Origin of the sequence: Desulfovibrio sp. 6_1_46AFAA, assembly GCF_000224635.1 — a bacterium.
Taxonomy (GTDB): domain Bacteria; phylum Desulfobacterota; class Desulfovibrionia; order Desulfovibrionales; family Desulfovibrionaceae; genus Desulfovibrio; species Desulfovibrio fairfieldensis.
In genome coordinates this window covers 487,601-544,916 of sequence record NZ_JH114303.1, presented here as the reverse complement: position 1 = coordinate 544,916, position 57,316 = coordinate 487,601, and the positions used below count along the sequence as shown (strand labels likewise).

Below are 57,316 nucleotides of genomic sequence, written 5' to 3'. Positions count from 1 at the left end.
GCCCAAACTAACGTCAACGTGGCCAGTATGAACGCCAAGCCTTATTGCGTCGACTGCCACCGCAATGTGGCCCATATGCGCCACAAGCCCATCAGCACAAGGACGGTAGCATATGAATAAGCATATCCGCACTATGGCTCTGGCCGTTTCGGCGCTGTTGGGAGCGGCGCTGCTCAGCGGCTGCAATGATGTTTCGACGGAATTGAAAGCCCCCGCCTACAAGACCAACATCAAGGACGACGAAACCCGCATGTCGGCATTCAAGGCGGATTTTCCGGATCAGTACGCCTCGTACCAGAAAAACAACGAGTCCGAGGTGATGACCGAGTACAAGGGTTCCGTGCCGTATCACAAGAACGACAACGTCGATCCCCTGCCCAAGGGCTTCAAGCATGCCCAGCCCTACCTGAAAAATCTCTGGCTGGGCTACGGCTTCATGTATGAATACAACGAAGCCCGTGGCCACACCCATGCGGTGGATGATTTTGTCCATATCGACCGCCTGAACCGCTGGGGCGCGGACGGCAAGGGTAAGATGCCCGCCACCTGCTGGAACTGCAAGACGCCCAAGATGATGAACTGGATCAAGCAGTACGGCGATTCCTTCTGGTCCAAGGACGTCAACGAATTTCGCGGCAAGGACATGATCGATGCCAAGGAAGAGAGCATTTCCTGTTCCACCTGCCACGATCCCAAGACCATGGAACTGCGGCTCTATTCCGAACCGCTCAAGGATTGGCTGAAGAAGACCGGCAAGGACTGGAACAATATCTCGCGCAACGAAAAGCGCACCCTTGTCTGCGCCCAGTGCCATGTGGAATACTACTTCACCCATCCGGACAACGGCCCGGCCATGCGCCCGGTCTTCCCCTGGGACAACGGCTTTAATCCCGAAGACATGTACCAGTATTACAAGGGCCACGGCAAAAAGGACACCGACGGCAAGCCCGGCCCCTTCTCCGACTGGGTGCACGCCGCCTCCAAGGTGCCTCTGATCAAGATGCAGCACCCCGACTTCGAGACCTTCCAGGACGGCCCGCACGGCGCGGCCGGTGTGGCCTGCGCGGACTGCCACATGCCTTACCAGCGCATGGACGGCAAGAAGATGTCCAGCCACTGGATGACTTCGCCCCTGAAGGACAAGGAAATGCGGGCCTGCCGCCAGTGCCATGCCGACAAGACGCCTGAATATCTGCGCGAGCGGGTCATCTACACCCAGAAGAAGACCTTCGACCAGTTGCTCAAGGCCCAGGACATGTCGGTCAAGGCCCACGAAGCCGTGCGCTTGGCCAACAACTACAGCAGCGAACGCGCCCCCGACTATGACGCGCTGATGACCGAAGCCCGTGAGATGGTCCGCAAGGGCCAACTGTTCTGGGATTACGTTTCCGCTGAAAACAGTGTGGGCTTCCACAACCCGGCCAAGGCCCTGGATACCCTGATGACGTCCATGGAATGCAGCCAGAAGGCCGTGGATCTGGCCAGCCAGGCCACCAATTACGGCATCGCTCCGGCTCTGGCCGGCGACATCAAGAAGATCGTGCCGCCCATTCTGGAAATGAGCCGCAAGCTGCAACAGGACCCCGAATACCTCAAGACCAATCCCTGGCTCCAGTTGCTGCCCGTGCTGCCCAAGACGGACGCTGCCTGGGACGGCCAGGAACGCCTGAACTCCGGCAAGTAGACCCTTTGGCGCAATAAAGCGCGCATGAGATGAAACGCCCCCGCATCGCGGGGGCGTTTTTCGTCCAATGATAGATATATCTTCGTATTTCCCTTTTTGACTTTATCTGCGCTTACATGTATCGCGTATAACACTTAAGTTTTCGCGCGACGTGCCGAAAAGAGCAGTAGGAAACCGCGTGAGAACTCTCTAACACAATGTAAAAAAATCTCTATATATTGTTGAGACAGTTTATGGACAGAGAACACAATAAACAGAAACGTTTCTGGCGCGCTTGCGTTCTCGGACCGCTTTTGGCACTGCTTTTATCCGGCTGCGGCATGTTTCGCCCTGCGGACAACGGACCGGCACCGGTCAAAGCGCAAAAAGTGGTTCACACCGCCTACAGCCAGATGGGCAAACAATATCGCCTGGGCGGCGCTTCGCCGCAAAAAGGCTTTGACTGTTCCGGCCTGATCTGGTGGGCTTATCGACAGAACGGCATGAGCGTGCCCCGAGTTACGGTTGACCAGGCCCGGGCGGGCCAGTCCGTGCCAAAAAGCTTGGCCCGGCCCGGCGATATTGTGGTTTTCCGCACCGGGCAGAGCCCGCGCGGCCTGCATACCGGCATCTACGCCGGGGACGACTCCTTTATCCACAGCCCGCGCCGTGGCGAGCGGGTACGCATGGAGAGCATGAACATCCCCTACTGGCGCAGCAAATTGATTTCCGTACGCCGGGTCGTTCGCTGAACCGTAACGTAATGATCATGACATGTGACACTTGAAATGCTCTTTTGCGGAGAGCAAAGCCCGCCTGCTCGCAATTCGCGGCAAGGGTTTGTCTGCAAACCCTTGCGGTGCAGTCGTCGCATTTCATGCCTGAACCGCTCTGACAGAAGACCCCGCGCCATGGTGGCGCGGGGTCTTCTTGCGCAAGAGCGCAGCTTGCTATTATAGATTGTTTGAAGTAACCCTGAAAAGAGGTCGGCAAATCTTTATTTGCGGTCTGCCCTCCCCAATCGCCATCCGCCAGATCCGCAAGCACAAAGACTTTCTTCAGACCTGCCCTTGATCCGCGGATGGCCCGGCCCGGCGATATGGCGGGAACGGCTTTTTTTGTGACGGCAGCGACAGCAATGCTGCGGAAAGCCAGCAGGAGGCGTCATGACGCGCACGGCATCCCCGACAGAAGGCCTTTTGAGCATTGCGGACATCTCCCGCCATTTTTCTTTGCCGGAATCCACCACCCGCTATTACTGCAAACGCTTTGCGGCTTTTATCCCCAGCGTCGGCGAGGGCCGCAGGCGGCGCTACCGCCCGGAAACCCTGGAGGTCATTGCCGCCATCCTGGAGCAGATGCGGAAGTCGCGCACGGCGGCCTCAGTGGAAAATGCCCTGCTGGCCCGCTTCCCTCGCAATGCGCTTGCCGTTTCCAAGCCAGAGCCCTGCCTGACGCAAGCGGAGCATCCGGTTGCGGAACTTCTGCCCGCAGCGGCCCTGCAGTTGCTGGAACGCCAAACACTGGCCTTGGAGGGTATTGCCCAGCTTATCCATCTGGTTATTGAACGCCTGCCACAGCCCGGCATAATGTTGCCTGAAACGGCGCAAGAAAATCAGCAACTGCGCAAGGATGTGGAAAATCTGCGCGTACTGCTGCATGCCTCGGAAAAAAACCAGCAGGCGGACCTGGACCAGCTGCGCGAATGGATGACCAAGGTTATCCGCAGTCGCGGCAAGGATGCGGCTCCGGCGTGAGGCCCGAAATGTTTTTCCTGAAAGCATTCGTAAACCGGGATATGCGCCGGTAATGGGCGGCCGGGCAACCGTAAGGGAAAGGCGCATCGTTGGATGCGCCTTTCCGGTAGATTCAACCGCAATGCGGGCATGATGTTATTTGCCCGGCTCTATTTTTCCAGAAAAACCAACCGCAGGCCGGGTTCCGGCTCTTCCTCCCGAAACGGGCGGTAGCCCGCCCGCTCATACAGGCGTAAATTGCGCAGGCTTTGCGTACTGGTGAACAGTTCGTAGCGCGCTTGTGGAACTATGGAGCCCATGGCGGACTCCGGGGCAGCCAGAAGGCGCGTTCCCAGGCCTTTGCCCTGATGTTGCGGATGCACCATCAGTTTGCCCACATACACCGTGCCCTGCGCCGCGCGGGCGCGGACCGAGCCCACCAAGTCGCCGTTCGTATCCACAGTCTTAAGAAACGCCATGCCCGCCTCAAACTGGCGGACCAGATCCTCAAGCTTCTCGCGCAACGGCGGAATGCTGAAGTTGTTCAGCAGACGCGCTTCGCTCTGATAGGCCAGATACTGCAAACGCAGAATTTCTTCCAGATCCGGGCGCTCTGCCCTGACAATGCGCATTTTACTTGTTGTTCTGCTTAAGGGCCATGTCCACGGCGCCCTTGAACAGATCCAGGGGCAGGGCCCCGCGCACCACCATATTATTGACCAGGAAGTACGGGGTCCCCTCCACGCCCAGCTTCTGCGCGTCCTGCTGGTCTTCAGCGAGAATATCGCTGACCTTCTTGCCGCGCACGTCACGGCCAAGTTTTTTCATGTCCACATCCAGCCCCTGGGCGGTCTTTTTCAGAAAATCCTCACCCTCGGTCACCAGACGGTCCCGGTCGGCGAACAGGGCTTTGTAGAACTTCCAGGCCTTCTCCTCGCTCTGCTGCGAAACGGCGACAAAATAGGCCGCCGCCTGCCCGCCGGGGCCCTTTTCATCCAGCGGCAAATTCTTGAAGACCAGGCTGACGTCCTTGCCGTACTCCTGCAAGAGCGCGTCCACGGTTTTGGAAGCCTGCTGGCAGAAATGGCAGGTGAAGTCGGAAAAGGCCACGATACGCACCTTGGCCTTGGGCGAACCCAGCACCGGACGCCCCTCCAGACGCACGCTCTTGGGGGTTTTCATATCCTCGCGCCACTGAACTTCCAGATTGTGTTTGCGCCGCATGTTGGAACCCTGCTGGGCGATATCCAGTACGGCCTCACTGTTGCGACGCAACACATCCAGCACGATATCCGGATGTTCACGCAAGGCTTTTTCCAGCAATTGCGGCAGATTATCTTCCGTCACCTGGCTGGCGGCCGCACGGGCTTCCCCGCCTGCCAGAAACATGCCCGCCAATCCCAACAGCAGGGCGGGAACAAAAAGAATTTTGTGGGTAATGCGCATGAAAACCTCATCTTTTAGAGCAGTTCAACTTTGAGAATGCACATTCTCAAAGTTTTTAAGACGCTCACTCCGGCGCTTAGCTCTGCTGTCCTCGCCCGCAAAGCTCGAAGACTCACTAACGGGCGAGGCCACCGTGCAAATAAACTGCGCTTACGCCTTCGTGGCAGGCGTCTGCTTACGCAGCCACCAGAGCAATTCCACCTTGAAATTGCTCTAGAGTCGTTGACACGTGAAATGCTCGTTTACGGCGAGCAAAGGCTGCCGACTTGCATTTCGTGGCAATGATTTGTCTGCAAATCCTTGCGGTGCAGGTTGCAATGGATATCCGTTTATCCCTTACGGGCGCATGCCGCAATCCAAAACGGCACTTTCCGGGAGGCAGAATTTTTTTAGAGCATTTTACGCTTGAAATGTTACACATTTCAAGCGTCACGCCGCCTGCGTGCAGCGGAAAAAACGCGGTTTTCCCTTGCACTTGGGCGCGGGTTCCGCTCACGCGGCCACCAGAGTAATTCACTCATTCCAATCGTGAATTGCTCCAGCAACGAAATTTTCCCAATGCAAGAATGCCGCCATACCTTACCGCAATTCATGTCGACAAACGACGTGGCTGTGGCTGCCCTTCTATCCACTTACGGCCGCCCGCGCTGCCGCAACCTCTTTCAGGGCCGCCCAGCCTCATTGTCCGATTCCAGCCGGGTCTGGGTGGCGGCATCTTCAATTTTGAAGAGCAGTTCATCAAAGTCCACCGGCTTCATCAGATAGCCGAAAGCCCCCTGGCTCATGGCCTGCACTGCCAATTGCATGTCGGCGTGACCCGAAAGCAGGATGATCTGCGTCTTGGGCCAACGCGTGGTCATCTGCTGCAATGCGCCCATGCCGTCCAGCACCGGCATTTTTACATCCATGATCACAATGGGGAAAAATTCCCCTTCCATAGCGTCCAGCGCCTCGCGCCCATTAGCGGCTCTGGCACAGGCATATCCGCGTTTTTCCAAGCGCTTTGCCAGAATGCGGGTAACATCCTCTTCATCGTCCACCAGCAAAATATGAGTCAGGCACATATACTCTCCCGGTCAAATACGCCACCGCGTGCGGCATCCTGGTATCCTTACCCAGAATGCACTCACCCGGCAAGATGCGGCTGCGGCAAAAAATTTTCCAGCAACGACAGGCCCTGACGCGGCATTGGACCGCGCAGATCTTGTTTACGCCTTGACGCCCATACGCGCCTCTTTTACAAACAGACAGACGGCGCCTTACGGCGCGTTTTCCATCAAATGTTTCATGTGAAACGTTCAGGCCACTTATAAGGTCACCGACTTTTCTACACCGCGACAAGCAAAACATCAGCCAGGCCAAGGACAGGAAGCGGAGGTCAGCGTATGGCGCGCATTATTTCCATTGCCAATCAAAAAGGCGGCGTGGGCAAAACCACTACTGCCATCAATCTTTCCGCGGCCTTGGCCGTCATGGAAAAAAAAGTGTTGCTGGTGGATTGCGACCCACAGGCGAACAGCACCAGCGGCCTCGGCTTGAGCCAGGAAGAACTCACCGGTGATTTATACAGTACATTTTACTCGCCGGACAATGTACATCAAAGCATTGCCAAAAGTCGCACTCCCTTTCTGGATATTTTACCGGCCAGCACCAATCTTGTGGCGGTGGAATTGGAACTGGTGGACAAAATGGCCCGCGAATTCTACCTGGATGAATGCCTTAAGCGGGTCAATGACGATTACGAATATATCGTCCTGGACTGCCCCCCGTCTTTGGGCCTGCTGACGCTTAACGCCCTATGCGCGGCAAGGGAATTGCTGATTCCCCTGCAATGCGAATTTTTCGCTCTGGAAGGCATCGTCAAATTGCTCCAGACCTACGAGCAGGTCAAAAAACGGCTCAACCCCGAACTGGCCCTGCTCGGCGTGGTGCTGACCATGTACGACATTCGGAACCGGCTCACCCGCGAAGTCAAAAACGAAGTACGCCGCTGCTTCCCGGATCATTTGTTTGAAACCGTGATTCCGCGCAACGTACGCCTTTCGGAAGCGCCCAGCCACGGCAAGTCCATCATTCACTACGACATCAAATCCAAGGGAGCCGAGGCATATCTCGGCCTTGCCAAAGAAGTGGTACTGCGTCGGCCTTCCAAAAAAAGCACGGTGCTGCAATAAGCCGTAGACGCCGCATTACGCTTTGGGTGAGGTATGCTCCAACGCCACGTGGTCACGAAAATGTTTTTGCCGGATGGTCGTGCCGCACGCCCGACAATGGAAAACCAACAGGCCGCCCACATTCGCATTGGTCAGCCAGAACGGGTGTTCCGGATCTTCGCGCCAATCTTGCGTGGACGCGCCGCAATGCGGGCAACTCACCGCCGGATTGTAAGGATAGCGGAAGTCCCAGAACTGCAAAAATTCCTCAAAGGCCGAAATCGCCTCTTTCACAGGTTCAGCGGCGGCCGGGGCAGAAACGGCCCGCAGCACGGGGCGGGCCAAGGGTTCGATTTTCTGCCAGAGATCCCAGGGAATCTGCACAGCCTGGACGCGATCTTCGGCATCGGTAAGATATAACAACGGCAATGAATCAGACATACGAGTTCCTTCAGCTGACTGAAATTCGCGCAATGCGGCGAAAAGCCGTGCGCGGAATCAGGGTGCCGCGCGCCGGGGGCGCTTGTCAAGGCGCGGGCAGAGCCTGAACAAGGAGAAAACATGAGTAACGCAAGCAAAGGACTGGGCCGGGGCCTGGATGCGCTTTTCGGCGGCTCCGAGCCACTGCGCGAACAGAGCGGCGACGTCAGTATGCTGCCGATAACTGTCCTGCGGCCGAATCCGGACCAGCCGCGCCGGCATTTTGATCCTGAAAGCCTGCGTGAGCTGGCCGATTCCATCAAAACTCAAGGCATCATCCAGCCGCTGCTGGTGCGACCGATGGCCGACAATGCCACCTATCAAATCGTGGCCGGCGAACGCCGCTGGCGCGCCGCGCGCCTGGCCGGGCTGTCGCAGGTGCCTGTCTTTGTGCGCGCCTTGAGCGACAAAGAAGTTATGGCCGCCGCCCTGATTGAAAACCTGCAACGCGAAGACCTCAACCCCATTGAAGAGGCTCTGGCCCTGCAAGGTTTACGCGAAGCGCTGGAACTGACCCAGGAGGAACTGGCCGCCCGGTTGGGCAAAAGCCGCCCGGCCATTGCCAACGCTCTGCGCCTCCTGCAATTGAGCCCCGCCGCACAGGAAGATCTGCGCGCCGGACGACTCAGCGCCGGGCACGCCCGCTGCCTTCTGGGCGTGAATGCTGTCGAGGCGACCGAGGCCCTGCGCCTGCGCATCATCAGCCACACACTGACCGTGCGCGACGCTGAGGAAGCCGCCGCCTTCTGGCGGGAAAACAAAATTTTTCCCTGGGAGCCTGAGAGCGGACAGGCCGACGCCGAAGCCCAAAAAGAACCGCCCGCTCGCGCAACCCGTAAAAAAAGTCCGCAAATCCGCAATTTGCAGCAAAATCTCAGCAAGGCCCTGGAGTGTAAAGCTCTGGTCAGCGGCAACGAGCAGACCGGCAAGATCACCCTGGCTTACGGGAGCGCCGAGGAGCTGCAAAGCCTCCTGGCACGTCTGGGCGTGGCCCTGCCGGAAGCGTGATACCGACAGTACAAGACAAGGACAGCGCCGGCAGCGATAAACCTCGTTTCAGCATTGCTCGTCAGTATCCGCACAGCTACCGCTTTCGCAGCAGCCGGGCGGTGTAGGGTTTGAGAGGTTAAAAAGCCGTCGCACTTGGCGACGGCTTTTTTCTGCCGGTCTCACCGCTGCCGATTGCCGCAAAGTAGCCCAACAACGCTTAACGTCGGCGTAGAACAGCTCCGTACATTCCTTCCACCCAAGGATGCCCATGCGGGGTCTGCCACTGACGCAACAGCATAAGCTCAGACCGCGCCGCCAGCAGGCGGGCCACGGCCAGTTCATTTTCCGTGGGATTCAAGGTACAGGTGATGTAGGCCAACTCGCGGCCTTGTTGCAGCAAGGCGCTGAGCCTGAGCAGCATACGATCCTGCAAGGCCGCAAGTTGTTTGAGGTCCGCCGGAGTCCGCCGGGAGTCCTTGCGAATATCCGGCCGCCGTGCCAGCACGCCCAGGCCGCTGCACGGGGCGTCCAGAAGGATATGCCCGTTCCAGCCCCTCAGCGGCGGCGCACAGGCATCCGCCAGACAGACAGCCGGGCGCGGCAGATGCAACTCCCGGCACACGCCGGGCAAATGACGCAGGCGGGACCAGGAGCGGTCCGTACACAAGGTTACGTCAATGCCCTGCTCCAACAGGGCAAAACTCTTGCCGCCGAAGCCGGCGCAGGCGTCCCAGACCGGAGCATCCCAACAGTCAAGTTCCAGAGCCTGTACCGCCAGTTGCGAACCCGCTGACTGTAAGGAAAGCGCCCCGCTCGCACGCCACAGGCTCAGGCTCTGCCCCAGAACGTGAGCGGGCAGTTCGCCCGGCGCAAAAGCCACGCCCCAGCGCCCCACAGCCTCACCGCAGCCTTCCTTTGCGCAATGCCGCAAGCCCGCGAGCAATTCTTCAGCGGCCTCGTGCCGGGCATTGACCCGCACACCGCTCCAGGGCCGGGCGAAAGAACGCCGCATCAGGCACAACGCGGCCTCGCGGCCGTAGGCGTCATGCCAGAGATCCCCAAGCCATCGCGGCAAGCTGTAATAACGGCACAAGCCGCCCCACTCGTCCGCAAGCGCGCCTTCTTTGCCCACAACATAAAATTCCCGCGTATCCACCGCCGTGCCGAAACGCTGAATGGAGCGCAACGCGCCGTTGGTCACCCGCGCGAGAGAGCGGCCGAACAAGCGTTCCGCCTGCGCCACCGCGCTGTGTACAGCCGCATGATCCGGCACCCGCTCCTGAAACAGCAGGGCATAGACCGCCAGCTCAAGGATGTGCCGCAAGGGAAGCGGCAAGCGCTCCGGTTTGGGCAACACCCGGCCCAAAAGATACGCAATACGGATTTCCGCGCGCAAACAGCCATAGACCAGTTCAGAACACAAATGCCGTTCCTGTTGGGGCAGGACTGCAACAGTCTTGCCGCCCTCCCCCAACGGCCCTGACAGGGCGTCGGCAAGCGCCTCCTGGGCGCTGAGTCCGGAATCCGCCAACAAAAGCGCGTGCAAGGCGGCCGTGCGGCCGTTACGCGGCAATTTCTTCAAGGACCGCAAGAAAGATGAACGCCCGCTCACGCCCGCCTCCCGGCATGCAAAGGTTCAGAGGATGCGGAACAGCCCAGAAAAAGACGGATGGCCTCTTCCAACGCGCCCAGAGGCACGAGCGTATCCAGGCAGGGGCCGCAGGGGCGCTGGTTGAGCACGCCGAACACCGGCAAAGGATAACTGTCCTGAATGCCGGAGGTCAGATCCCGTTCACAAGCCACGGCCACAATGCAGCGCGGCCGGGTCTGGACCACAATGCGGCGGGCGATGGTGCCGCCGGTGGCAATAGCCAGTTGGATGCCGTAGCGGTCGCGCAGGGCCAGCAGACTGCCCACCGGGCATTGGCCGCAACGCACGCAATTATCCAGCTTGTGGGTCAGGCGGCGCGGACAGGCGCTGCTCTGCACGCAATGCGGCAAAAGCAGCAATAACTCGCTCGGGACCACGGGCTTGCGGTCCGCCAGCACCAGTTCGTTGTTTACCTTGACGAAAGAACGCCGCACCTTGTTGCGGTCCATGCCCACGGCCTTGGCCAGCAATTCCATGAGCGGAAAAAATAAGCGGATGATCACATGCCGCACGCCGCGCACGCCCGGCAGCGGCAGGCCGGTATAAATATGAAAAATCAGGGTCAGACACATCCAGGCCAGCACCGCGATGCCCAGCACGCCCACCGTCATGCTGAGCAAGGGCAGCCAGTGCAGACCGGCGCCCAGACCGGACCAGGGCAGAATCAGAAAAAAGCAGAGCACCAGGCAGAGCAGAACGCAGGAGGCCAGCATCAGGCCGATGAAGATCCGTTTGCGACCGCCGCCGTATTGCTCGGGCGGCAAAGAATGGGGGGATTTGCGCAGAAACATGTGGGGCCTCGCTGTCGGAAGCGGAAGAAAAACCAAACAGGGAGGATCAAAAACATATGGGGCCGAAACAGCGCAGAAAGGGACTTCTGACCGACGCGCGGCATCAGGATGGAGCACGGGCCGCAAAATAAAAAATATGGCCTTAGAATCAGCACGGAAATACACATCAGCGTGGGGCCGAACAGTGGAAATATCAGAGCGTTTTGATATTGAAAATATCTTAACGCCCTGTGGGGATTTTCCGTGAAAATCCCTATCCCGAAATTATCGCAAGGCGAATTTATTTCGCCGATAAGCGATAATTTCAAGCGCAAAATACTCTAGACCGGAGGCAATGCCCTGCCGCAGATGCCCTCAGGCAGGTCGCGCAAGCGCCCGTTGATGAAATCACGCACCAGCATGTCCTTACGGCCTTGCGGGCGCACCTGAAGCAAGCGATACCAGCAATCGGCGCAAGCTACGCTCAAGCCGTCGGCATCATGCCGCAGTTCACCGGGCCGCGCGCCGTCCGCGGGCTCTCCCACCCTGCCGGGCGCAAGCAGCAGCGGCAACGGTTCAGCCTCTCCCGCAAAGGCGAAGATGACACGCGCGCCGGGCCAGGGCGTCACGCCCCGAATGTGGGCATGCACTTGCGCCGCCGGACGGTTCCAGTCAATGAACCCGTCCTCCTTGCCGATCTTGGCCGCATAACCGGCACGAGATTCATCCTGCTCACGGGCCTCCGCCCGGCCGTCCAGCAGGTCATCCAGCACGCGGATCAGCAGATCCGCGCCCAGACGGGCCAGTGCGTCATGCAGGCTGCCCGCCGTGTGCTCAGCAATGGGCAGGGCCGCGTCCGCATAGACCGGACCCGCATCCAGGCGGCTGGCAACCCGCATGATGGAAATTCCGCTTTGCGCGTCCGGGCCCCAGTTTTCCATGATGGCCCGCTGAATGGGCGCGGCCCCGCGATAACGCGGCAAAAGGGAGGCATGCACGTTGAGCGGCGCCAAGCGCGGCGCGACCAGTACTGCGTCCGGCAGAATCAGGCCATAGGCGGCCACAACCAGCACATCCGGTTGCAGAGCTGCCAGCTCGGCCTGGGTCGCGACATTTTTCAGGCTTCCCGGTTGCAGGACTGGCAGGTCCAGCTCCTGGGCCACTCGCTTGACCGGTGAGGGCGTCAGTTTATGGCCGCGCCCGGCGGGTTTGTCCGGCCGGGTATACACCGCAACGACTTCACCCCGCGGCCATTGCGCAAGTTCTTTGAGAATCACCGCCGCAAAATCCGGCGTGCCCATGAAGACTAACCGGCATTTTTGCGCTTGAGCCATTTCTTTACCTTGCTGTCATAGAGCGTGCGCCGCAAGCGGCTGATCTTGTCGATGAACAGGATGCCGTCCAGATGGTCGGCCTCATGCTGGATAATGATAGCCGGGAAGTCCGTCAGATCTTCCTCAATGCCGTTGCCGTCCAGATCCGTGGCTTTGAGCAGAACGCGGCTTTTGCGGGGCACGTCCGCGCGATAGTTCAACGGCACGGACAGGCAGCCCTCCTGCTCGCTGACCACGTCCTCGCCGGAGAGTTCCAGCACGGGATTGATCAAGACGCGCGGCTGCTTGTCCTCATCCTTGCCCGCCGGGTCCATGACCAGCATGCGGATATTGCGGCCCACCTGCGGCGCGGCCAGGCCCACGCCGGGCGCGGCATACATGGTTTCCAGCATGTCGGCGGCCAGTTTGCGGATCTCGTCGGTCACTTCCGTCACGGGCTCGCAGGGCTGCTTCAGACGCGGATCAGGATAGGTCACAATATCAAGAATCATGGGGCCTTCCTTGTCTCAGGCCTGCGCGGCTTCTTCGCTCTTTTTGGCTTCCCCATCCTTGGCGGGCTGCTCACGCAAGCGCAGGCCCAGCTCACGCAGCTGCTTGCCCGCCACCGGAGCCGGAGCCTCGGTCAGCAGGCAGGTGGCCTTCTGGGTCTTGGGGAAGGCGATAACGTCGCGAATGCTGGCCGCCCCGGCCAGTAGCATGATCAGGCGGTCCAGGCCGAAGGCCAGGCCGCCGTGCGGCGGCGCGCCCTGCTCCAGGGCCTGGATCAGGAAGCCGAACTGGGTCTCGGCCTGCTCCGGCGTGAATCCCAGGGCCTCGAACATCTTGCGCTGCACGTCGCCGGAATGGATGCGGATGGAGCCGCCGCCCACCTCATTGCCGTTAAGCACCATGTCATAGGCGCGGGCGCGGGCCTTGGCCGGGTCGCTGGTCATCAGCTCCAGATGGCCGGGCGCTGGCGAGGTGAAGGGATGGTGGCAGGCCACATAACGCTTCTCCTCCTGGTCATACTCATACAGCGGGAAATCCGTGACCCAGAGGAAATTAAAGCTGTCTTCCGGAATGAGCTTGAGATGCCCGGCCAGATGCACGCGCAGGTTGCCCAGGGCCGCGTTGACCATGTCCGGCTCTCCGGCCTGGAAAAAGACGATGTCGCCCACCTGCAGATCCAGGGCTTCCGCAATGCCCTTGCGTTCCTCGTCAGAGAGGAACTTGGCAATGGGCGACTGCCATTCCCCGGCCTTGATCTTGATCCAGGCCAGACCCTGCGCGCCGTAGATCTTCACGAATTCGGTAAAGGCGTCTATTTCCTTGCGGGTCATGGACTCCCCGCCCGGCACCTTCATGGCCTTGACCAGCTTGGCCTGGGCAAAAAGTTTGAAGCCCGAACCGCGCACGATGCCCGTAATGTCCTTGAGCTCCAGGCCGAAGCGGGTGTCCGGCTTGTCCACGCCGTAGCGGCTCATGGCCACGTCCCAACGCATGCGCGGGAAAGGCAGGCTGAGCTCCTTGCCCATGACGTCCTTGAAGACGCGGGCCATCAGGCCTTCGGCCATGGTCATGACCTTTTCCTCGTCCACAAAGCTCATTTCAATGTCCACCTGGGTGAACTCGGGTTGGCGGTCGGCGCGCAGGTCCTCGTCGCGGAAACAGCGCACGATCTGGAAATAGCGGTCCAGACCGGAAACCATCAGCATCTGCTTGAAAAGCTGCGGGGACTGGGGCAGCGCGTAGAATTCGCCGGGATTCAGGCGGCTGGGCACCAGAAAGTCGCGCGCGCCCTCGGGCGTGGATTTGGTCAGCACCGGAGTTTCCACTTCCACAAAGCCGCCCTCGTCCAGATACCGGCGGATGGTCTGGGCCACCTTGTGACGCAAACGCAGATTGGCCTGCATGCGCGGGCGCCGCAGATCCAGATAGCGCCAGGCCAGGCGCAGGTTCTCGCCCGCGTCGCAACGGTCTTCAATGGGGAACGGCGGCGTCTTGGACGTGTTCAGCAGCTTCCACTCGTAGGCCACCACTTCGATTTCGCCGGTGACCATGGTGCTGTTGACCATGCCCACGGGCCGGGGGCGCACCTTGCCCTTGACGGCCAGCACGTACTCGGAACGCAGGATATGCGCGTTCTCATGAGCCGAGGGCGCGATATCCGGGCTGAAGACCACCTGGGTCAGACCGTCGCGGTCGCGCAGGTCCACGAAAATCAGGCCGCCGTGGTCGCGCCGGTACTGCACCCAGCCCATCAGGCAGACCTCGGCCTGATCGTCGGCCAGGGTCAGCTGCCCGCAGTTGTGACTGCGTTGCCAGTCGCCCAGGTCTTCAACGAATTTCTGATGTTCCAGCTGTACGTCCTGCATTTGCTCAGTCATTGGCTGTTCCCGCTTGCAGATAAAGGATTGCGTCGGCCTGCGGCATGCTCCGCTGCTCGCCGCTGTCCAGATGTTTGATGGTCACGTTGTTCTGAGCCGCTTCATCCGGCCCGATGATCAGGCAAAAGCGCGCGCCGGATTTCCCGGCCTGGCGCATGAGGCTTTTAAAGCCGCCCGTGCTGAAATTCATTTCTCCGCGCAAGCCCGCGGCGCGCAGCTTCTGGGCCAGGGCAAAGGCCTGGGCGCGCCCGGCCTCCTCAATGCCCAAAAGATAAAAATCCGGCCGCGTTTCCGCGTCGTCGCCCAGCAGCAGAGCCAGTCGCTCCATGCCGCAGGCAAAACCTACGCCCGGCACGTCCGGACCGCCCAGGCTTTTGATCAGGCCATCATAGCGGCCGCCTCCGGCCACAGCGGATTGCGCGCCGATGCTTCCGCTTACCACCTCAAAAGTGGTCCGGCAATAGTAGTCCAGACCGCGCACCAGGCGGTGATCCAGCTCCAGAGGCAGATCCTCGGCGCGCAGCATTTCCAGCACGGTTTCAAAGTGAGCCCTGCACTCCGGGCAATTGTAGTCCAGCAGTTTGGGCGCGTTGTCCGTCAGGGCGCGGCAGCCGGGCTGTTTGCAGTCCAGCACGCGCAGGGGATTGCTGTCCACCCGGCGGGCGCAGTCCGGGCAGAGCGCATTGCGGTCCACGCCGCGCAAATATTCCAGCAGGGCTTCCTTGAAGCGCGGACGGCATTCGGCACAGCCCAGGGAATTGAGCTTGAGGCCCAGGTCCTTCAGACCCAGGGCACGCAGAAAACGCATCAGCATGATGATCAGTTCCGCGTCGGCCAGGGGACTCTGCGTGCCCAGGCATTCACAGTTGATCTGGTGGAACTGGCGCATGCGGCCCTTCTGCGGGCGCTCGTAGCGGAACATGGGGCCGGTGGTGAACAGGCGGCTGACCGCCTCTCGGCTGTTCAGCCCGGATTCGATGTAGGCGCGCATGACTCCGGCCGTGGCTTCGGGCCGCAGGGTCAGGGAGCGGCCCTTGCGGTCCGGAAAGGTGTACATCTCTTTTTGCACCACGTCGGTTTCCTCACCGATGGAGCGCTGAAAGAGTTCGGTGAACTCCACGAGAGGCGTGCGCAATTCCACAAAACCGTAACGGCCGAAAATATCCCGCGCGCAGTTTTCCATGCGGGTGAAGTTATCGCTCTGCGGCGGAAACATGTCCGCAAAGCCCTTAATGCGTGCGATGCTCATATCTTCCTCTTCAGATGGCCGTATTCGACCGTGCAGCCCTGTATCTTGTCGGCGCGCCGGCGTCAACCGGCGACGCGTGGTTGGCCAGGCCCTAGCGGCTGCCGCAGGGACCCTCCAGCCTGTACTTGTCGCACTCCTCACAGGGCACGGGGTATTCGCCGGTAAAGCAGGCCAGGCAATAGCTGTCCGAATGCATGACCGAGCGCAGCAGGCCGTCAATGCTCAAGTAATGCAGGGAATCCACATCCAGGCGGCTGACAATCTCCGGCAGGGTGCACTGGGCCGCGATAAGCTCGCCGCGCGAGGAAAAATCAATGCCGTAATGACAGGGATATTTCACCGGCGGGCAGGAAATGCGGATGTGCACTTCCTTAGCGCCCAGTTCACGCAACTTTTTCACGCGGGTGATCATGGTGGTGCCGCGCACGATGGAGTCGTCCACAATGCAGATTTTCTTGCCCTCGATCATGGCCCGCACCGGATTGATTTTCACCCGCACCCCGAAATTGCGCATACTCTGGGTGGGCTGGATGAACGTGCGGCCCACATAATGGTTGCGGATCATGGCGTGCTCATAGGGCAGTTCCGCGCACTGGGCGAAGCCCACCGCCGAATAGACCCCGGAATCCGGGAACGGCAGCACAAAATCCACGTCCGGCGTGGATTCATGGGCCAGCTGCCAGCCCATCTGCTTGCGGCAGAGGTAGACCTGCTCGTTGAAGACATAAGAATCAGGCCGGGCGAAATAAACCAGCTCAAAGATGCACTGGCGGGGTTTTTGGGGCAGCGGCCCGCGCAGCTGTTCGCTGCGCTCGCCCGAGGCCTCCACAATAATCATTTCGCCGGGTTCCACGGAGCGCTCGTACTCGGCTTCCAGAAGGTCGAAAGCGCAGGTTTCCGAAGCGAAAACCGGCTTGCCGTCCAGACGGCCCAGCGCCAGGGGATGGAAACCGAAAGGATCGCGCACGGCCACCAGGGTTGAACCGGCCAGAATCAGCAGGCAGTAGGCTCCGCGCACACGGGAACAGGCTTCACGGATGGCTTCGGGCAAATTGTGCCGCCGCAGGGCCCGCACCAGCAGATGCATGAATATTTCCGTGTCGTTGCCCGTGGAAAAAATGGCTCCCTCGTTTTCCAGCTCCTCGCGCAGTTCCCCGGCGTTGACCAGGTTGCCGTTGTGGGCCAGCACAATGTCCTGTCCCTTGTAGTGGGCCAGGAAGGGCTGGGCATTACAGCTGGAGGAACGGCCCGTGGTGGAATAGCGCACATGGCCCACGGCTATCCGGCCGGTGAGGGCGCGAAGGCCGGCCTCGGAAAAGACGTCAGGCACCAGGCCCATGCCCTTGTGCTCGTGCACGCCGTCCGTATCCAGGGTAACGATGCCCGCGCTCTCCTGGCCCCGGTGCTGCTGGGCGTAGAGGCCGAAATAGGCCAGACGGGCCGCGTCCTCATGATCATAAATACCGAAAAGACCGCATTCGTGCCGAATCATAACCATCTACTTCTTCAGTTTTTTGCGCAAATGCGCAATGCGATTATCCATGACCGACGGATTGGGATATTCGTCGCGCGCCAGTTCAAATTGTTTCAGGGCTTCCTCGCCCCGCCCCAGCTGTTCCAGGGCATCACCCAGCAGATAACCAGCCAAGCCCCTCACTTCCTTGTCTGGCCCGCTGTCCAGGATCTGCTGGCTGAGGTCCGCCACTTCCTGCCAGTGCTCGCGGGCCATGTTTTGGTCCGCCAGATCATACATACACATGATCTTGTCGTGATCCGCCAGAGGCAGGGCCAGGCATTGCTGCAGAGTTTCCTCCCCGGCGTCGAAACGGCGCTGACTGAACTGCGTGGCGGCCAGCCGACGATAGCCCTCCACGGTTTCCCCCGGCGTCAGGCCAGCCAGCCCGATATAGGAGCTCCAGGCATCCGCCGCCCGGCCATAGTGCCGCAGGCTTTCATTAAGCCGCCCCATGCGTTCCAGCACAACCTTGGTGCGGGCGTCGTCGTCCGCGAATTCCGCCAGCATGACCTCCAGATATTCCAGAGTGGCGCGGGCTTCCGGATTGGCGGAATTAACCACGCTCAACAACTGCTGCCAGGCCTCCCAGCGCTGGTCCGGATTTCGCTCCTCGCGCAGATAGCGTTCCAGCAGGCGTTCGGCCAGAGGCCAGTTGCGCTCGGCCATTGCCGCGCGCGCCGCGCCGAGGTCGTCAGTCAGCAACGCATCTTGTTCGCAACCGGTCGCCAGGCAGGCCCAAAGAGCCAGAGCCGCCAGCAACAGGCATGAACGCGGGCGCGGTTTAGTCCTCATCACCATCCTGATTCGGTTCCGGGTCCGGCTTCGAGCCACGGCCGTCGGCGGAATCAGAGGCGGAGGCAACGGAAGGCATGCCGTCCGCCTCATCCAGCTCCACGCTGAGATCACGTACGATCTGGCCGCCCTCGTCCACACGGTCAAAGCCCACCACGCGCGCGCCTTCGTCCAGGCGTACCAGCATCACGCCCATGGTGGCCCGGCCCTTGCTGCGCACCTCGTCCACGCCGATGCGCACAATCTTGTTGGCCGAGGTCAGCAGGATCAGGCCGTCGTTATCCCGCACGGGCATGGCGCCCACCACCGGGCCGGTCTTGGCCGTGACCTTGAAGTTAATGATGCCCTTGCCGCCGCGCGACTGCAGGCGGTAAAGGTCCACCCTGGTGCGCTTGCCGTAGCCGTTGGCCGAAATGGACATGATTTCCGTGGTCTGATCCACATCCTTGAGAACCACCCCGGCCACCACACTGTCTTGGCGGCGCAGGGCAATGCCCTTGACCCCAGTGGCCACCCGACCCATGGGCCGGATGTCGCCGCAGGAAAAGCGGATGGCAAAGCCGTCCGCCGTGGCCAGTACAATGTGATTGTCCTCACGGATGGGCCGCACCACCACCAGCTCGTCGTCCTCGCGCAGGCCCACGGCCATGAGTCCGGTTTTACGGCAGCGGGCATAGAGCGAGGCCGAAGAGCGTTTGACCATGCCGCGCCGGGTCACAAAGAGGAAATACTTGTCCTCGGCAAACTCGCGCAGGGCCAGCACCGTGGTGACCCACTCGCCCTCTTCCAGCGGCAGCAGATTGTTAATATGCACGCCCTTGGCCGTGCGGCTGCCCTCGGGCACCTGATGCACCTTGAGCTGGTGCATGCGGCCTTTGTTGGTGAACAGACAGAGGTACTGGTGATTGGTGGTGGTCAGGAATTCCTGCACGTAATCGTCGTCCGAGGTGTGCAGGGCCGCAATGCCCTTGCCGCCGCGCTTCTGCTGCTGGTAATTTTCCAGATTGGTGCGCTTCATGTACCCGCGGCGGGACAGGGTGATGACCACCTCATCGTCCGGGATCAGGTCCTCAATGTCGATGCCGCCCAAGGCCTCAGTGAGCACTTCCGTGCGCCGGGGCGTGACAAACGTTTCCCGGATTTCGCGGATCTCGCGCTTCATCTCGCTGCGCAGCACTTCCGAATTGTCCAGCACGGACTTATAGAATTCGATTTTCTGGAGCAGATCCTTATATTCGGCCAGCAGTTCCTCGCGCTGCAAACCGGTGAGGCGTTGCAGGCGCATGTCCAGAATGGCCCTGGCCTGAATTTCGGACAGCTCGAAGGTTGCCATGAGGCCTTGGCGGGCTTCCTCGGGATTGGCCGATGCGCGGATCAGGGCCACCACTTGGTCGATATGGTCTATGGCGATGCGCAGACCTTCCAGAATATGGGCCCGGGCTTCGGCTTTTTCCAGATCGTAACGGGTACGGCGAATGACCACTTCGCGCCGGTGGTCCACAAAGCAGCTCAGTGCGCTTTTAAGAGTAAGCAGCACCGGCCGGTTGTCCACCACAGCCAGCATATTGATGCCGAAGCTGGATTCCAGGGGCGTGAATTTATACAGGGCATTGACCACAATGTCCGGAATCACGCCGCGCTTGAGGTCAATGACGATGCGGATGCCCTTGCGGTCCGATTCATCGCGCAAATCCGCAATGCCGTCGATCTTGCGGTCATTGACCAGGGCCGCGATTTTTTCCACCAGGCTGGATTTGTTCAGGCCAAAGGGAATTTCCCTGATGACCACGGACTGGAGGCCTTTTTTGCGCTCCTCGATCTCCACCCGGCCGCGCATTTTTACCGTGCCCCGGCCCGTGTGGTAGGCGTCGTACAGTCCCTTGCCCGCGTAGACGAAACCGGCGGTGGGGAAGTCCGGTCCTTTCACGTACTCCATGAGGTCGTCCACGCTGCACTGGGGATTGTCCAGCAGAAGCTGCAGCGCGTCACAGAGTTCGCCCAGGTTGTGCGGCGGAATATTGGTGGCCATACCCACGGCGATGCCCGACGAACCGTTAAGCAGCAGGTTGGGCACCTTGGTGGGCATCACCGAGGGTTCCTGCAGGGTATTGTCGTAGTTTGGCCGGAAATCCACGGTATTCTTGTCCAGGTCGCCCAGGAATTCCTGGGCCAGCCGGGACATGCGCACTTCCGTGTAACGCATTGCCGCCGCAGAGTCGCCGTCGATGGAGCCGAAGTTGCCCTGGCCGTCCACCAGGGGATCGCGCATGGAAAATTCCTGCGCCAGGCGCACCAGGGCGTCATAGACCGCCGAATCGCCATGCGGGTGATATTTACCGATGACGTCGCCGACGATGCGCGCGGACTTCTTGTGCGGGCGGTTGTAATTGTTTGCCAGCTCATACTGGGCGAACATGATCCGCCGGTGCACGGGCTTCAGCCCGTCACGGGCGTCCGGAATGGCGCGCCCGATGATGACCGAAAGGGAGTACTCCAGATAGGACTGGCGGAGTTCTTTTTCTATGTTGATTTGCGGATGCTGTCCGTCTTGCGCTTCAGACACGTTCGCCTCGCGGGTAGAATATCAACCGTGGCCGCCCAACGCGGCAGGGTATAGTGACTACGTCTAAACACCGGTTAATGAAGATTTTTATTCTCTGCCTAGGTCACCGCCAGCGGCTTGCTTGAGCCGTTCACGCGCAGGCAGAGAGCAAAAAGACCAGTAATCAGTGTTTCCCTAGAACAGATTAACTTTGGAATTTGTAAAATTTCAAAGTTGGCATTCTGGCGAAAAACGTGGTTTCCGCCAGAATCCACGCCGCGTTGCGGCGCGCCGCACCCTGTGCGGCGTTAAAACAATTTCAAAGTGAAATTGCTTTAAGTTCCGATAAAAAATCTGCCCCCTGCATAGAGCAGCAGCAACAGCACGCCTTCAGCCATGCACACGCGGCTCACGGCCCGGAACAAAATTCCGGCATGCTCGCCGAAACGCGAAGACATGAAGAGAAATACGACAATATTGCTGAACAATATGGCTATGACCGCTGGAAGGACAAAATTATAAGCCCTGGGCCGGCCCTCCAGACTGACTGTCAAAAAAAGACACATGGCCGCGCAGGTCAGCCAGCCGCCCACAGCGATAAGCCAGGACAACCAGCCTCTGGAGGGTTGTTTGCTGTTTTCCATTCCTATGCGTAGTTCCGTTTTGAGAAGTGTGATCAATGAAAATTTTTGTTTTTGCCGAGGCTGTTAAGCTGCTGGGTGAGCAACGCGGCACAGGGCAAAAAAAACATCAACCGGCACTTCCTTAAATATCCAGCTCCTGTACAGCCAGGGCGTTACGTTCAATGAAATCGCGGCGCGGTTCCACCCTGTCGCCCATCAGTTCCTCAAAGGCGTCGGAGGCGGAAGTGGCATCCTCCACGGAAACCTGCAACAGAATGCGGTTGTCCGGGTTCATGGTGGTCACCCAGAGCTGGTCCGGATTCATTTCGCCCAGGCCCTTGTAGCGCTGGATATTGATGCCCCTGCGGGCTTCGTCCAGCACCATCTGCATGAGCTGAAAGACGTCGTCGGCCGCGGCTTCGCCGTCCTTGCGCCTGAGGGTAAAGGCCAGGCCGCCGCACTCCTCGCGCAGTTCGGTAAAGAGTTGCCAGGTCTGGCGGTACAGGCGGGAGGCGAAAAACTCCATGCCGCGCCGGGTGTGATGGCTACCGGTACTCTCAAAAACCGCGAACAGGCGTTCCTCGTCGTCCTCCTCGCTGCGCTCACGCTCCAAGGTCAGCAAATAGCCGTGCTCATTGAGCCAAGCCGTGAATTCGCTGTCCTGGTCCTCCAGCATGGAGGCTTCCGCACGCACGGGATAGGTGGTCAGCGCCAGGAAAAGGTCGCGCGGGGTACCCGCCCCTTCGGCGTCAGTCACGCGCATCTCCAGCTTTTCAATACGCCGCATGAGGCTGATCAAGGCTTTGCCGCTGAAAGTCTTCCCGTTACGGGCCACGATGCTGACGTCCTCACTGACCCGGGAGAGCAGAAAATCGTTGAGCTCCGCGTCGTCCTTGATGAACTTCTCCATGCGTGAGTTGTGCACGCGGTAGAGCGGCGGCTGGGCGATATACACAAAGCCCTTTTCCACCATTTCCTGATACTGGCGGAAAAAGAAGGTCAGCAACAGGGTGCGGATATGCGCGCCGTCCACGTCGGCATCGGTCATGATGATGATCTTGTGGTAACGCAGTTTTTCCAGGTCCGTGTCATCCTGAATGCCCGCGCCCATGGCTGTGATCAGGGCCTTGACTTCCTTGTTGGCCAGCATCCGGTCAAAACGGGTGCGCTCGGTGTTCAGAATCTTGCCGCGCAGGGGCAGGATAGCCTGATTTTTGGGATTGCGTCCCTGTTTGGCCGAACCGCCTGCGGAATCGCCCTCCACGATAAAGAGTTCCGATTCCACGGGGTCTTTGCTCTGGCAGTCGGCCAGCTTGCCCGGCAGGGCGTTGTCCGACAGAGCCCCCTTGCGCCGCACCAATTCCTTGGCCCGGCGGGCCGCGTCGCGGGCCCGGGCCGCATCCACGGCCTTCTCGATAATCAGCCGGATGTCCTTGGGATTTTCCTCAAAATAGACGTTCAGGCGGTCATAGACCACCCCGGCCACCAGACCGGCCACCTCGCTGTTGCCCAGTTTGGTCTTGGTCTGGCCCTCAAACTGCGGCTGAGGCAGCTTGACGCTGATCACCGCCGTGAGGCCCTCGCGCACGTCGTCGCCGGACAGGGCGGTATTTTTCAGCTTCTTGACCAGATCCTGCTGGCCCTTGATATAGCCGTTGATGGCGCGGGTCAGGGCTGTGCGGAAGCCCACTAGGTGGGTGCCCCCTTCCTTGGTGCGGATATTGTTGGCAAAGGTAAGGATGTTTTCCTTGTACCCGGCGTTGTACTGCAGGGCGAAATCCACGGTGACGCTGTCCACCATGCCTTCACCGAAAATAATCGAATGGATGCCCTGCTCGCCGGAATTGAGATCCGCCACAAACTGACGAATGCCGCCCTCGGCGTGAAAAACATGGGTTTCGCCGATGCGCTCGTCAATGCACTCGATGATCAGGCCCTTGTTCAGGTAGGCCAGTTCCTCAAAGCGCTTTTTCAGCGTTTCATAGGAAAATTCGAGGACCTCGAAAATTTCCTCGTCCGGCCGGAAACGCACGGTGGTGCCGTGGCCTTCCACATCCTCGCCGATGACGGCCAGCTGGTCCTGCGGCACGCCGCGCGCGTAGTGCTGGCGATAGCGCTTGCCATCGCGGCGCACCGTGACAGTCAGTTCCTCGGACAGGGCATTGACGCAGGACACGCCCACGCCGTGCAGACCGCCGGACACCTTGTAGCTCGTATTGTCGAACTTGCCGCCGGCGTGCAGCTTGGTCATGACCACCTGCACGGCGGGCACGCCTTCCTTGGGATGGATATCCACCGGGATGCCGCGCCCGTCGTCGCGCACGGTCACGGAATTGTCCGCATGCAGGATCACCGTGATCCGCGAACAATAGCCGGCCATGGCTTCGTCAATGGAGTTGTCCACCACTTCATAGACCAGATGATGCAGGCCGCGCCCGTCCGTGGAACCGATATACATGGCCGGGCGCTTGCGCACGGCGGAAAGGCCTTCCAGAATGGTGATGGAAGAGGCGTTGTAGCCGCCGTTGCCGGAGGTTTCAGGAACCATCAGTATTTCCTTGTCTTGAGCTCAATATTGCCGTGTGCTTTGTCGGAAAGCCCTAGGGGGCTGCTTTAAACGTCTTCTTCGCTGTAATAGGTGGTCTCGGAAACCTTCATGGGCATGATGATCACCGTGTAGTCCGGGTCTTCCGGTCCCCGGATGCCGCAGGGACCCTCCGTTCCGGTGAGCAACATGTCGATCTTGGCGGAAACGAAATGTCCGAGCACGTCCAGTAGATTGCGGGTGGGGAAGGCTATACGGGCAATGTCGCCCTTGTAGGCCACTTCCAGGCTTTCCGAGGCCGAACCCACGTCCTGGCCCTGGGCGGACAGACGGGCTTCGTTTGCAGAAAGATCCATATAGGTGCAACGGTCGCTCTCGGTATTGAAGATCAGAATACGGCCCAGAGCGTCCATTCCTTCCTTGCGATCCAGGGTCATGGAGTTGACGCCTTCGTCCGCGAGCTTGCCCATAAAGATATTGTAGTCCGGATATTCGTAGGCCGCGCGGGGCAGGCTGAGAGTTTCGGCCCCGTCCAGGCTGCGCAGGTAAAGGCGCTTATCCGTAATATTAAGTTCGATTTCGTCCGCGCCCAGCCATTTTTTGATATCCTGGAGATATTTCTTCTGAATCAGCATGCCTTCGGCGGGCAGGCGCGCGGCCAGATCGTCATGGGTGAAGGAAACCAGGGCGAACTGATGGCCGTTGAGGCCGCAGACGTCGATATGCCCGTTTTCGCCCGGCTTCATGCACAGGCAGGCAATGGCGTCCATGGCATCATCGTCGCTGATGCAGAAGGCCACCTTGTCCAGCACGTCCTGCAGAAAGTCGCCGGACCAAGTCACCGCGTTTTCAACGGGAAATTCCGAAAAATTCTGGAACCACTCGGAACCGCTCACCGGCAGTTTGTACACCCGGCGTCCCTGTTCCAGCAGCAGATTGCCCGAGGCCTCGTCCAAGGTGAGATTGAGCACGCCCGTGGGCAACTGGCGTACCAAATCCACAAAAGCCCGGCCCTGTACGCCGATGAGACCCGGCTGGCTGACTTCAGCCGGGTAACGGCCCGTGAATTCAATGTTGGCGTCCGTGGACATGACCGCCAGACTACCCTCCTCGGCCTTGAGCCAGATGGAGCGAAGATAGGCGGCGCCGGCTTTGGCCGGAATGATGGCGGCGGCTTTCTGCAGGCCTTCGATGATCTGCTCTTTGTTTACAGTAAGTTTCATATGCTTTCCTTGAATATTATTAAGGTCTGTTCCTTTGTGCGCAACTCATAAAACTCTTTGAAATATTTTACTTTTTTATGATCAGCATAATGCCCGGACAAGGAACGGCGCGCACATTTTTCAATGTGGGCAGGCCGGAAGGGCCGCTTACAGGGCCGTTGTTTCCAATTGCGTCACCAGACGCTGCACATCTTTGTCACTAACCAGCAATTTCTTAATCTTTTTAATGGCATGGATGACCGTACTGTGGTCTTTTCCGCCAAAGGCCCGGCCCAGCTCCGGGTAGGACAAACCCAGCTTCTGGCGGCAGAGGTACATGGCCACCTGCCGGGCCAGGACCAGATCAGGCCTGCGTTTGCCGCCCAGAATGTCTTCAGGCCGCAGGTTCAGGCCTCGGGCCACTTCGCCCAGAATTTCCCGGCAGCCGGGCGGTCTGTCCGCTCCGCCGGTGCGCACGATGTTTTCCAGGTCCGCCGGGGTCAGATTTCTGCCGTGCACGGCGGCAAAGGCCGCCACTTTCAGAAGCAGGCCCTGGAGCAGGCGGAACTGGGCGCAACGCTGCGCCAGATAGAGCAGCTGGTCGCGCCCCAGATTCAGCCGTCTCTCCTTGCAGAGAGCCTGCAAATAACGCAGGCGCACATCCAGGTCCGGTTCCAGCAGCTCCACCACCAAGCCGCTCTCCAGGCGGGAACGCAGGCGCTCGTCCAGATCCTTCAGGGCCTGGGCCGGCCCTGCGTGGGCGAAGACCATCTGACGCGGCCCGTCGCTCAACCCGTACTCCATTCCGACCGGAGTCGGAACATCCGCATTTTGCCGGGGAGCCGGGGGACAGGCGTCCATGCAGGCGATCAGTTTTTGCTGCCAGGCCGCCTGCCCGGCCAGATCCTGCAGATCGTCCAGCAACAGGGCGTCGCACTGTTGCCAGAACAATTCCGGACGGCGTGCCCAGGGCGTGTCTTCGACGCAGAAGCGCGCGGCATTCTGACAGATGATCCGTCTGGAAGCTGTTTTTCCGGAGCCGCGCCGCGCGAAAGACCCGGCCAGAGCCCGCAGCAAATGGGTTTTACCCGTACCGCTGCGCCCGCAGAGCAAAAAGGGGTTGTAGGCCTCGCCCACATCGCTTTCCGCAATTTCCTTGGCTGCGGCCAGAGGAAAGGCGTTTTTGGCGTTGCTGATAAATGAGGCGAAATTGTCTTCCGCGTTACGCGCGTCGTCCGGCCCGGCCTGCGGCTCGCCCTCTGAACCTTCCCGGCCGGAAGAGGCCTGAGGAGCGCTGATCTGGGGGAATGGCCCGCAGTGTTCGTAAACCACGCGCGGCAGGCTCTTGTCCGTAAAATGGCGGCTGAGGGCCTCTTCAAAGACGTTGCGTTTATGGCGCGAGAACCAGGCGGCGAAATACGTATGGGGAAAAACAACCCGCAACGTATCGTCCTCCTGCCGGAGGGTCAGACATTCGAACCAGGCTTCCGCTTCCTGTGTGCCGTCCTGGTTCAGTATGTGCCGCAATTCATTTTTCAGCATGACGTCGCGCCGTCGGCGCCTGCGCGCCGGCCTGTGGATAAGCTCCCGGGCCGCGCGCTGCCGGGCGCGGACAAGGCCTTGAGCCTTTCTTCCGTCGTATGGAAACAAAGTGTCTTTGTACCATAAAAACTTTGCTGAAACAAGTCTTGCCCGTAGGCCCGCGCAGCCTGTGGACAATTGTGGATAGGGTGCGTACAAGGCGCGCATCGGATGAAAAAAGGAAGAATCCGATCATCTCAAAGCCTTGCTCCGCCAGCCGCGCGGGTCAACTGGACAAGGCCCTGAGGGCCGGATATAGTTATTAAATGGAGTTGCCGATGAAACGACTCTGGCTGGTGGGAGTTTTTTTTATTTTTCTGGTGGGCGGCGTGCTGGTACAGCATGCCGGCAGAACCGGCTTTACGCCCGATGCCTCGTCCGAACAGGCGGCTGAACAGGTCTCGGAACAATCGACGCAGAGAACGGGCCGAGAGGCGCAACAGGATCAGAAGGTCCGGCAAGACCCAAGCGCGGATGCAAGCGGACAACAGATGTCGTCTGTTCCGCCCGCGCGGCCCGGTCCGCCGCAGGCGGATAAAAACGGGACGGGCACAGCTGTTTCTGAAGAGGCCGGGCGTGCGCCCGAGGCTGTGGCCGTTCAGACTTCCGCTTCTGATCCCACCGATCGGTCCCGGCTTCCAGAGGCCCAGCCGGATGTTTCCGACAGCGTTTCCGGTAAGGAGACCTCCCTGCCGCCGGACACGGCCGTGCCCGGTGCGGAGTCGTCTGCGCAAGCGCCTTCCACGGGCTTGATCGAAGAGGCGCGGCCCGATGGCGCCCCTGGTGAGGAAGTGGTCAAAGGCACGGTGGAAAAGGGCGACACCATCAGTAAAATTTTGGAAAATACGGGCAGCGAAGGCATCTACCAGTATATCAGCGCGGCTCGCCAGGTGTTTTCCATGCGTTCCTTCCGCGAGGGCCAGCCCTATGTGATAGTCACAGACTCGGCTTCGGGCCGGGTCAAGCGTTTTGAGTACGAAATCGACAGTCGCCGCCGTCTGGTGGTGGAGGGCGTCGAAGAGCCCGTGGCCAGGGTGGAGGCCATTGAATACGTCACCCTGCTCAGCACGGTGGAAGCCACCATCAGCGACAATCTCTTCCAGGCCGTGGCCGATGTGGGCGAAAGCCCGCAAATGGCGCTGCAACTGGCTGACCTTTTCGGCGCGGAAATCAACTTTATCCGTGATCTGCAGGAGGGCGACAGTTTTTCCGTGCTGGTGGAGAAACGCTATCGCGAGGGAGAATATAAAGGCTACGGCCGCGTTCTGGCCGCGCATTTCACCAATAAGGGCAAAACGTTCGAGGCCTATCTTTTCCGGGACGGTTCTGGCCGGGCCCAGTATTACAACCGCAAGGGCGAAAACCTGCGTAAAACGTTGTTACAGGCTCCCCTGGCCTTTACCCGTGTGACTTCCCGCTTCACGTCGAGCCGCAAGCACCCTATTCTGGGCTACAGCCGCCCGCATATGGGAGTGGATTACGGCGCGCCCACCGGCACGCCGGTCAAGGCCGTGGGCGAAGGCGTGGTCACCAAAAGAAGCTGGGGCGGCGGTTACGGCAACCAGATCATCGTCAAGCACGTGGCCGGGCTGGAATCCATGTATTCGCACCTTTCCGGCTATGCCCGGGGTCTGCGCCAGGGCCAGCGCGTGCGCCAGGGCCAGGTTATCGGCTTTGTGGGCAGCACGGGTTTGTCCACCGGGCCGCATCTGGATTTCCGCCTGCGCCAGAACGGCAAGTTCATCAATCCCACCAAGGCCATCAATCCGCGCGGCGAGCCGGTTTCCGCCAGGCACATGGCTGCCTTTGAAAAAGTCGTGGCCGAAGAACTGGCTTATCTGAAAGACCGCAAGCCCCTGGCCGAGTATACGGTGGACAGCGTGGTGCCGGAAAATGCCGTGCTTACCGACAATGCGCCGGATGCGGAAAAGGAGAAAAAGCCGGAACCCAAAAAACGCCGCCGTCGGAGCTAGACTTTTCGGAATACGGCCTTCCAGAACAATTCACGTTTGAAATATTATACTTTTCAAACGCAACATGTTGTAGTTTGGGGAGAAGACATCTTCGGCAACGCAGGCAGGCGTCATGCCGGGCAATGTCCGTATCCGGCCGGACCGCTTCATGAAAGAAGCGGGGGAGGGCCGTATGATCTTCTTTGATCCCATATCCCAGGGTCTTTCCGTGGTGCAGGATACGCCGCCCGGCGACGCGCTGGTGATTTCCTACACGCCGTCCGTAGTCAGCGACAGCACGGCCGCCGCCGCGCAACTGGCCGACGCGGCTAGTGCGGCTTCCTTCATGCAGGATCAGTGGCGGGCCGCGGCGGAAAATATGCAGGATATGGGCAATGTGGTCAGCGCATACGGTTAACGCATTTCAACTTTGAAAATGTTGAATGCCCTGACGGCCGCGAGAGCGGACGTCCGCGCCTGAAGCCAAGGTGTGACCACGTTCCCGCCGCGTGTCAGCCGCTGGCGGCTTGCTTGCGCCGTTTACGGCGAAGCCGTGTTACGGATCAAGACAGCAACGATAGGGTTGAGGGCAGCGCCAGCTTTGTCGTTCCGGACAGGAATCAACAAAAAATGAGCGTCCCTTGTGGAGGCGTTTTTTTATTTTCTTCCCAGCACCTTGGCCGCAAAGGCCGCCGCGCCGAAGCCGTTGTCGATATTGAGCACGGCCACGCCGGGCACACAAGTGCAGAGCATGGTGGAGAGCGCCGCGAAGCCGTGCGCGCCCACGCCGTAGCCCACCGAAGTGGGCACGGCCAGTACCGGAGCGGGGGTAAGGCCCGCCAGCACGCCGGGCAGGGCTCCTTCCATGCCGGCCACGGCGATGATCACCCGTGCTTCGTGCAGGGCCCGCAGATGCGGGCTCAGACGGTGCAGCCCGGCCACGCCCACATCCGTGACGCAACCGCAGTCACAACCCCAGAACGCCAGCGCGCCGAAGGCTTCCAAGGCCACGGCCATGTCCGCGGCTCCGGCGGAAACCACCAGGGCCGCGCCGGATTGCGGCCAGGGCGGGGTCATCTGTTGTTCCAGCTGTTCCGGGCCGCCCAAGGAAAACAGCCCGGCTTCAGGCCAGTGCAGGCCCGCCGGAAACATGTTGCGCAGCAGCCCGGCCTGCGCCCGGCTGACGCGGCTGACCAGTACCGGCCCGTGGCGGGAAAGGCCATCCACGGCGGCCAGCAGGGTCTCGTCGCTCTTGCCCTGGGCAAAGATGACTTCTCCCAGCCCGCTGCGCAGTTCGCGTTGCGGGTCCAGATTCAGGCCGTGCAAGGCATCTTGCGCGGTTTCAAAACTCAATTGATCCAAGGCCTTGTCCGTCGAAAGACCGCCCTCAGCCACCAGGGTCAGAATATGCCTGATTACGCTTTTCTGCATGCGGCCTGTATACGTCAGGTCGGAGGCGTTGTCAGCTTTTTCCCAGTAATTAGGCCGTATTCAGGCCGTGCTGTTGCATTGTGGCACGCGACACGGTACAAAAAGGCCCATGTCGACCCGTCGTCTGCTTTTTCTCGCGCCGGCCCAGGCCATTACCGGCATTTTCCCGCCTCTGCGGGATGCCGGCTATGAGCTGGGCATTGCCGAAAATCTCAAAGGGGCTTCGGTCTTTATCCGCAAGTCCGGTCCCGGCGTGATTTTCGCGCGGCCTTCCCTTCCCGGCTTCCGGGTGGAGGATCTGCTGGCCGTGAGCGCGGAAGACCCCAATTTCCCGCCGGTCATCGTCACCACCGACAAGGGCAGCCCGGAAGAAGCCGAACGCCTGCTCGGTCTGGGCGCGCGCGACTACTGGCTGGAGCCTCTGGATGTGGAACGGATCATGGCCGTGGCCCGCGAGCCGCGCAAAGCCGCGTCCGTGCCTGCTTCCAGCACCTTTGGCGGACATCGGCCGCAGTATGCCGAAGGCCAGGGCGGCCCGCGCATCGTGGGGCGGCATCCGGCCATTGCCAGGGTCTTGCAGCTGGCCCGGCAGGTGGCGGCTTCCAAGGCCACGGTGCTGATCACCGGCGAGTCGGGCACGGGCAAGGAAATGTTCGCCCGCTATTTGCACGCCATGAGCAAACGCGCGCGCGGTCCCTTTGTGGCCGTGAACTGCGCGGCCCTGCCTGAACATCTGCTGGAAAGCGAATTGTTCGGCCATGAAAAGGGAGCCTTTACCGGAGCCATTGCCCGCAAACTCGGCAAGTTTGAGCTGGCCAGCGGGGGCACCCTGCTGCTGGACGAAATTTCCGAAATGGATCTGGCCCTGCAGGCTAAATTGTTGCGCGTGCTTCAGGAAGGCGAGATCGACCGGGTGGGCGGCGCGGAAACCGTGCGGGTGGATGTGCGCGTGCTTGCCACCACCAACCGCGATCTGGAAGACTGGGTCAAGCAGGGCAAATTCCGTCAGGATCTGTATTTCCGGCTCAATGTCATTCCCCTGCGCCTGCCCTCCCTGCGCGAACGCGGCGACGACGTGCTGGAACTGGCCCGCTTTTTCGTGGACCTGTATGTGCGCGAATATAAACTGCCGCCCGTATCCCTGTCCGAAGCCGCTGTGAGCTGGCTGAAAAATTACGATTTTCCCGGCAACGTGCGCGAGCTGCAAAACCTTATGGAGCGCGCCGTACTGCTGGCCAACGGCCGTCCGGTGGAGCCCTGCCATTTTCTGCTGGAAAACGAGGCTTGGCCCCTGTTTGAGGAAGACAGCCTCCCGGAGGACGGGAGCGTTGAAACCGCCGGGCCCTCCGCCGCCTCCGCGGCGCCGGTGGCTACCACCGCCGCATCTGTTCCGGCAGGCTCCAATACCCCGGCGGAGCCGTTTGCCGGGCCGGTAATTCCGCTGCACGAAATGGAGCGGATCATGATCATCAAGGGCCTGGAAGCCACCTCCGGCAACCGCACCCAGGCCGCCGAACTGTTGGGCATCTCGGTGCGGACCCTGCGCAACAAGCTCAATGAATACCGTTCCCTGGGCCATCCCGTGGACTGACGGGGCGTTTGCCTCCGTTACGGGAGGCAGCCGTCACGCCCTGGGGGTCACTTTTCCGTAGGGCCAGTTGACGGCCTTCAGTTCCCAACTGCTCAGACGCTCAAGCCGCACTCCGCCCTCAATCGTAAAAAAATCGACACATTTTCCCATGCCGTCAAAATAGAATCTGCTGCTCAGGCTGTGGCAGCCCTCTGTTTGACCGTTGCCCACAAAGACTTCCACCGATGTGTGGTCAATATAGACACGCAGCGTATGTCTTTCGCGGTAGTAAATGAGCCCGTTGAGGGCGTTCATCCAGCCGCTGGGCGGCGCCGGATGGAATGCCGGGTGTCGGCGTAGCCGCTGTCCCCGGTATTGGCAAAGACCGCCTCCGAAGCGCGCCTGACGCGCATTTTATGTGGAGATATCTTGCCGACGACTTTATACGGGCTCATTAACAATGCTCCGGTGGACTCCGGACGCATTAGCGCGATGTAAGCTTGCCGTGGATGATCAAGACGAGAAGCGCTCCCAGTACGGCCACAAAAAAGCTCGGCAGGTTAAATCCGGTTACTTTGCCGAAACCAAGCCATGTGCCGATGAATCCGCCGACACATGCGCCGACGATTCCTAACAGGGATGTCACAATAAAGCCGCGTTCAAGACGTCCCGGCAAAATGAATTTCGCAATGGCGCCAGCGACTAAGCCAAAAATAATCCAGGATATAATGCCCATTTTATTGTCCTTCTTTTTTTTGTCACGTAATGATATAGAGGTTTCCGAATTTTTTTCCTTCAGCGTCCGTATCTTCGTTCCATTCAGCAAAGAAAATATCTTTGCATGAATCACAGCCGTTTTTATTCAATTCCTGTTTCAGCCATTCCTCATCTTTTTCGATCAGCTTCATGGCATTTTCATCGATAACGCCGTTGCTTACAAGAATAATTGCCCTTTTGGGTTCATCCTTTTTCTGGATGGTGACCTGACCGTTGGGTTCAAGCTGCGCATTCCATATGTCATGGAGTGAATGAATGCCCTGCATTCGCGCCAGGGTCGCAAAGTCGGCAATATCAAGTCCGGCCTGTTGAAATTTGTCCTGCAGATATTCTCCCTTGATCACAATAGGAGTGGGCGAGCCCACAATCATTTTTCGCCCGGATTCGGTATGCATGCGCAATGAATTGACGGAGATCACAAGAATCTCCCACAGCGCCAGCACGATGATGAATTTTATGATGTGAATGTCCGGATTATAAATAACGCCGCCGATAATGCCGCCCAGCACAAAGTTGCCGATGAGGTCCACAGGCGTCATCTGCGTCAGTTGGCCGCGATTGGTCGTCCGCAATAACAGAATAAAAGCGGTCAAGCCCACGGCCAGTTTTACGGCGATGTTTCCGTATACAACAAGTGAATCCATTATGGCCTGATCCATCTGAATCTCCGGGAAATTTTTTATCTGAAAACTGCCTGAACACGCCTGCGTCAGAGCCGGTTATGTTCTGAAGCTCCCCAAGAAAACGGCATATTTTTAGTCTGTCCTCACGCCGATCAGGCTGGGTGGTCAAAAAAAGACTATAATTTCTATATAATGTATCCTGTAGGAGAGAAAGCAAGTAGCTGCCGCGACCGCATGGAGAATATCGGCGTTTTCGAATCGCATTTGTCCGGTGGGAGGGGCCCGGAGGAGAAAATGCGCGGGGCAAGAGGGGCCTGTTGATGTAGCTTTGTAAAAAACAACGGCCGGTTTCCGTATTATGCGGAAACCGGCCTGCTGTTGAGGGATGTTCCCCCTCAGCTTCCAATTCGGCGGGAAGGCCTGGCGTCAGTCAAAGATGGCGCAGGAACCGGCCGCCAGTTTTTCGTACAGCCAGTTGAAATCCAGCTTGCCGGTTTTTTCAATGGATTTGAGCTTACACAAGCCGGTATCCCGGATGGCGCGGGCCTGTATGGCCGCGGATTCAGCTTCGTCCCGGCTGACGGCCACAATGCCGTCGCCGTCGGCCACCAGTATGTCGCCCGGCCTGATTACCGCATTGCCCATGGCAATGGGCGCGTTGATTTCGCCGCAGCCGTCCTTGTACGGACCGTTGGGTGAAACCGCGCGGGCGTAGACCGGAAAGTCCATGGCCCGCAGGGCGTCCGCGTCCCGCACCGCCCCGTCCACCACAAAACCGGCCAGGCCCCGCTTGCGGGCCAGAGCGGCCATGATCTCGCCGCACACGGCGCGGTCTTCGTACCCGTCGCAGGCCACAGCCAGCACATCGCCGGGCCGGGCATTATCCACAGCGTAGTAGAGCAACAGGTTTTCACCGGCGGGCAGATTGACCGTGTAGGCCGTGCCCAGCAGGCGCGCGACGCCCAGAGGCTTGATGGCCGAGGGCAGGGCGGCGTTGCGGCCCAGGGCGTCGCAGATGTCGGCCACGGCCAGGTCCCGGAAGCATTGCAGCAGCAAAGAATCCGGGCGTTCGATATGTTGTCTGATCCTATAGCGTGCGCTGTTCATGGATTTACCCGATTAAAAGAAAAAGGTTGCATTGGCATTAGTTATGAGTGCGATGCGGGCCTCTGGCTCAGCGGTAAGCCAGTCGGACAGGGTAACTTGCAGGTTGCCTTTGTTCAGCAGGCAGGAGGCGAGATCCTCTTGGGAAAGAGCGGTATGTAATACTATCTCGTGTGTGGCCGCTACCCGTGAAAAAAGATATGCCTTGTGAGCGCCCATCCTGAATGTCTGATTTTCAAAATCCCGCAGTAACGATGCATGATCCGAGAAGTTCCGGGCATACTCCAGATAGCGCTCGTCCCCGATGCCTTGTGCGCATTCCGCAACCAGCAGTATTTTTCCATTCTTACCCGCGCAGCGGCGGGCGGCATCCAGCGCCTTCTGGGCCTGATACAAACAGATGTCTTTGGGACTGCCGCCACAGGAAGCAATGACAATATCGAATGTCTCCCGTAGTTCCATGCCGTAAAGCTCACGTGTTTTCCTGGCCGCAGAACGCAGGATGGTCGGTGGATCACCCACAAAAAGCGCTGCAATATTTTTCTGTGCGTCCAGGGAGACATTGACGGCAAGTTTTACTCCGGCAATGCGTCCCGCTTCATTGAGATCAATACGGACGGGATTTTCTTCAAGGTTTCCGGCAAAAGCGCAAGGCTCTTTAAGCATGGAATGATTTTTTTCAATCATGGTCGCTGAGGCGCACCCCACGACGACGCCCTTGGCCCCACCTGTAAAGCCCACAAACTGGTGGGCGTCCACCATGCCCATGACGATCTTCAATTCCGCTCTGGCATAGGCCGCGTTGATTTCCACAGGGGTTCCTCTGGCGGTTGTACCGAGGCGGATCATTTCCGATTTCCGGGCGTCATGGCTGACGACTCGGCAACCGTAAAGATCGTCGGGCAGAATACGCTTGAGCTGTGCGGCATCCGGGGGCTCATGCAGACCGCCGCCTACCACGACGCATACGTGGTCCGGCAGGAGAGCAGGCCAGATTTTGAAAATTTTTTTAAGTAGGGGTGGGAGAAGCAAGCTGGTAGGAAAAGGCCGGGTTTCGTCCGGAACGGCAATGGCGACCGAGGCGGGCGCGGGGAAGTCTTCCAGGCGCGGACAGCCTTCCGGAGCGTCAAGAGCTCGCTCAAAAACGCCGAGGGGATTAACCAGGGACGGAATATGTCGTGGTTCAAAAACCGTGACGGAAGTGTCGTCCGGAAGGTCAAAAGAAAGGTTGCCCTTTCCGTATTTCACAGTATGACGCATAGCGTGAATTCCGTATGAGGTTCAGAATAAAAAACCTGCGGGCGTCGGTACATTGAGCAGCTTGGTAAAGCTGAACCAGACGGACAGACTGAAGAAAAGGCTGTACAGCAGTCCGGCAACGGCAAGGCGTCCCAGGCCCCGACTTTTGTCTCCCAGCAGCAGGGAGGAACAGAATATGAACAGCGTCGTACTGCTGAAAAAGCCCAGAGTACCGATCAGTGCGGCGTAGATGGCCGCCATCGCGGCGATATATCCAACTTTTCTCCAGGCGACGTGTTCCGCGTCTGTGGGGGATTCCCCGCGTCGTTTATACAGACCCTTGCCCACAAACCATAGTCCACCCACAGCGATAATGAGTATCAGACTTTCCGGAAATATGCGGCTTACGCCCGTGAGTCCTCCATACTGCAGGCCGAAAGCCGCGCTGATCGCCAGAAAACTCGCGCCGCACAAAATATCCGAGATACTTTTACGCATGGTTTTTCTCCTGGGGGTCAGTCTGTTTTTTCTTCAACCGTAGCAGCCAAGGAGTCGCGAAGGAGAGCAACAATGCCGCGATCAGTACTTTGCTGATGCTGCCGCCAAGCATGACAGCCGGGAGTCCGCCATCAACGGAATGGGCAAGATCGAGACATTTGCCGAGATTTTCTTCAATCATGGGCCCCAAGATCACGCCCAAGGCCATGGCTCCGGTATCCATGCCCAGTTTGCCGCCGAAAAAGCCCACGAAACCGAAGACTAGAACGATCCAGATATCCACAAGACTGTTGGAGATGGCATAGGCCCCGATGTAGGACAGCACGACAATACCGATGGCCACAAAAGTCAGTCGGATATTGAGCAGCTTGGCCATGCAGCGGCAGAGAACGAAACCGATCGGGATCATCAGCAGGTTCACCAGAAATTGCGAAAAAATGAAGGTATAGGCCAGTTCACCGGTGGCGGTGAAAATTTTGAAACCCGGCTGGATACCATGGGCCATGAGCGCGCCGAGGATCACTGCGGCCACTGCGCTGCCCGGAATGCCCAGAGTCAGCATGGGAATCAGCGAACCGCCGATGACCGCGTTGTTGGCGCTTTCCGAGGCGGCCACGCCTTCAATGCTGCCCTTGCCGTAGATAGAGGGGTCCCTAGCCCAGCGTTTGGATTCATTATAGGCGATGATAGAGGCGATTTCACCGCCCGCGCCCGGCAGCATACCCACCCAGGTGCCGATGATGGAGGAGCGTAGCAATACTTTTTTGCAGCGGGTGGCGAGATAACCGGCCACGCGGCCGAAAGTGCCCCTACGGGGGTGGTACGCGGCCACGAAGGTTCTATCCGTACCGATAAGATAGAGCACCTGGGAAAAAGAAAACAGACCGATCATACAGGGAATGACTGATACCCCCTGTACCAGGCCGTATATGTCAAAGGTAAAGCGAGGGATGCCCGTGTTGGGATCAAGGCCGATGGTGGACACCAGCAGACCGATGGCACCGGAGACAATGCCCTTGCCCATGTTCTCGGGCGTCATGACCGCGATGGTGCTTAGCCCGAAAAGACAAAGCCAGAAGTTTTCCGGTCCGCCGAAGTTCAGGGCGAAGCGGGCCAGCGCGCCCGCCAGAAACAGAAGGAAAAAGGTGCCGATGATGCCGCCGAAGGCTGAGGAAAGCAGGGAGGTATAGAGAGCCGTATCCGCTTGGCCATTCTTGCAGAGAGGCCAGCCATCGAAGGTGGTGGCCACGGAAGAGGGCGTGCCTGGCGTACAGATCAAAATGGCCGAATTGGCTCCGCCGTATATGGCTCCAGCATAGATGGCACCCAGCATCACGAGTCCATGCGTGGGGGTCATGGCAAAGGTGGCCGGTACCATCAGCGCCACGCCCATGGTCGCGGAAAGGCCCGGCAGGGCACCGATGACGATGCCGCCGGTCAGGCCGGCGATCATCAGAAAAAGGTTCAGGGGGTCAACAAGATTTTGCAGGGAGGGAAGAATAAATTCAGTCATCCGCGACTCCTGTACGGGAGGGAATCAGCCCATGGGACGGACTAGCCAATGTCCCTAGAAGACGGCGGGGCTGGACTTCCCTGCCCCGCCATATCCGACCACTCTATTTCTTCGGAATCAGTCCTGCTTCCTCAAGCGTCTTTTTTTCACGGGCCTGCAGGGAATCGATATAGGTGGTGAGTGCCTCGCCATCCATATATTCCGCCGGTTGGCCGGCCTTTTTCATGTCACTCAGATAATCGGGGTCCTCACAGATCCGCTTGAAGGTTTTACGCAGCCAAGCCAGCTTTTCGGCCGGGATATCCTTAGGGGCGGCAAAGGTGCGCCGGATATCGGAGACAATATCAATGCCCTGTTCCTTGAAGGTGGGCACGTCTGGCAGAAAGCTGTTGCGTTTTTCTGCAGCCACGTTGAGTACGCGGAATTCATCAATTGAGCGCATTACGTCATTGATATTGCCGAAAATGAGATCCACTTCGCCGCCGAGCAGGGCCGCGTTCTGGTCGGCCGCTCCTTTGTAGAACACGCGGCTGAGTTTGGCGTCGGGAAGTTTTTTGTTGAAGTCCAGAAACATAAGGTGATGTCCGCTCAAAGGGCCGACCAGTCCGACCTTGAGCTTACCGGGCTTGGCCTTCGCCGCATCCAGAATTTGTTGAAAAGTTTTGTAGGGGCTTGTTTTGAGCACGGCCACGCATTGGGGGTCGTTAACCACCTGGGCGATGAATTTAAAGCTTTCTGGGTTGAACTGGGCGTTCTGCGCCAGAGATTGCAACACGAGATGGGGCACATTCAGGCCGCCGATGGTATAGCCGTCCGACGCGCTACGGGCGAGTTCCGTGGAGCCCAGAATGCCGCCTGCGCCGGGCTTGTAGACGAATACCCAAGGCTGTTTCACATATTTATCCCAGTATTTCTGCATGATCCGGGCCTGCACGTCGCTGGAGCCGCCAGCGGTAAAGACGATAATCATGTTCAAGGGTTTTTCGGGATAGGCGGCGGCAACTGGAAAAGAGGCCACCAGGGTCAGCATCAGAGCCACGAGAAAAAGAGCCGATGTTTTTGCCATCTTCATCTGAGTCTCCTTGTGCTTAGATAGTGTAATTGGGAAATCTTGTTTGACGGTGGAGTCTGAAGGACTCGTGTTCCGTCACCACCACTTGATGCGTTCAGTGACGTAATCGCGGATCTTGACGAATTCCGGGTCGTCATACTGCCTGGGGCGCGGCAGATCCACGATGACTTCTTCTTTGATGGTCGAAGGCTTGGGGGAGAGAATTAAAATCCTTTCGGCTAGGTACACGGCCTCCTCGATATTGTGGGTAATGAAGGCCACCGTGCTGCCCAATTCTTTCCAGATGCGCATGAGTTCGTCTTCCAGATAATAGCGTAATTTTACATCCAGCTGGCCGTAAGGCTCGTCCATAAGCAGGAGATCGGGATTAATGGCGAAATTGCGGGCGATGACGACTCGTTGCTCCATGCTGGCGGAAAGTTGTTGGGGATAATAGGTGCGGTATCTGGCAAGGCCCACGATGTCGAGCATCCGCTCTACACGTTTTTCAATTTCCACTTCTGGCAATCGCTTAATGCGCAGACCGAAGCGAATGTTATCCTCCACGGTGAGCCAGGGAATGGCCGAAACTTCCTGAAATACAAAGGCGATGTTGTGGATTTTCGGATCCGCCGGTTTACCGTCCACCATGATGGAGCCGTTGGTGATGGGGATGAAGCGGGAAAGGCAGTTCAGAAAAGTGGTTTTGCCGCAGCCGGTGGGGCCTACGATGCAAAGCATTTCGCCTTTGTAGATATCGAAATTGATGTCGTCGAGCACCAGCAATTCGTCATAGCATTTGGTAAGATTGGTCACCGAAACCTTGACTTCCCGGCCCTCGGCGTAAGTTTCCTTGTCTCCGAAGTGCATGATCGTCCTCCTAGAGTATTTTGCGCTTGAAATTATCGCGTAACAGTGAAGTACATTCGCCTTACGATAATTTCGCGGTGCGGATTTCCATGGAAAATCCGCACAGAGCGTTGCGATGTTTTCAATATCAAAACGCTCTAGAGCACCAGGTCGGTGTCTTCGGATATTTGTTTGCGCAGGGTCAGGAAATCCGGATGCGTATAAGCACGTGGCGAGGGAATATCTATGCTGTATTCGGTCTTGACCCGGCCCGGCAGAGCGGACATGACCACCACTCGATCCCCCAGATAAATGGCTTCTTCAATATTATTGGTCACAAAACAGACCGTACGTTTTTCCTTTTCCCAGATGGTCCGCAATTCCTGTTCCATGGCGTAGCGAGTCTGGGCATCCAGCGCTCCGAACGGTTCGTCCATAAGCAGGATGTCCGGATCATTGGCATAGGCCCTGGCAATGCCCACGCGCTGTTTCATGCCTCCGGAAAGCTGGGCCGGGTAGGCTTTTTCAAAACCGGTCAGCCCCACAAGCTCAATGTAGCGCCGGGCCACGGCCAGACGTTCCTTCACGGGCACGCCGCGCACAGCCAGGCCGAAGGCCACATTGTGTTCCACTGTTTTCCAGGGAAAAAGCGCATAGCGTTGGAAGACCATTCCGCGATCCGGTCCCGGCCCGTTGATGATCTTGCCGCTTATGCGGATTTCTCCGGCCGTGGGCTCAATCAATCCGTCCATGCAGTTGAGCAGCACCGTCTTGCCGCTCTGGCCCGGACCGAGAATGACCAGGAACTCGTTTTCATAGACCTTCAGCGAGACCTTGTTCAGCACATGCAGCAACTGCTTCTGGCCGGGCACGTGGAAGGTCTTGGAGACGTTCACGCATTCTATTTTGACGCTCCTCTCCTTCATACCATTTCCCTCCTCCAGGGGCAGAGCAGGCGCTCGGTGCAACGCAACGTCGCGGCCAGCAGGGAACCCACGATGCCGATAAGAACCATGCCCACCAGGATCATGGATGATTTGTTGAGATCCATGCCCTGAATGATGATGTAGCCCACGCCTTCGCGCGCGCCGACCATTTCGGCGGCCAGTACGCACATCCAGGCCATGGACAAGGAGTTCTGAACCCCGGCGAAGATGGAGGGCATGCAGGCGGGCACGGCCACGTTGAAGAACTGCTGGGAGCGACTCGCACCAAAGGATCTGGCCGCGTCGATAAGCAAGGGGTCCACGTAGCGCATGCCGGTATAGGAGTTGAGGATCATAATTACAAACGCGCCCACGAAGCAGATGAAGATTTTCGAACCTTCAGCCACGCCCAGCCAGAGAATGGCGATGGGAATCCAGGCAATGGGCGGAATGGGCCGCAGTACTTCAAAGATGGGGGCCACGATTTTTTCGCAGGTCCGGTTCCAACCCATCAACAGACCCAGGGGCAGGCCCAGCAGAACGGCCAGACCAAAAGCGATCAGAACCCGTCTGAGACTGAATCCCACATGGCCGAGAATGGTTGTGCCGCCCACCGGATGGTTGAACAGGCGCACGAATTCCTGCCAGACTTTCAGGGGCGAGGGTAGAAAGTCAGGATCAACGTTGAGCGAAACCAGGCCCCAGAGCACTACAAAAGCGCCGATGGAAGCCACGGGCGCGAGCCAGCGGGCATTTTGCGAAATGAAGCGGTTCATGCAAGCCTCCTGGACGAGGCGAAGCGGGCTTCAATTCTGGTCAGAATCCAGGACATCAGAGCTCCCAGAAAACCGATGGTCAGCATGCCCACAATGATAATGTCCGGGCGGGCCAGACGTCTGCCCTGCTGAATCATGAAGCCCAATCCTACGGAGGCGGCCAGCAGCTCAGCGGCCACCAGGGTTGTCCAGGCGGCGTTGAGAGAGAGTTTCATGCCGGTGAAAATCATGGGAATGGCCGATGGAACGCCGATTTTGCGGAATGTCTCAAAATTGGAGGCCCCGTAAATTTCAGCCACCCGGATAAGGACCGGATTGGTCAGCCGGATGCCCGTATAGGAGTTGATTACACAGGGCACAAAGGCAGCGAGAAAAATGATGAAAGCCTTGGCCGTCATGCCGATGCCCAGCCAGAGAATGGCAATGGGAATCCAGGCAATGGGCGGGATGGGTCGGATGGCGTCGAAAAGCGGGCGTACCAGCAGATTGACCTTGGGATACCAGCCCATGAACAATCCCAGAGGCACGCCGATGACCACGGCGGCGAGAAATCCGGCCAAAGCCAGGGCCAGGCTCGCCAGGGCGTGTTGTTGCAATACCGTTCCGTCAGGGTTGACGTCCGTCAACTTTTCAAAAAATACCGTGATAACTTCCGAGGGGGGCACAAGTTGGTAAGGACCGATAAGATCAAAGCGGCAAATTAGTTCCCAGACCACCAGGAAAATCAGAAAGCTCACGATGGATATCCAATTTTCTCTGGCGGCTGTGGCGAAATAATTGGCTTTTTGAATCTCAAGCTTCAATTCTTGATCGGACGCGTCTCTTTTTTCCGTATCTTGGCGCATAAGGGCTCCTTTTTCTCCCGGCCGTCGTCCACTCGGCAAAAATGGTCGAGCGGACGACGGCGTGTGGAGGACGCCGGATTATGGAAGGCGCCGGGCCAGGACCTATTTCTGGCCGCGTGCGGCGCGCAGGGCCGCGAGCTTCTTCATGAACGAAGGATCGATATTGAAGTTGGCCTGGACGTAGCGGTCATATTCCTTCTTTTTGATTCGTCCCTGCGCCAGCATGAAGTTCGCCACGCCGCGCACCCAGGCGGGAAGCTTGTCCGGATTTTCCATGGCTTCGATCTGCTCGGCTACATTGAAGAGCGGACGGTATTTGAATTCCATTCTGACTTGGTTCTCATTCAACTCCAGGCCGCAATAATCGTTAAAATAGGAGAGCAGCGGCTTGACGTACTGTTCGGGATGTTCCTTCATGCCTTCCACGCCGCGCATGTACAGGTCGAGCCAGGCTACCACCAGATCGGGGTGCTGTTCCGCGAACTCCTTGCGCACGCCGATGCCGCCAGCGATCATCACCTTGGCCGCCGCACCCGAGGAAACCCTTGTCCAGCCCTTGGCCTCGGCCACGTAGCTCAGAGGAGCCCAGAGCTGAAGGATGTCACCCTGGCCGGCGTTAAAGGCGGTCATGGCCTGGCCCTGCTCCATGTGCACGATGTCCACATCGCTGTCCTTCAGACCAAGTCGTTCCAAGGTGGCGGTTAGGGCGTAGTGGCCGGTGGACACGGTGGTGACCAGTATCTTTTTGCCTTTCCAGTCCTCATCCGTGCCGAAAATGTCAGGATAGGCCGGATTGGCCCCCTTATGCTTGAGCAGCGGAGAATCCGGGCGCACCCAAAGGTCGTTGGTAGCTCCTTCTTCGTTGGAAATGCCGATCAGCTTGTATCCGTAGCGCATACTGGCCATCATGGTAGGCACTGTGCCCATGGCGCCCACATCCCACTGGTCGGCCGCCAAGGCCTCGGTCTGCGGTGCGCCCGAGGCGAAGAGCATGAAGGTGTCGGTAAAAGGCGCGTCTTTCAGCCAGCCGGCTTTTTCGGCATACCACAGAGGCAGACCGTGCAGACAGGGCTGGGCGCTGGTGCGTACTTCGGGTTTATCGGCTGCGGCCGATGGCTGGGGAACGGTCAGGAGAGCGCAAAGGCACAGGCTGAACAGTGAGGCGAAAAACACATTCTTCATTGTCAGACTCCTGCTGTTGGCGTGTACGGAGGGATTCTCCCTCGTGTCCTCTTACGGCAGCAAAACGATTTTGGCGGCCTGGGTCTTTCGCTGATCCAGGACTCGGAAGGCCTCCGGCCCGTCAGCCAGAGAGCGGTACTCCACCCAAGCGAGGTTGCCGAAAACGTTGTTGCGCAGGGCTTCCACTGTGGCCTGCAAATCCGCATAGGTATAGGTGTAGGTGCCGAGGACGACGTGCTCGGCAAGGGTGATTTTGCGCATATCCATCTGGCTGCTCCAGTCCTGCAGACCCATGTGCATGAGCACACCGCCGGGCTTGAGAGCGTGAACGGCCATCTCGCGGGTGACTTTGCGCCCCACGGCGTCCACGACATACTCGTAAAAGGATTCCGCCGGAGGTTCGGCCATCGGATCAAAGGCCCGGGCTTTGCTGTGTTCGCCGGCCGAGGCGAGCCGCAGGGGATTGGTTTCCGCCAGGTCCACGTGGTGCACGCCGCGTGATCGAAGTAGGAGGGCCATGAGCAGGCCGATGGCCCCGCCGCCGATGACCAGAACCTTACATTCCTGTACCGGCCGTGCCATTTTGGGCAAAGAGATATTCAAAGCATGCAGCACGGTGGCGGCCGGTTCGGTGAGCACGGCCATGGTATGCGGCATGTCGTCGGGAACGGGAATGACCGAGCTTGTCGGGATGGACATGAACTCGGCGTAGGCGCCGGGGCGACTCATGCCCACCATTCCCCTGTTTTCGCACAAATTGTCCCGGCCGGTACGGCAGTATGAACAGCACCCGCAGGTGATCAAAGGATCCACCGTAACCTTCTGTCCCGCTTTGAAGCGCGGAGAAGCACTGGCATGGATTTCGCCGGAGAGTTCGTGGCCCATGACCAAGCCGGGCTGGCGGCGGGGGTCATGCCCGTGGTAGGCATGCATGTCCGAGCCGCAGATACCCGAGGCCTTGATTTCTATAATGACCTCGCCGGGTTCAAGAGTCGGTTCGGGATAGTCCCGACATTGCATTTCATGGGGTTGCGTATACACCAGGGCTTTCATCATCTGGACTCCTGCTGTACGCAAGGGAAGGCATCTGCTGGATTTCCATCCCCTGGTTGAAATATTGCAATATTGTCTCAACGGGCGGTAAAGCCCCCGTCGATCATGATTACTTGGCCGGTAATATAGGCCGAAGCCTCGCTGGCCAGAAATACGGTGCAGCCGTAAAGATCCTCCAGCGTGCCGTTGCGGCCTATACAGGTCTGGGCGGCATTTCTGCCAGCAAGCTCCGGATTATCGAAAACCGGTCGGGTCAGAGCGGTGGGGAAGAAGCCGGGGCCAACGGCATTACATGTGACGCCCCGCCCCGACCATTCCTGAGCAATGACACGGGTCAGTTGCACGACGCCACCCTTGCCTGCGCCGTACGGAGCGCTGTCGGCAAAGGCGCGGAAGGATTGCAGGGAGGCAATATTGATGATCCGGCCCCAGCCTCGCCGCGCCATGCCCGGAGCCAGTGCCTGAGTTAAAAAGAAAGGCGCGGAGAGGTGTAGGTTGATCTGTGTGGCCCAGTTCGTGGGGCTGACTTCCATAAAAGGTTGGCGCATATTCACGCCGGCGGCATTGATCAGGATGTCCACCGGGCCAAAAGTATCCAGGGCAGCCTTGCCGCAGGCCAGAGCCTTTTCCGGGCTGCTGAGGTCTGCGGCAAGGCTGCCCGCTTGAATGCCGTCTTTGCGCATGCGTTCCACCGCATGGTCCAACGCTTCTTTGCGTCTGGCCGCCAGGAGTACATGCGCTCCGGCCAGTCCCAGTGCCCGGCCCATTGCCTCGCCGATGCCGGAATTGCCGCCGGTAACCAGGGCCGTTTTGCCGGAAATGTCGAAGAGGGCCGAGATATTCACTGTGACCTCCTATGGCAGATATTTCAGAGGGTTGAGGGTGTTGGTTTATTCCTTCACCGGTGTTCCAAGGTCGAACTCACGGCCCGGAGCGTATTTGGCCAGACGCGCATCAGCGGTGCGGGCGTGGGCCTCCATGCCTTCCAACCTGGAGATGCGAGCCGTCACGCCGCCGATATGTATGGCCGCGTCTCTGGTCATTTGCTGCCAGGTCAGGGTTTTCATGAACTTGTGCACGGAGAGACCGCCAGAGTACTTGGCGGCGCGTTTGGTGGGCAGTACATGGTTGGGGCCGCTGCACTTGTCGCCATAGGCAACCGTGGTTTCCTCGCCCAGGAACAGGGAGCCGTAGCTGGTGAGATTTCCCAGCCACCACTGTAAGTCGGCCGCGTGTACTTCCAGATGTTCCGGCGCGTATTCATCGGATTTGGCTGCCGCCTCTTCGCGGCTGTCACACAAAATAACTTCGCCGTAATCCCGCCAGCCGTTGCCAGCCGCCTCCTTGGCCAGTGGCGGCAGGGCCTTGATAAGCCTAGGCACCAGTTCCATAACCTTTTCGGCCAAAGTGTTGCTGGTAGTGATCAGCCAGGCAGGGGATTCCACGCCGTGCTCGGCTTGACCCACCAGATCCCAGGCGACCATTTCGGCATCGGCTGTTTTGTCGGCCAGGATCGCGATTTCGGAAGGTCCGGCAAAAACGTCGATACCCACTTTGCCGAAAAGGACGCGTTTGGCTTCGGCCACGAACTTGTTGCCCGGCCCCACCACCACATCGGCCTCCTTGCCGGTGAACAGGCCATAGGCCATGCTGACGATGGCCTGCACGCCGCCCAAGGTCATGATCACGTCGGCTCCGGCGGCCTTGAAAGCATAGAGCAAATAGGGATGCATGCCGCCGCCCCGGAAGGGACTGGAACAGGCCACAATGGTTTTGACGCCCGCAGCTTTGGCTGTGGCCACACCCATGTAGGCCGAGGCGATGTGAGCATAGCGTCCGGCGGGTGCGTAGCAGCCCACCACATTGACCGGGATGACGCGCTGCCCAGCAGTCACGCCGGGGTACAGCTCCACACTGAAGTCCTTTATGGAGTTTTTTTGGGCCAGGGCAAAGTCATGCACCTGCTTGACTCCGAAATCGATATCCATCCTGACACCGGCGGGCACGTCTTTGATGCTTTTCTGGATTTCGTCTTCAGACATGATGATCTCGCCCGACCATTTATCCAGCTTCAGGGCATAGTCGCGCACGGCGTCTTCACCGCGTTTCAAGATTTCGGCCAGCATTTCGTTGACCACTTTCTGCGCCGTGGCGGTTTCCGTTTCCGGAGTCTTGCTTGCTCTTTTCAAGTAGGTGACAGCCATGTTCTTCCTCTCGGATGTTAGGCGCTTTCGTAGAGCCGGGTCATGATGAATTCCTGATGCCCAAGGGCTTCGGCAGAGGTGTTGCGCCCTTGGCATGTGCGATGCAACATGTCGAGCAACAGGTCTCCGGCCTGATCCAGATTTATTTCGCGGCGCAGGATGCCGGAGACGTCCACATCGATATGTTCACGCATGGTGCGCACGGTGCGGGGGTTGGCCGAAAGTTTGATGACCGGCAGAATGGGATTGCCGATAATGTTACCCTGGCCCGTGGGAAAGAAGTGGGCCACAAAACCGGCGGCAGCCGCCAGAGTGACCATTTCAGCCGCAGCGGATGAAGAATCCATGAACCACAGACCCGGTCCGGTGGGGCTTTCGGCCTTGTCCAGGCAGCCGATAACCGGGGCCTCGCGTCCGATTTTCTGGATATTGCCCAAGGCCTTTTCCTCAATGGTGGTCAGGCCGCCTTCGATATTGCCCTTGGTAGGCTGGGAATCACAGAGATCGTTGGTTTTATGGTCGTCCACCACCTTGGCGTAGCGGTCGAAAAAGGCTTTGAACTTGTTGCGCACTTCGGGCGTGGCGCAACGCTCCATGACAAGGTGCTCACCGCCGGTAATTTCCGTGGTTTCGCCGAACAAGGTAGTGGCCCCCGCCTTCCAGAGCTTGTCAAAAGCGTTACCCACTGTGGGATTGGCAGCTATACCGGAAGTGGTGTCCGATTCTCCGCACTTGGTGGAGACCCAGAGTTCGTTGACCCGGCATTCCACGCGCTGCAGTTCTGTGGCATAGTGAACAAATTCCTTGGCCGTGCGCGAAGCTTCGCAAATGGTGGACAGATCGCCGTGCTTTTCGATGGCGAAACCGGCCACAGGTTTGCCTGTCGCGGCGATGCCGTCTACAACGCGCTGCGTCCACTGCGGTTCAATGCCGATGACCACCACAGCCGCCACGTTGGGATTGCAGCCCGTGCCGATCAGGGTGCGGAAATGCAGTTCCAGATCTTCGCCGAACTGCAGACGGCCGTAAGCGTGGGGTAATGCCAGAGTCCCCTTGATGTTGTTGGCCACGGCTTCACAGGCGGCGTTGGAAAGATCGTCCAGGGGCAGAATGACCACATGGTTTCGGATACCCACCCGGCCGTTGTCGCGGCGATAGCCCATAAATGTGTCTTTCATCGGAATTACCACCTCTTGGTTTTGACATTGTGCACGTGCAGATGCTCGCCGCGTTTGATGGGTTTGACTACTTTGCCGATATCCGTACCGTATTTGATCACGGTGTCATTGGCCTCCAGATCCTGGAGCGCGATCTTATGGCCGATGGGGATGTCGTTCAGAGTCGCGCATTCGACGGTTGTATCGCCGTCCATGACCCAGCCGGTCAGGATATCGCCTTTTTTGACGCCTTCCACCACGACCACGCCGACGCTGTCGCCGGGCTCATGCACTACAAAATGCGTTGTCATATGCTCCTCCTTAAGAAGCCGGGTTAAAAAACAGATCCACGTCTATCTGATGCTCCCGAGCAAAGGCCGGGGGCGCATCCGCTGTCTGGTTCGGCATAAGCGCGATCAACGAAGGGGCGGGCTTCTATCATACTGTTGTTTTTTTAAATAATAACGTAAAAATAGTATCTATATAAAAATATTGGCTGTCATATAGAAGGATTTGTCTCTATTTATTCCATATTGGATAGAAATATTCCCGATTAAAATATGTAATTTTTGCTAATTAACATTTGAAAATACATTCAAAATAGTCTTTTTGCTCTAATATAAAAGTAATAGCAATCGTTGTGCCAGAAAAGTAAGTTGCTATTAATTAACTGAAATTATAAGTATTTTTAATTAAATGATGATTGGATGTTCAATGAATATCTGGACATCACGGACAAAACTGCTTATATGTCGGCATAGTCTGACCAAATACGGGCAAATACGGAAGGCATCGTCCATGTTCCAGCAAAGCTCTACCGCCGATCTCGGCAACGTACCCTTGGCCGTGGCCCGGGTTATTCAGCACCTATCGCGTCTGGTTCCCGGTAAAATGGACCGCAATGCCTTTTTCCAAATTCTTTCCCGGCAATTACGCTTGCTTTTCAACTATGACCGTTTCTGCATTAATCTCTATGACGCGGAGCGGGAATTCTTGAACCTTTTCACCGCCGCCGACGGCACAGTGGTGGAATCCCTTTCCAATACCCGGATCGCTCAAAACACCGTGGCCGGTATGGCTATTGCGTCGCGTAAACCCGTGGTCATTAATGACCTGGCTTCGCAGGACGTAGGGGATACTCCTCTGCCTTTAGCCAGTGTGGGGCTCAACGCCACCATCGCCCTGCCTCTGATCCTGAACCGCGAAGTCATCGGCACCCTGCACGTTTCCTTTGTGCGTCAGCCGGACAATGTGGTGGAGATCCTGAATTTTTTGTTGGAACTGAGTCCGGTGCTGACTACTTTTCTGTTCGCGGTGTTGGCGGAGGAACGTTCATCGGCCAACGGCAACCGTGATCCCGCCCCGCCGGATGCCTCCGGTTCGGCCCCGCTGGTGGACCGCCTGCTGGAAACCCAGGACATGGCCCGGGTCATGTCCGTGGCGCGCAAGGTCGCCAAGCTGCATATTCCGGTGCTGATCATCGGCGAGACCGGCACGGGCAAGAGCATGCTGGCCCGCTGGCTGCACCGGAGCAGCCCCAGGCGGGCGGCCAATTTCGTCAAGGTGAACTGCCCGTCCCTGGCCCCGACCTTGTTTGAGAGCGAGATGTTCGGCTATGCCAAGGGCGCGTTCACCGGGGCCTACGCCAAGCGCATCGGCCGGATTGAAATGGCCCAGAGCGGAACCTTGTTTCTGGATGAAATCGGCGAGCTTTCGCCGGATATGCAGAGCAAGCTCCTGCAGGTCATGGAGGAGAACTCCTTTGAGCGGGTGGGCGAGGCGCGCTCCATCGGCGTGGATATTCGCGTGCTGTCGGCCACCAACATAGACCTGGAAAAGGCCCTGCTTGAAGGCCGCTTGCGGCGTGATCTCTTTTACCGCCTGGCCTCGGTCATCCTGCGTCTGCCGCCGTTGCGGCAACGAAAGAACGACATTCCCATTCTGGTTGAATACTTCATCAGCCAGTTTTCCCGGCAATGGGATCTGCGGCCGCCGCGCCTGTCCAGGGGGGTGCTGGGGGATCTCTGCAACCACGACTGGCCGGGCAATATTCGCGAATTGCGCAATGTGATCAGCCGCCTTTTGCTGCACTCCCTGGACGGGGCCGTGACCGAGAGCTTTGTGCGCGATGCCCTGCATGAGTGGGAGCCGTCGGCGGAGACGGAGGCGCCTGCCCCGGCCTCGCCGGAAGCCGTCCCTGCGGTGGAAGGCCGCCTGTTGCATGTGGGGGCCGGGTCATGTTCGGGTCCGGCCCTGCCCACTCTGGAGGAAAACGAGCGCGCCCATATTCTGGAGGCCTTGCGCCTGACCGGGGGGCGTTTGTCCGGACCGCGCGGTGCCGCCGCCCTGCTGGGCGTGCCCCGCTCCACCCTGCAACACAGGCTGCGCAAGCTGGGCATCACGCCGTAGGCTCTTTTAAAATATCCGCAGCCTGCGAGCCTCAGTCACAAACAGATTGAGGCCTCGACGGCGCGCGGGCCTTCCTTTTCTTGAGTTTCCGCGCAAAGGCGCTTATACTTTCCGCTTCTGTCAGCGCCCTTGCTTTTGGCGGCCTTCGCCGCGGGCAAGAGGACAATTCGGCATTCCGGAGTACGCATGCTCGATTATATTCGTTCCAACGCACAGTCTTTCGGCGTCAAAGTGGCTTTCGGCGTCATCATCCTGGTCTTCGTGTTCTGGGGAGTGGGCAGTTTCAACGACAGGAACTCCGCCAATGTGGTGGCCATCGTCAACGGCGATCCCATTCTGGTCCAGCAGTTTGAGCAGGCCTACCGCAATGCGGAGGAATCGATCCTGCGCAATAATCCCGGCGTTACCCGCGAGCAGCTCAAGGAGCAGCATCTGGGCCGCCAGGTGTTGCGCGATCTGATCCAGCAAACCCTGCTGGCCCAGGAGGCCGCGCGCGCGGGCGTCAGTGTGACGCCGCTGGAACTGCGCCAGGCCGTGGGACGGATCAAATCCTTCCAGGATGCCCAGGGCCGCTTCGATCCCGAAGCCTACACGCGTGTGCTGGCCGCCCAGCGGATCAGCCCGGCCCAGTATGAGAAGGATATGAGCGATCAGCTGCTGCGCGAAAAGATTTTTACCCTGGTCACCGCGCCGGTCTGGGTGGACCCGGACGAAGCCCAAAACCGCTATAATTTCCTGCGGGAAAAACGGGTGGTGGACTATCTGTTCATTCCGGCCAAGAATTTTTCCGGCGAAGTCAAGGTCACGGATCAGGACGTGACGGCTTATTATGATGCCCACAAGAAAGATTTTGCCATTCCGCCCAAAGTGGACGTGGCCTATGTCAGCGTGACGCCCGGCGGTCTGGTCAAGCCCGAGAGCGTCAGCGAGGCGGATGCTCAGAAATGGTACGAGGCCAACAAGAGCCGTTTTGAAGAGCCCGCGCAGGTCAAGGCCGCGCACATTCTGGTGCCTCTGGCTGAAAACGCCCCGGCCGACGCGGAGAAAAAGGCCCGCGAAGAAGTGGCGAAAATCCAGGCCGAGCTCAAGAGCGGCAAGGATTTCGCGGCTGTGGCCGATACCCATAACGCCCCCAATGCGGCCGGTCCCGGCGGCGAACTGGGCTGGATTACCCCCGGCAAGACGGTAAAGCCTTTTGAGGACGCGGCCTTTGCCCTGAAGGCCGGGCAGGTGTCCGAGCCCGTGCGCAGTCCTTTCGGCCTGCACATCATCAAGGTGGAAGACAAGAAGCCCGGCGGCCTCAAGACCTTCAAGGACGCTGCCCGGGAAGTGCGCCAGGCCATGGCGCAGGAACAGGGCGCGGACAAGCTGCACGATGTGCTGGACAGCCTGATCGAAGACAATATTCTGGGCAAGCCTCTGGCCGAGAGCGCTGCCCGTTTCGGCCTCAAGGCGGAACAGAGCGGCCTGCTCAGCCAGAGCGAACTGGAGCAAAAGCTGGGCATAACCCCGGTCGGAGCCTCCGCTCTTATCGCCACCGCTACGGGCGCGCCCGTGGACACGGCCCTGGAGGCCGGGGACAAATATCTGGTGGCCCGGATCATCAAGGCTGAACCCGCGTCCACCCAGCCGCTCGACGCGGTGAAGAGCGCCATTGTGGCCAAGCTGACCGCCGAAAAGGCCCTCAAGGCCGCTGTGGAAAGCGCCGCGGCCCGTCGCAAGGAATTGAAGGACGGTCCCCTGCCCCAGCCCCTGAAGGCGAGCCTGGGCATCAAGACCGCCCCGGCCATGGATCGTGGCGGGAATCTGGCGGATTTCAACCCCGATGAGGCTCTGGCCGAAGCCGTCTTTACCGCCAAGCCCGGAACCTGGCTGCCATCGGCCTATGCCGTGGACGGCAAAAGCGAAGGCCCGGGCGCACTGCTCTGCCGCGTGGACGCCGTGCTGCCGCCCGATCCGCAGGAGTGGAATACCGTGCGCGACCTGATGGCCAACGGCGTGGCCCGCGAACGGGTGGACGGTCTGTATCAGGTCTTCATCCAGAACCTTGCCTCCAAGGCCAAGGTGGAAGTGCTGAATACGGATATTGTGGATCGCGTCAATCTGTAGAGAAGAGTTTTCCAAGCATTTGAAGCCGGTCCGCCGGTTCGCGCGCGGTGCGGAGCGAAACCGGCGGCCCTCTGGGCTGCGTCGCACGCCGGGCATGGCCCAGGTTGTACCGGAACGTACTTCCTTGGGCCATGCCCGTTTTTTCACTGTACCGGTTAGAGCGTTTTGATATTGAAAATATCTTAACGCTCTGTGTGGATTTTCCGTGAAAATCCGCACCGCGAAATTATCGCAAGGCGAATTTACTTCGCCGCTAAACGATACTTTCAAGCGCAAAATGCTCTAATGAAGTCTTGAGTCTAAACGACCCCTCATAGTGAGCGGGTCTTGCGGGAGTAAGAGATATGTGCGGCATTATCGGATATGCGGGCCACCGGCCCGCCGTGCCCGTGGTGGTGGAGGGCCTGCGCCGTCTGGAATACCGGGGTTATGATTCGGCCGGCGTGGCCTTTGTGCGCCAAGGCGCTCTGCGCGTGGTGCGAGCCAAGGGCAAACTGGCGGCCCTGGAGGAAAAGCTGGCCCAGGAGCCGGTTTCCACGGCCACCTGCGCTATGGGGCACACTCGCTGGGCCACGCACGGCGTGCCGGCGGAGCGCAACGCCCATCCCCATCTGAGCAACGATGCCTCTCTGGCCCTGGTGCACAACGGCATCATTGAAAACTACCAGGAAATCAAGGCCGAACTCACGGCCAAGGGCTATGTCTTCCACTCTGAAACCGATACCGAGGTGCTGGTCAATCTGATCGCCGAGAGTCGCAAAAGCGAGCCCGATCTGCTGCACGCCTTTGCGGCGGCCCTGCGTGAGGCCCACGGGGCCTATGCCGTCTGCCTCATGGATCGCGGCGAGCCGGAAACCATCTACGCCGCGCGCATGTCCGCGCCGTTGATTTTCGGCCTGGGCACGGGCGAAAATTTTGTGGCCTCGGACATCCCGGCCTTTCTGCCCTATACCCGGCAGGTGGTCTTTCTGGAGGACGGCGAAGTGGTGCGGGCCACGGCCACTCACTATGAAATCCTGCGTCTGGCGGACCTGGCTCCGGTGGAGCATGAGGTGCAGACCATCCAGTGGGACATGCAGGCCGCGCAAAAGGGCGGCTACCGCCATTTCATGCTCAAGGAGATTTTCGAGCAGCCGCGCGTGATTACCGACGGCCTGGCGGGCCGGATCAACGCGGGCCGCGACGCGGCCCTGCTGCCTGAACTGGATGCGCTGCCCGTGCCGCGCCGCCTGCACATCGTGGCCTGCGGCACCTCCTATCATTCCGGGCTCTGGGGCCGCCATCTGCTGGAACACTGGGCCGGGGTGCCGGTGCAGGTGGAAATCGCCTCGGAATTCCGCTACCGCGACAGCCTGATTCTGGACAAAGAGGACATGGTTCTGGTCATCAGCCAGAGCGGCGAGACCGCCGACACTCTGGCGGCTCTGCGCATCGCGCGCGAGCGCGGTGTGGCCGTGCTGGGCCTTTGCAATGTGGTGGGCTCGTCCATCGCGCGCGAGGCTTCGGCCGTGATCTACACCCAGGCCGGGCCGGAAATCAGCGTGGCCTCCACCAAGGCCATGTGCAGCCAGATGCTCACACTGGCCCTCATGGCCCTGTACTGGGGCGGGCGTCAAAATGCGCTGCCGCAGGAGCGGCGGCGTGAGCTCATCGGCCTGCTGGAATCCCTGCCCGCCCTGCTGGAATCCCAGTTGCCGGGCATGCACGACAAGGCCCGCGAGCTGTCGCGCAAATACGCCCAGGCTCGCAATTTCTTCTATCTCGGGCGGGGGCATTGCTTTCCCCTGGCCCTGGAAGGCGCCCTCAAGCTCAAGGAACTGTCCTACATCCACGCCGAAGGCTATGCCGCCGGTGAAATGAAGCACGGGCCCATCGCGCTTATTGACCCGGCCTTTCCCACCTTTGCTCTGGCCCTGGACGACGCGCTCTTCCCCAAGGTCAAATCCAATATCGTGGAAGTGCAGGCCCGCCAGGGCAAGGTCATCGCCCTGACCAATCCGGGGCTGGACCTAGCCGTGGACGATCCTTGGATCATTCCGGCCCTGCCCGCGCCTCTGGCCGGTTTCATGGCCCTGCCCGCGCTTCAGCTCTTCAGCTATGAAACCGCCGATTATCTGGGCAAGGATGTGGATCAGCCGCGTAACCTGGCCAAGAGCGTTACGGTGGAATAAAAACCGTTGTGAGGGAAGGGGCTCCTTCACACCTCTCAGGGCAGACGTATCTAATTTCGGTTTTTGCTGGCCTCTTATTTGCCGCGATTATCCGTCAAAACCAGCCTTTTCGGCGCGGGCGGCGTCATCTGGCGCTTTTTGCTGCTCACATACGTGAGTACAGCTCTGCTCTTGATGCCCGTAAAGCTCGCCCGGCTCGCCAACGGGCACGGCCCTTTGGGCCGCCTTCCGGTCGGTTTCCGCGCAAAAGCGCCATTTTCCTTGCCCGCGCCGAAAAATCTTGCTTCAGCCGTTGCGACGAAGGAAGCTACGGATGAAGACAGCAATTGGTTGCGCAAAATTATATCCAAGGAAATCGCTATCGCTATCCGTAGCGGTGCTGTCTTGATCCGTAACACGGCTTCGCCGTGAACGGCTCAAGCAAGCCGCTGACGCGGCAACGGCTAGCGCATTTTTTAGGATTCTCCCGGCACCAGCCATCCGCCTGCGCTTCGCTTCGGCGGAGCAAAGGGGGCTTTGCTCAACTCCGCAGCGCGATCAGTATCACTATTAACTAGTTAAAATAATGCAATCAGAGACATGCTGACAGCGTTTCAGATGCGCCTGCCTGTCACACCCTAGGCCGTCGGCAATGCCGACGGCCTTTGTGGGGTTTTAACAAAATATGGAGTTCGGAACGAAGTTTTGTTGCCTACAGATAGGGCGAAAAAATCCAGCAGGCCGCGTTGCGCAGCTTGACCGGCAGGGATTGGCGCTTCAGATCCTCAAGGCTGATTTCGCGGCTCCGGCTGATGATGGTGTCGATATGCCCGGCCAGCAGGCCGTGGAAGGCGGGATTAAAGACTTCCATATTCAGTTCGAAGTTCAGGCGCAGGCTGCGGGCGTCCAGATTGGCCGAGCCGATCTGGCTGTAATAGCCGTCCACGGCCAGCAGCTTGGTATGGGCAAAGGGCGGCGGCTGGTACCAGACCCGCACCCCGGCGCTGAGCAGGGCCGGCAGCAGGCGGAACGTGGCCCAGTGCACATACGGCAGATTGTTTTTGGCGGGCAGCACCACGCGCACGTCCACACCGCGCTGGCCCGCCGAGCGCAGGCTGGACATGAGGTCGTGCGAGGGCAGGAAGTACGGGGTCATGATCCGTACTGAACTCCGGGCCGTGTTGATGACCCCGCAGAAAAGATCGTTGAGCACGTCCGCGTCCGAGCCGGGGCCGTCGATGACGATGCGGCAGCGGCTTTCGCCCCTGGGCTCGGTGGAGCTGGGCGGCAGGGGCGTGTATTCGCCGGTGGAAAAGCCCCAGTTGAGCAGGAAGGCGCGTCGCAGCTGATTGACGATGGGCCCCAGACAACGGAAATGCACATCCTGCACGCAGCTTTTCCGCAGGCTCTGGATATTGTCGTCGGAAATGTTCATGCCGCCGGTAAAGCCGATGTCGTCGCAGACCAGCACCTTGCGGTGATTGCGCAGATTGATGCTCAGATTGGGAGGGAAGAGCTTGGGCGGCAGGAAAAGCGCGGTTCTGATGCCCCGCGCGGCGAGCTTCTTCCAGGGCTTGCGCCAGGAGTAGAGCGTGCCGATGCCGTCCACCAGCACGCGCACATCCACGCCGCGCGCGGCCGCCGCGGCCAGGGCTTCGGTAAAGGCCGCGCCCACCTTGCCGGCATTGAAGATGTAGGTAGCCAGAAAAACGTGGTTCCGTGCCGCCGCGATGGCCTCAAGCATGGCCGGATAGGCCTCGTCGCCGTTGCGCAGCGGACGGAGTGCATTGCCGCCGCAGAGGTGCTGGTCCGTCAGGCGGCGGCCCAGGTGCGCCATGCGGGCAATATTTTCAGGCACCTGCTCCGGAGGCTGCACGGGGCAGGGCGGATGGGCGTATTCGGGCTCCAGGGTGGCCTGCTGCCGCATGATCTTGTCGGCCCGGCTCTCGGCCCGGCTGATGCCGAAAAGTGCGTAAAGCAACGGCCCCAGTATGGGCAGGAGCAGGGCCGTGGCGGTCCAGCCCAAGGCCGAGCGCGGGTCTCGCTTGGTCAGCAACGCATGGCAGACCGCCACCCAGGAGAGGATGTGGACGGCCAGCAGGCCCAGAGTTTCCAGCAGTATCAGCACAAGGCACTCTTCGGCATCACGGGACATCACGGACACTGACGGCCCCGCCGCCCTTCGCCGGAGAGGCGAGGAGCGAAAGGAACGCGGGCCCTTTCCGCCTGAGCCGGAACCGCTCTAGTGGCGCACGGCCAGCAGAGGGGTATCTGTATTGCGCAGCACGCGCTCGGTGATGGAACCGATCAGCAGATCGCCGAGGCCGTCGCGTCCGTCGGTGAACATGACGATCAGATCCGCGTTTTCCTCATCAGCCACGCGCACAATGGTTTCCGCCGGGGTGCCCTCTTCCACGCGGGTGTGAAAGCTGACGCCGTCTTTTTCCAGAATTTCGATAAGCGGGCAGAGCAGGGTCAGGCCTTTGGCGGCTTCCTCGCGCTTCAGTTCGGTATGGGCTTCGCCGCCCACGATCTGCGACAGCGGCTCGGTGACGTGCAACAGGATGATCTCGCCGGAGCAGAGACCCAAGGCATGCTTAAGAGCCTGATGGGCGCGTTCGCCGTGTTTTTTGCCGCTCACCGGCAGAAGAACTTTTTTGTACATGTTTACTCCTTGTCTGCCCTCAGTGGCGGTATGCCTGCCTGGGCCGTGGTATTTTCGCATGCCGCCGCGTTTTGCGCAAGCCTTTGCCCGTTGGTGCCGCTTGCTTTCGTCGTCCGCGAAGACCGTGCGCCTCACCGTTTAAAGTTGAAATGCTCTAGGGCCTGTTAACACTATTTGACAAAGAGCGAGTATTCCGTAAGAATGTCTTATGCAAATTACTCGCGAACAATATGAGAGAATCGCTGACTGCTTCCCGCGCCAAAGAGGTAATGTCCATTTTGACAATCTCCAGGTGTTGAATGCGATTCTGTACGTTGCGGAGCATGGGTGTAAATGGCGTGGACTGCCGAAAAATTTTGGCTGTTGGCACAGCATCTACACGCGCATGAACCGCTGGAGCAAGAACGGAGTTCTTGACCGTATATTTGAACGCCTTCAACAAGAGCAGATACTCCGCCTTAAAATAGAAGCAGTTTCTCTCGACAGTACTATTGTTAAGGTTCATCCCGATGGAACAGGGGACCTTAAAAAAACGAGGTCCGCAGTCCATCGGAAAGTCCGAGAGGCGGCTGGACGACCAAGTTTCATATGGTT

Annotated in this window: 51 protein-coding genes and 1 pseudogene (1 of these 52 only partly in view); 15 read left to right on the top strand and 37 right to left on the bottom strand. The window is 59.1% G+C overall.

The window, feature by feature from the left end; all coding sequences use genetic code 11:
* The 4 genes from HMPREF1022_RS12265 to HMPREF1022_RS12250 all read left to right on the top strand — a co-directional run.
* Positions 1–120 carry the 3' portion of a NapC/NirT family cytochrome c gene (locus HMPREF1022_RS12265; protein WP_008682949.1) on the top strand. The gene continues 348 nt to the left of window position 1, outside the view, so the window shows 120 of its 468 coding nt (coding positions 349–468); the start codon falls outside the window, past its left edge; its stop codon occupies positions 118–120.
* Positions 113–1,684, top strand: a complete 1,572-nt coding sequence (locus HMPREF1022_RS12260) for an ammonia-forming cytochrome c nitrite reductase subunit c552 (protein WP_009303355.1) — start codon at positions 113–115, stop codon at positions 1,682–1,684. Before HMPREF1022_RS12265 ends, HMPREF1022_RS12260 begins: the two co-directional genes overlap by 8 nt.
* A 320-nt stretch (positions 1,685–2,004) precedes the next feature.
* Positions 2,005–2,415 carry a C40 family peptidase gene (locus tag HMPREF1022_RS12255; RefSeq protein WP_232221603.1) on the top strand — a complete coding sequence of 137 codons (411 nt, stop codon included), beginning with the start codon at positions 2,005–2,007 and terminating at the stop codon, positions 2,413–2,415.
* A gap of 414 nt (positions 2,416–2,829) precedes the next feature.
* On the top strand, positions 2,830–3,420 hold the full coding sequence (locus tag HMPREF1022_RS12250; protein WP_009303353.1) for a MerR family transcriptional regulator: 591 nt from the start codon (positions 2,830–2,832) through the stop codon (positions 3,418–3,420).
* Between the two features lie 149 nt (positions 3,421–3,569).
* Here HMPREF1022_RS12250 and HMPREF1022_RS12245 read toward each other — a convergent pair whose 3' ends face one another.
* The 3 genes from HMPREF1022_RS12245 to HMPREF1022_RS12235 all read right to left on the bottom strand — a co-directional run bounded on the left by HMPREF1022_RS12245 (position 3,570) and on the right by HMPREF1022_RS12235 (position 5,909).
* Positions 3,570–4,031, bottom strand: coding sequence for a GNAT family N-acetyltransferase (locus HMPREF1022_RS12245; RefSeq protein WP_009303352.1), 462 nt, complete (start codon positions 4,029–4,031; stop codon positions 3,570–3,572).
* A 1-nt stretch (position 4,032) separates the two neighbouring features.
* Complete coding sequence (locus HMPREF1022_RS12240; RefSeq protein ID WP_008682942.1) at positions 4,033–4,845, bottom strand: DsbA family protein; 813 nt, start codon at positions 4,843–4,845, stop codon at positions 4,033–4,035.
* Between the two features lie 662 nt (positions 4,846–5,507).
* Positions 5,508–5,909 (bottom strand): response regulator, encoded by a 402-nt coding sequence (locus HMPREF1022_RS12235; protein WP_009303351.1) that lies wholly within the window; start codon positions 5,907–5,909, stop codon positions 5,508–5,510.
* 321 nt (positions 5,910–6,230) lie between these two features.
* Here HMPREF1022_RS12235 and HMPREF1022_RS12230 point away from each other — a divergent pair, with 321 nt between their 5' ends.
* Complete coding sequence (locus HMPREF1022_RS12230) at positions 6,231–7,019, top strand: ParA family protein (protein WP_009303350.1); 789 nt, start codon at positions 6,231–6,233, stop codon at positions 7,017–7,019.
* Positions 7,020–7,034: 15 nt separating this feature from the next.
* On the opposite strand, the gene HMPREF1022_RS12225 is transcribed toward HMPREF1022_RS12230, so the two are convergent.
* Positions 7,035–7,439, bottom strand: a complete 405-nt coding sequence (locus HMPREF1022_RS12225; RefSeq protein WP_008682939.1) for a hypothetical protein — start codon at positions 7,437–7,439, stop codon at positions 7,035–7,037.
* Positions 7,440–7,559: 120 nt separating this feature from the next.
* Between HMPREF1022_RS12225 and HMPREF1022_RS12220 the strand changes: the two genes are divergently transcribed.
* On the top strand, positions 7,560–8,486 hold the full coding sequence (locus HMPREF1022_RS12220) for a ParB/RepB/Spo0J family partition protein (protein WP_009303349.1): 927 nt from the start codon (positions 7,560–7,562) through the stop codon (positions 8,484–8,486).
* A gap of 199 nt (positions 8,487–8,685) precedes the next feature.
* Here the strand turns inward: HMPREF1022_RS12220 and HMPREF1022_RS12215 are convergent, their stop codons facing one another.
* From HMPREF1022_RS12215 to gyrA, 9 genes are all read right to left on the bottom strand, one after another.
* Entirely contained in the window at positions 8,686–10,080 is a 1,395-nt protein-coding gene (locus HMPREF1022_RS12215) for a transcription antitermination factor NusB (protein WP_009303348.1), read from the bottom strand.
* Positions 10,077–10,910 carry a DUF116 domain-containing protein gene (locus HMPREF1022_RS12210; protein ID WP_009303347.1) on the bottom strand — a complete coding sequence of 278 codons (834 nt, stop codon included), beginning with the start codon at positions 10,908–10,910 and terminating at the stop codon, positions 10,077–10,079. The genes HMPREF1022_RS12215 and HMPREF1022_RS12210 overlap by 4 nt, the downstream gene beginning before the upstream one ends.
* Before the next feature lie 320 nt (positions 10,911–11,230).
* Positions 11,231–12,223, bottom strand: coding sequence for a methionyl-tRNA formyltransferase (gene fmt / locus HMPREF1022_RS12205; RefSeq protein ID WP_009303346.1), 993 nt, complete (start codon positions 12,221–12,223; stop codon positions 11,231–11,233).
* Positions 12,196–12,714: a peptide deformylase gene (def, locus tag HMPREF1022_RS12200; RefSeq protein WP_008682933.1), complete on the bottom strand. Its 519-nt coding sequence runs from the start codon at positions 12,712–12,714 to the stop codon at positions 12,196–12,198. Before def ends, fmt begins: the two co-directional genes overlap by 28 nt.
* 15 nt (positions 12,715–12,729) lie before the next feature.
* On the bottom strand, positions 12,730–14,589 hold the full coding sequence (gene aspS / locus HMPREF1022_RS12195) for an aspartate--tRNA ligase (protein ID WP_009303345.1): 1,860 nt from the start codon (positions 14,587–14,589) through the stop codon (positions 12,730–12,732).
* Positions 14,582–15,838 carry a histidine--tRNA ligase gene (hisS, locus tag HMPREF1022_RS12190; RefSeq protein WP_008682931.1) on the bottom strand — a complete coding sequence of 419 codons (1,257 nt, stop codon included), beginning with the start codon at positions 15,836–15,838 and terminating at the stop codon, positions 14,582–14,584. Before hisS ends, aspS begins: the two co-directional genes overlap by 8 nt.
* Positions 15,839–15,929: 91 nt before the next feature.
* The gene (gene purF / locus HMPREF1022_RS12185; protein ID WP_009303344.1) at positions 15,930–17,330 is read right to left on the bottom strand and encodes an amidophosphoribosyltransferase; all 1,401 of its coding nucleotides are present in this window, start codon (positions 17,328–17,330) and stop codon (positions 15,930–15,932) included.
* 6 nt (positions 17,331–17,336) lie between these two features.
* The gene (locus tag HMPREF1022_RS12180; protein WP_009303343.1) at positions 17,337–18,146 is read right to left on the bottom strand and encodes a tetratricopeptide repeat protein; all 810 of its coding nucleotides are present in this window, start codon (positions 18,144–18,146) and stop codon (positions 17,337–17,339) included.
* On the bottom strand, positions 18,136–20,709 hold the full coding sequence (gene gyrA, locus HMPREF1022_RS12175) for a DNA gyrase subunit A (protein WP_008682927.1): 2,574 nt from the start codon (positions 20,707–20,709) through the stop codon (positions 18,136–18,138). The genes HMPREF1022_RS12180 and gyrA overlap by 11 nt, the downstream gene beginning before the upstream one ends.
* 233 nt (positions 20,710–20,942) lie before the next feature.
* On the opposite strand from gyrA, the gene HMPREF1022_RS18235 reads away from it, so the two are divergent.
* A complete protein-coding gene (locus tag HMPREF1022_RS18235) occupies positions 20,943–21,344 on the top strand; it encodes a hypothetical protein (protein ID WP_156802965.1) in 402 nt (133 codons plus the stop codon).
* 109 nt (positions 21,345–21,453) lie between these two features.
* Here HMPREF1022_RS18235 and gyrB read toward each other — a convergent pair whose 3' ends face one another.
* From gyrB to HMPREF1022_RS12155, 3 genes are all read right to left on the bottom strand, one after another.
* Positions 21,454–23,859, bottom strand: coding sequence for a DNA topoisomerase (ATP-hydrolyzing) subunit B (gyrB, locus tag HMPREF1022_RS12165; protein WP_008682925.1), 2,406 nt, complete (start codon positions 23,857–23,859; stop codon positions 21,454–21,456).
* A gap of 65 nt (positions 23,860–23,924) precedes the next feature.
* Complete coding sequence (gene dnaN, locus HMPREF1022_RS12160) at positions 23,925–25,079, bottom strand: DNA polymerase III subunit beta (RefSeq protein WP_008682924.1); 1,155 nt, start codon at positions 25,077–25,079, stop codon at positions 23,925–23,927.
* Between the two features lie 147 nt (positions 25,080–25,226).
* Positions 25,227–26,600: a helix-turn-helix domain-containing protein gene (locus HMPREF1022_RS12155; protein ID WP_009303341.1), complete on the bottom strand. Its 1,374-nt coding sequence runs from the start codon at positions 26,598–26,600 to the stop codon at positions 25,227–25,229.
* A gap of 317 nt (positions 26,601–26,917) precedes the next feature.
* Between HMPREF1022_RS12155 and HMPREF1022_RS12150 the strand changes: the two genes are divergently transcribed.
* Positions 26,918–28,612, top strand: coding sequence for a M23 family metallopeptidase (locus HMPREF1022_RS12150; protein WP_009303340.1), 1,695 nt, complete (start codon positions 26,918–26,920; stop codon positions 28,610–28,612).
* Positions 28,613–28,784: 172 nt separating this feature from the next.
* The gene (locus tag HMPREF1022_RS12145) at positions 28,785–29,009 is read left to right on the top strand and encodes a hypothetical protein (RefSeq protein ID WP_009303339.1); all 225 of its coding nucleotides are present in this window, start codon (positions 28,785–28,787) and stop codon (positions 29,007–29,009) included.
* Between the two features lie 239 nt (positions 29,010–29,248).
* On the opposite strand, the gene larB is transcribed toward HMPREF1022_RS12145, so the two are convergent.
* Positions 29,249–30,022, bottom strand: coding sequence for a nickel pincer cofactor biosynthesis protein LarB (gene larB, locus HMPREF1022_RS12140; RefSeq protein WP_009303338.1), 774 nt, complete (start codon positions 30,020–30,022; stop codon positions 29,249–29,251).
* A 109-nt stretch (positions 30,023–30,131) separates the two neighbouring features.
* Here larB and HMPREF1022_RS12135 point away from each other — a divergent pair, with 109 nt between their 5' ends.
* Positions 30,132–31,613 (top strand): sigma-54 dependent transcriptional regulator, encoded by a 1,482-nt coding sequence (locus tag HMPREF1022_RS12135; RefSeq protein ID WP_009303337.1) that lies wholly within the window; start codon positions 30,132–30,134, stop codon positions 31,611–31,613.
* 33 nt (positions 31,614–31,646) lie between these two features.
* On the opposite strand, the gene HMPREF1022_RS12130 is transcribed toward HMPREF1022_RS12135, so the two are convergent.
* The 18 genes from HMPREF1022_RS12130 to HMPREF1022_RS12045 all read right to left on the bottom strand — a co-directional run bounded on the left by HMPREF1022_RS12130 (position 31,647) and on the right by HMPREF1022_RS12045 (position 47,700).
* Positions 31,647–31,907 (bottom strand): GH32 C-terminal domain-containing protein, encoded by a 261-nt coding sequence (locus HMPREF1022_RS12130; protein WP_009303336.1) that lies wholly within the window; start codon positions 31,905–31,907, stop codon positions 31,647–31,649.
* 169 nt (positions 31,908–32,076) lie between these two features.
* A complete protein-coding gene (locus tag HMPREF1022_RS12125; protein ID WP_008682910.1) occupies positions 32,077–32,328 on the bottom strand; it encodes a GlsB/YeaQ/YmgE family stress response membrane protein in 252 nt (83 codons plus the stop codon).
* A gap of 22 nt (positions 32,329–32,350) precedes the next feature.
* The gene (locus HMPREF1022_RS12120; RefSeq protein ID WP_009303334.1) at positions 32,351–33,028 is read right to left on the bottom strand and encodes a DUF421 domain-containing protein; all 678 of its coding nucleotides are present in this window, start codon (positions 33,026–33,028) and stop codon (positions 32,351–32,353) included.
* 390 nt (positions 33,029–33,418) lie between these two features.
* Positions 33,419–34,099 carry a dimethylmenaquinone methyltransferase gene (locus HMPREF1022_RS12115; RefSeq protein WP_008682907.1) on the bottom strand — a complete coding sequence of 227 codons (681 nt, stop codon included), beginning with the start codon at positions 34,097–34,099 and terminating at the stop codon, positions 33,419–33,421.
* 12 nt (positions 34,100–34,111) lie between these two features.
* Positions 34,112–35,356, bottom strand: a complete 1,245-nt coding sequence (gene larA / locus HMPREF1022_RS12110; protein WP_008682906.1) for a nickel-dependent lactate racemase — start codon at positions 35,354–35,356, stop codon at positions 34,112–34,114.
* Positions 35,357–35,377: 21 nt separating this feature from the next.
* Positions 35,378–35,833: a tripartite tricarboxylate transporter TctB family protein gene (locus HMPREF1022_RS12105; protein ID WP_008682905.1), complete on the bottom strand. Its 456-nt coding sequence runs from the start codon at positions 35,831–35,833 to the stop codon at positions 35,378–35,380.
* Positions 35,826–37,346, bottom strand: coding sequence for a tripartite tricarboxylate transporter permease (locus HMPREF1022_RS12100; RefSeq protein ID WP_009303333.1), 1,521 nt, complete (start codon positions 37,344–37,346; stop codon positions 35,826–35,828). Before HMPREF1022_RS12100 ends, HMPREF1022_RS12105 begins: the two co-directional genes overlap by 8 nt.
* 103 nt (positions 37,347–37,449) lie before the next feature.
* Positions 37,450–38,418, bottom strand: coding sequence for a Bug family tripartite tricarboxylate transporter substrate binding protein (locus tag HMPREF1022_RS12095; RefSeq protein WP_009303332.1), 969 nt, complete (start codon positions 38,416–38,418; stop codon positions 37,450–37,452).
* A gap of 75 nt (positions 38,419–38,493) precedes the next feature.
* Positions 38,494–39,267: an ABC transporter ATP-binding protein gene (locus tag HMPREF1022_RS12090; RefSeq protein ID WP_008682902.1), complete on the bottom strand. Its 774-nt coding sequence runs from the start codon at positions 39,265–39,267 to the stop codon at positions 38,494–38,496.
* 137 nt (positions 39,268–39,404) lie between these two features.
* Positions 39,405–40,172, bottom strand: coding sequence for an ABC transporter ATP-binding protein (locus HMPREF1022_RS12085; RefSeq protein ID WP_009303331.1), 768 nt, complete (start codon positions 40,170–40,172; stop codon positions 39,405–39,407).
* A complete protein-coding gene (locus tag HMPREF1022_RS12080; RefSeq protein ID WP_008682899.1) occupies positions 40,169–40,948 on the bottom strand; it encodes an ABC transporter permease in 780 nt (259 codons plus the stop codon). The genes HMPREF1022_RS12085 and HMPREF1022_RS12080 overlap by 4 nt, the downstream gene beginning before the upstream one ends.
* Positions 40,945–41,685 (bottom strand): ABC transporter permease, encoded by a 741-nt coding sequence (locus tag HMPREF1022_RS12075; RefSeq protein WP_232221600.1) that lies wholly within the window; start codon positions 41,683–41,685, stop codon positions 40,945–40,947. The genes HMPREF1022_RS12080 and HMPREF1022_RS12075 overlap by 4 nt, the downstream gene beginning before the upstream one ends.
* 210 nt (positions 41,686–41,895) lie before the next feature.
* Positions 41,896–42,975, bottom strand: a complete 1,080-nt coding sequence (locus tag HMPREF1022_RS12070; RefSeq protein WP_009303329.1) for an ABC transporter substrate-binding protein — start codon at positions 42,973–42,975, stop codon at positions 41,896–41,898.
* A 51-nt stretch (positions 42,976–43,026) separates the two neighbouring features.
* Positions 43,027–44,031 carry an alcohol dehydrogenase catalytic domain-containing protein gene (locus HMPREF1022_RS12065; RefSeq protein WP_009303328.1) on the bottom strand — a complete coding sequence of 335 codons (1,005 nt, stop codon included), beginning with the start codon at positions 44,029–44,031 and terminating at the stop codon, positions 43,027–43,029.
* 74 nt (positions 44,032–44,105) lie between these two features.
* Entirely contained in the window at positions 44,106–44,873 is a 768-nt protein-coding gene (locus tag HMPREF1022_RS12060; RefSeq protein WP_008682891.1) for an SDR family NAD(P)-dependent oxidoreductase, read from the bottom strand.
* A 45-nt stretch (positions 44,874–44,918) separates the two neighbouring features.
* Positions 44,919–46,232 carry a histidinol dehydrogenase gene (gene hisD / locus HMPREF1022_RS12055; protein ID WP_009303327.1) on the bottom strand — a complete coding sequence of 438 codons (1,314 nt, stop codon included), beginning with the start codon at positions 46,230–46,232 and terminating at the stop codon, positions 44,919–44,921.
* 17 nt (positions 46,233–46,249) lie between these two features.
* Positions 46,250–47,410 (bottom strand): UxaA family hydrolase, encoded by a 1,161-nt coding sequence (locus tag HMPREF1022_RS12050; protein ID WP_008682888.1) that lies wholly within the window; start codon positions 47,408–47,410, stop codon positions 46,250–46,252.
* 5 nt (positions 47,411–47,415) lie between these two features.
* Entirely contained in the window at positions 47,416–47,700 is a 285-nt protein-coding gene (locus HMPREF1022_RS12045) for a UxaA family hydrolase (protein WP_008682887.1), read from the bottom strand.
* Between the two features lie 487 nt (positions 47,701–48,187).
* Between HMPREF1022_RS12045 and HMPREF1022_RS12040 the strand changes: the two genes are divergently transcribed.
* The 4 genes from HMPREF1022_RS12040 to HMPREF1022_RS18230 all read left to right on the top strand — a co-directional run bounded on the left by HMPREF1022_RS12040 (position 48,188) and on the right by HMPREF1022_RS18230 (position 54,489).
* Positions 48,188–49,798 carry a sigma-54-dependent Fis family transcriptional regulator gene (locus HMPREF1022_RS12040; RefSeq protein ID WP_009303326.1) on the top strand — a complete coding sequence of 537 codons (1,611 nt, stop codon included), beginning with the start codon at positions 48,188–48,190 and terminating at the stop codon, positions 49,796–49,798.
* Between the two features lie 186 nt (positions 49,799–49,984).
* A complete protein-coding gene (locus HMPREF1022_RS12035; protein WP_009303325.1) occupies positions 49,985–51,907 on the top strand; it encodes a SurA N-terminal domain-containing protein in 1,923 nt (640 codons plus the stop codon).
* A 344-nt stretch (positions 51,908–52,251) separates the two neighbouring features.
* The gene (glmS, locus tag HMPREF1022_RS12030; protein WP_009303324.1) at positions 52,252–54,078 is read left to right on the top strand and encodes a glutamine--fructose-6-phosphate transaminase (isomerizing); all 1,827 of its coding nucleotides are present in this window, start codon (positions 52,252–52,254) and stop codon (positions 54,076–54,078) included.
* Positions 54,079–54,156: 78 nt separating this feature from the next.
* Complete coding sequence (locus HMPREF1022_RS18230; protein WP_156802963.1) at positions 54,157–54,489, top strand: hypothetical protein; 333 nt, start codon at positions 54,157–54,159, stop codon at positions 54,487–54,489.
* A gap of 280 nt (positions 54,490–54,769) precedes the next feature.
* Here the strand turns inward: HMPREF1022_RS18230 and HMPREF1022_RS12025 are convergent, their stop codons facing one another.
* A complete protein-coding gene (locus HMPREF1022_RS12025; RefSeq protein ID WP_009303323.1) occupies positions 54,770–56,212 on the bottom strand; it encodes a phospholipase D-like domain-containing protein in 1,443 nt (480 codons plus the stop codon).
* Between the two features lie 87 nt (positions 56,213–56,299).
* Positions 56,300–56,722: a universal stress protein gene (locus tag HMPREF1022_RS12020; RefSeq protein ID WP_008682875.1), complete on the bottom strand. Its 423-nt coding sequence runs from the start codon at positions 56,720–56,722 to the stop codon at positions 56,300–56,302.
* 208 nt (positions 56,723–56,930) lie between these two features.
* Between HMPREF1022_RS12020 and HMPREF1022_RS17510 the strand changes: the two are divergent.
* A pseudogene (locus HMPREF1022_RS17510) lies at positions 56,931–57,316 on the top strand (IS5 family transposase); the annotation flags it as partial.

Coding starts and splice junctions, on each gene's coding strand:
- HMPREF1022_RS12260 (WP_009303355.1), top strand. CDS start 113: ATGAATAAGCATATCCGCACTATGGCTCTGGCCGTTTCGGCGCTGTTG.
- HMPREF1022_RS12255 (WP_232221603.1), top strand. CDS start 2,005: ATGTTTCGCCCTGCGGACAACGGACCGGCACCGGTCAAAGCGCAAAAA.
- HMPREF1022_RS12250 (WP_009303353.1), top strand. CDS start 2,830: ATGACGCGCACGGCATCCCCGACAGAAGGCCTTTTGAGCATTGCGGAC.
- HMPREF1022_RS12245 (WP_009303352.1), bottom strand. CDS start 4,031: ATGCGCATTGTCAGGGCAGAGCGCCCGGATCTGGAAGAAATTCTGCGT.
- HMPREF1022_RS12240 (WP_008682942.1), bottom strand. CDS start 4,845: ATGCGCATTACCCACAAAATTCTTTTTGTTCCCGCCCTGCTGTTGGGA.
- HMPREF1022_RS12235 (WP_009303351.1), bottom strand. CDS start 5,909: ATGTGCCTGACTCATATTTTGCTGGTGGACGATGAAGAGGATGTTACC.
- HMPREF1022_RS12230 (WP_009303350.1), top strand. CDS start 6,231: ATGGCGCGCATTATTTCCATTGCCAATCAAAAAGGCGGCGTGGGCAAA.
- HMPREF1022_RS12225 (WP_008682939.1), bottom strand. CDS start 7,439: ATGTCTGATTCATTGCCGTTGTTATATCTTACCGATGCCGAAGATCGC.
- HMPREF1022_RS12220 (WP_009303349.1), top strand. CDS start 7,560: ATGAGTAACGCAAGCAAAGGACTGGGCCGGGGCCTGGATGCGCTTTTC.
- HMPREF1022_RS12210 (WP_009303347.1), bottom strand. CDS start 10,910: ATGTTTCTGCGCAAATCCCCCCATTCTTTGCCGCCCGAGCAATACGGC.
- fmt (WP_009303346.1), bottom strand. CDS start 12,223: ATGGCTCAAGCGCAAAAATGCCGGTTAGTCTTCATGGGCACGCCGGAT.
- def (WP_008682933.1), bottom strand. CDS start 12,714: ATGATTCTTGATATTGTGACCTATCCTGATCCGCGTCTGAAGCAGCCC.
- aspS (WP_009303345.1), bottom strand. CDS start 14,589: ATGACTGAGCAAATGCAGGACGTACAGCTGGAACATCAGAAATTCGTT.
- hisS (WP_008682931.1), bottom strand. CDS start 15,838: ATGAGCATCGCACGCATTAAGGGCTTTGCGGACATGTTTCCGCCGCAG.
- purF (WP_009303344.1), bottom strand. CDS start 17,330: ATGATTCGGCACGAATGCGGTCTTTTCGGTATTTATGATCATGAGGAC.
- HMPREF1022_RS12180 (WP_009303343.1), bottom strand. CDS start 18,146: ATGAGGACTAAACCGCGCCCGCGTTCATGCCTGTTGCTGGCGGCTCTG.
- gyrB (WP_008682925.1), bottom strand. CDS start 23,859: ATGGTTCCTGAAACCTCCGGCAACGGCGGCTACAACGCCTCTTCCATC.
- dnaN (WP_008682924.1), bottom strand. CDS start 25,079: ATGAAACTTACTGTAAACAAAGAGCAGATCATCGAAGGCCTGCAGAAA.
- HMPREF1022_RS12155 (WP_009303341.1), bottom strand. CDS start 26,600: ATGCTGAAAAATGAATTGCGGCACATACTGAACCAGGACGGCACACAG.
- HMPREF1022_RS12150 (WP_009303340.1), top strand. CDS start 26,918: ATGAAACGACTCTGGCTGGTGGGAGTTTTTTTTATTTTTCTGGTGGGC.
- HMPREF1022_RS12145 (WP_009303339.1), top strand. CDS start 28,785: ATGATCTTCTTTGATCCCATATCCCAGGGTCTTTCCGTGGTGCAGGAT.
- larB (WP_009303338.1), bottom strand. CDS start 30,022: ATGCAGAAAAGCGTAATCAGGCATATTCTGACCCTGGTGGCTGAGGGC.
- HMPREF1022_RS12135 (WP_009303337.1), top strand. CDS start 30,132: ATGTCGACCCGTCGTCTGCTTTTTCTCGCGCCGGCCCAGGCCATTACC.
- HMPREF1022_RS12130 (WP_009303336.1), bottom strand. CDS start 31,907: ATGAACGCCCTCAACGGGCTCATTTACTACCGCGAAAGACATACGCTG.
- HMPREF1022_RS12125 (WP_008682910.1), bottom strand. CDS start 32,328: ATGGGCATTATATCCTGGATTATTTTTGGCTTAGTCGCTGGCGCCATT.
- HMPREF1022_RS12120 (WP_009303334.1), bottom strand. CDS start 33,028: ATGGATCAGGCCATAATGGATTCACTTGTTGTATACGGAAACATCGCC.
- HMPREF1022_RS12115 (WP_008682907.1), bottom strand. CDS start 34,099: ATGAACAGCGCACGCTATAGGATCAGACAACATATCGAACGCCCGGAT.
- larA (WP_008682906.1), bottom strand. CDS start 35,356: ATGCGTCATACTGTGAAATACGGAAAGGGCAACCTTTCTTTTGACCTT.
- HMPREF1022_RS12105 (WP_008682905.1), bottom strand. CDS start 35,833: ATGCGTAAAAGTATCTCGGATATTTTGTGCGGCGCGAGTTTTCTGGCG.
- HMPREF1022_RS12100 (WP_009303333.1), bottom strand. CDS start 37,346: ATGACTGAATTTATTCTTCCCTCCCTGCAAAATCTTGTTGACCCCCTG.
- HMPREF1022_RS12095 (WP_009303332.1), bottom strand. CDS start 38,418: ATGAAGATGGCAAAAACATCGGCTCTTTTTCTCGTGGCTCTGATGCTG.
- HMPREF1022_RS12090 (WP_008682902.1), bottom strand. CDS start 39,267: ATGCACTTCGGAGACAAGGAAACTTACGCCGAGGGCCGGGAAGTCAAG.
- HMPREF1022_RS12085 (WP_009303331.1), bottom strand. CDS start 40,172: ATGAAGGAGAGGAGCGTCAAAATAGAATGCGTGAACGTCTCCAAGACC.
- HMPREF1022_RS12080 (WP_008682899.1), bottom strand. CDS start 40,948: ATGAACCGCTTCATTTCGCAAAATGCCCGCTGGCTCGCGCCCGTGGCT.
- HMPREF1022_RS12070 (WP_009303329.1), bottom strand. CDS start 42,975: ATGAAGAATGTGTTTTTCGCCTCACTGTTCAGCCTGTGCCTTTGCGCT.
- HMPREF1022_RS12065 (WP_009303328.1), bottom strand. CDS start 44,031: ATGATGAAAGCCCTGGTGTATACGCAACCCCATGAAATGCAATGTCGG.
- hisD (WP_009303327.1), bottom strand. CDS start 46,232: ATGGCTGTCACCTACTTGAAAAGAGCAAGCAAGACTCCGGAAACGGAA.
- HMPREF1022_RS12050 (WP_008682888.1), bottom strand. CDS start 47,410: ATGAAAGACACATTTATGGGCTATCGCCGCGACAACGGCCGGGTGGGT.
- HMPREF1022_RS12045 (WP_008682887.1), bottom strand. CDS start 47,700: ATGACAACGCATTTTGTAGTGCATGAGCCCGGCGACAGCGTCGGCGTG.
- HMPREF1022_RS12040 (WP_009303326.1), top strand. CDS start 48,188: ATGTTCCAGCAAAGCTCTACCGCCGATCTCGGCAACGTACCCTTGGCC.
- HMPREF1022_RS12035 (WP_009303325.1), top strand. CDS start 49,985: ATGCTCGATTATATTCGTTCCAACGCACAGTCTTTCGGCGTCAAAGTG.
- glmS (WP_009303324.1), top strand. CDS start 52,252: ATGTGCGGCATTATCGGATATGCGGGCCACCGGCCCGCCGTGCCCGTG.
- HMPREF1022_RS12025 (WP_009303323.1), bottom strand. CDS start 56,212: ATGTCCCGTGATGCCGAAGAGTGCCTTGTGCTGATACTGCTGGAAACT.
- HMPREF1022_RS12020 (WP_008682875.1), bottom strand. CDS start 56,722: ATGTACAAAAAAGTTCTTCTGCCGGTGAGCGGCAAAAAACACGGCGAA.